The sequence below is a fragment of the uncultured Thalassolituus sp. genome (assembly GCF_950066645.1).
In the GTDB taxonomy this organism is placed as follows: domain Bacteria; phylum Pseudomonadota; class Gammaproteobacteria; order Pseudomonadales; family Oceanobacteraceae; genus Thalassolituus.
Window position 1 is genome coordinate 57,672 of the sequence record NZ_CATMFB010000014.1, and the last position, 57,671, is coordinate 115,342.

At 53.3% G+C, this 57,671-nt stretch carries 51 protein-coding genes (1 of these 51 only partly in view); 32 read left to right on the forward strand and 19 right to left on the reverse strand.

Features of this window, described 5'->3' with window-relative positions; all coding sequences use genetic code 11:
* Positions 1-85: 85 nt before the first annotated feature.
* A complete protein-coding gene (gene rmf / locus Q1L85_RS13170) occupies positions 86-280 on the reverse strand; it encodes a ribosome modulation factor (protein ID WP_300426260.1) in 195 nt (64 codons plus the stop codon).
* Positions 281-444: 164 nt separating this feature from the next.
* On the opposite strand from rmf, the gene rlmKL reads away from it, so the two are divergent.
* From rlmKL to Q1L85_RS13200, 6 genes are all read left to right on the forward strand, one after another.
* A complete protein-coding gene (rlmKL, locus tag Q1L85_RS13175) occupies positions 445-2,595 on the forward strand; it encodes a bifunctional 23S rRNA (guanine(2069)-N(7))-methyltransferase RlmK/23S rRNA (guanine(2445)-N(2))-methyltransferase RlmL (protein WP_300426261.1) in 2,151 nt (716 codons plus the stop codon).
* A gap of 62 nt (positions 2,596-2,657) precedes the next feature.
* Complete coding sequence (locus tag Q1L85_RS13180) at positions 2,658-3,155, forward strand: pyridoxamine 5'-phosphate oxidase family protein (protein WP_300426263.1); 498 nt, start codon at positions 2,658-2,660, stop codon at positions 3,153-3,155.
* Between the two features lie 342 nt (positions 3,156-3,497).
* Positions 3,498-4,709: an ammonium transporter gene (locus Q1L85_RS13185; RefSeq protein WP_300426269.1), complete on the forward strand. Its 1,212-nt coding sequence runs from the start codon at positions 3,498-3,500 to the stop codon at positions 4,707-4,709.
* 330 nt (positions 4,710-5,039) lie between these two features.
* The gene (locus Q1L85_RS13190) at positions 5,040-5,570 is read left to right on the forward strand and encodes a PilX N-terminal domain-containing pilus assembly protein (protein WP_300426265.1); all 531 of its coding nucleotides are present in this window, start codon (positions 5,040-5,042) and stop codon (positions 5,568-5,570) included.
* On the forward strand, positions 5,567-9,103 hold the full coding sequence (locus Q1L85_RS13195; protein WP_300433380.1) for a pilus assembly protein: 3,537 nt from the start codon (positions 5,567-5,569) through the stop codon (positions 9,101-9,103). The genes Q1L85_RS13190 and Q1L85_RS13195 overlap by 4 nt, the downstream gene beginning before the upstream one ends.
* 247 nt (positions 9,104-9,350) lie before the next feature.
* A complete protein-coding gene (locus Q1L85_RS13200; RefSeq protein ID WP_300433382.1) occupies positions 9,351-10,358 on the forward strand; it encodes an AraC family transcriptional regulator in 1,008 nt (335 codons plus the stop codon).
* 23 nt (positions 10,359-10,381) lie between these two features.
* Here Q1L85_RS13200 and Q1L85_RS13205 read toward each other — a convergent pair whose 3' ends face one another.
* Complete coding sequence (locus Q1L85_RS13205; RefSeq protein ID WP_300428429.1) at positions 10,382-11,554, reverse strand: serine hydrolase; 1,173 nt, start codon at positions 11,552-11,554, stop codon at positions 10,382-10,384.
* 154 nt (positions 11,555-11,708) lie between these two features.
* Here Q1L85_RS13205 and Q1L85_RS13210 point away from each other — a divergent pair, with 154 nt between their 5' ends.
* Positions 11,709-11,999: a TfoX/Sxy family protein gene (locus Q1L85_RS13210; RefSeq protein ID WP_300428427.1), complete on the forward strand. Its 291-nt coding sequence runs from the start codon at positions 11,709-11,711 to the stop codon at positions 11,997-11,999.
* A 24-nt stretch (positions 12,000-12,023) separates the two neighbouring features.
* Here Q1L85_RS13210 and cobB read toward each other — a convergent pair whose 3' ends face one another.
* Both cobB and Q1L85_RS13220 read right to left on the reverse strand, forming a co-directional pair.
* On the reverse strand, positions 12,024-12,716 hold the full coding sequence (gene cobB / locus Q1L85_RS13215) for a Sir2 family NAD+-dependent deacetylase (protein ID WP_300428426.1): 693 nt from the start codon (positions 12,714-12,716) through the stop codon (positions 12,024-12,026).
* Between the two features lie 9 nt (positions 12,717-12,725).
* Entirely contained in the window at positions 12,726-13,877 is a 1,152-nt protein-coding gene (locus Q1L85_RS13220) for a patatin-like phospholipase family protein (protein ID WP_300428424.1), read from the reverse strand.
* Between the two features lie 74 nt (positions 13,878-13,951).
* Between Q1L85_RS13220 and Q1L85_RS13225 the strand changes: the two genes are divergently transcribed.
* Entirely contained in the window at positions 13,952-14,596 is a 645-nt protein-coding gene (locus tag Q1L85_RS13225) for a riboflavin synthase subunit alpha (RefSeq protein ID WP_300428423.1), read from the forward strand.
* Here the strand turns inward: Q1L85_RS13225 and Q1L85_RS13230 are convergent.
* A complete protein-coding gene (locus tag Q1L85_RS13230) occupies positions 14,571-14,810 on the reverse strand; it encodes a glutaredoxin (protein ID WP_300428422.1) in 240 nt (79 codons plus the stop codon). The genes Q1L85_RS13225 and Q1L85_RS13230 overlap by 26 nt on opposite strands.
* A 27-nt stretch (positions 14,811-14,837) precedes the next feature.
* Between Q1L85_RS13230 and Q1L85_RS13235 the strand changes: the two genes are divergently transcribed.
* Positions 14,838-15,596, forward strand: coding sequence for a sulfite exporter TauE/SafE family protein (locus Q1L85_RS13235; protein WP_300428420.1), 759 nt, complete (start codon positions 14,838-14,840; stop codon positions 15,594-15,596).
* Here the strand turns inward: Q1L85_RS13235 and Q1L85_RS13240 are convergent.
* The 3 genes from Q1L85_RS13240 to hrpB form a co-directional block, all read right to left on the reverse strand.
* Entirely contained in the window at positions 15,564-18,803 is a 3,240-nt protein-coding gene (locus Q1L85_RS13240; protein WP_300433386.1) for a tandem-95 repeat protein, read from the reverse strand. The genes Q1L85_RS13235 and Q1L85_RS13240 overlap by 33 nt on opposite strands.
* Positions 18,803-19,219, reverse strand: coding sequence for a hypothetical protein (locus Q1L85_RS13245; RefSeq protein ID WP_300433388.1), 417 nt, complete (start codon positions 19,217-19,219; stop codon positions 18,803-18,805). The genes Q1L85_RS13240 and Q1L85_RS13245 overlap by 1 nt, the downstream gene beginning before the upstream one ends.
* Before the next feature lie 138 nt (positions 19,220-19,357).
* Positions 19,358-21,799 carry an ATP-dependent helicase HrpB gene (gene hrpB, locus Q1L85_RS13250; RefSeq protein ID WP_300426135.1) on the reverse strand — a complete coding sequence of 814 codons (2,442 nt, stop codon included), beginning with the start codon at positions 21,797-21,799 and terminating at the stop codon, positions 19,358-19,360.
* An 80-nt stretch (positions 21,800-21,879) separates the two neighbouring features.
* Between hrpB and Q1L85_RS13255 the strand changes: the two genes are divergently transcribed.
* Positions 21,880-22,068, forward strand: coding sequence for a tRNA (uracil-5-)-methyltransferase (locus tag Q1L85_RS13255; RefSeq protein WP_300426136.1), 189 nt, complete (start codon positions 21,880-21,882; stop codon positions 22,066-22,068).
* Here Q1L85_RS13255 and Q1L85_RS13260 read toward each other — a convergent pair whose 3' ends face one another.
* Positions 22,069-22,497 carry an Rrf2 family transcriptional regulator gene (locus tag Q1L85_RS13260; protein ID WP_300426137.1) on the reverse strand — a complete coding sequence of 143 codons (429 nt, stop codon included), beginning with the start codon at positions 22,495-22,497 and terminating at the stop codon, positions 22,069-22,071.
* Between the two features lie 177 nt (positions 22,498-22,674).
* Here Q1L85_RS13260 and Q1L85_RS13265 point away from each other — a divergent pair, with 177 nt between their 5' ends.
* Positions 22,675-23,652, forward strand: a complete 978-nt coding sequence (locus Q1L85_RS13265) for a hypothetical protein (RefSeq protein WP_300426138.1) — start codon at positions 22,675-22,677, stop codon at positions 23,650-23,652.
* Positions 23,653-23,776: 124 nt separating this feature from the next.
* On the opposite strand, the gene Q1L85_RS13270 is transcribed toward Q1L85_RS13265, so the two are convergent.
* Positions 23,777-25,195 (reverse strand): 3-oxoacyl-ACP reductase, encoded by a 1,419-nt coding sequence (locus Q1L85_RS13270; protein ID WP_300426139.1) that lies wholly within the window; start codon positions 25,193-25,195, stop codon positions 23,777-23,779.
* Between the two features lie 270 nt (positions 25,196-25,465).
* Between Q1L85_RS13270 and Q1L85_RS13275 the strand changes: the two genes are divergently transcribed.
* Positions 25,466-26,761: an acetyl-CoA C-acetyltransferase gene (locus tag Q1L85_RS13275; RefSeq protein WP_300433391.1), complete on the forward strand. Its 1,296-nt coding sequence runs from the start codon at positions 25,466-25,468 to the stop codon at positions 26,759-26,761.
* A gap of 126 nt (positions 26,762-26,887) precedes the next feature.
* On the opposite strand, the gene rlmF is transcribed toward Q1L85_RS13275, so the two are convergent.
* Positions 26,888-27,775, reverse strand: a complete 888-nt coding sequence (gene rlmF, locus Q1L85_RS13280) for a 23S rRNA (adenine(1618)-N(6))-methyltransferase RlmF (RefSeq protein ID WP_300426142.1) — start codon at positions 27,773-27,775, stop codon at positions 26,888-26,890.
* Between the two features lie 117 nt (positions 27,776-27,892).
* Here rlmF and Q1L85_RS13285 point away from each other — a divergent pair, with 117 nt between their 5' ends.
* The 4 genes from Q1L85_RS13285 (at position 27,893) to tusA (ending at position 30,429) form a co-directional block, all read left to right on the forward strand.
* A complete protein-coding gene (locus Q1L85_RS13285; protein WP_300426143.1) occupies positions 27,893-28,297 on the forward strand; it encodes a GFA family protein in 405 nt (134 codons plus the stop codon).
* A gap of 103 nt (positions 28,298-28,400) precedes the next feature.
* Positions 28,401-28,880 carry a nuclear transport factor 2 family protein gene (locus Q1L85_RS13290; RefSeq protein WP_300426144.1) on the forward strand — a complete coding sequence of 160 codons (480 nt, stop codon included), beginning with the start codon at positions 28,401-28,403 and terminating at the stop codon, positions 28,878-28,880.
* 101 nt (positions 28,881-28,981) lie between these two features.
* A complete protein-coding gene (locus tag Q1L85_RS13295; RefSeq protein ID WP_300426145.1) occupies positions 28,982-30,187 on the forward strand; it encodes an MFS transporter in 1,206 nt (401 codons plus the stop codon).
* Positions 30,184-30,429 (forward strand): sulfurtransferase TusA, encoded by a 246-nt coding sequence (gene tusA / locus Q1L85_RS13300; RefSeq protein ID WP_300426146.1) that lies wholly within the window; start codon positions 30,184-30,186, stop codon positions 30,427-30,429. Before Q1L85_RS13295 ends, tusA begins: the two co-directional genes overlap by 4 nt.
* A 32-nt stretch (positions 30,430-30,461) precedes the next feature.
* Here tusA and Q1L85_RS13305 read toward each other — a convergent pair whose 3' ends face one another.
* Positions 30,462-33,083 (reverse strand): DUF349 domain-containing protein, encoded by a 2,622-nt coding sequence (locus Q1L85_RS13305; protein WP_300426147.1) that lies wholly within the window; start codon positions 33,081-33,083, stop codon positions 30,462-30,464.
* 174 nt (positions 33,084-33,257) lie between these two features.
* Here Q1L85_RS13305 and Q1L85_RS13310 point away from each other — a divergent pair, with 174 nt between their 5' ends.
* Positions 33,258-34,262, forward strand: a complete 1,005-nt coding sequence (locus Q1L85_RS13310) for an alpha/beta hydrolase (RefSeq protein ID WP_300426148.1) — start codon at positions 33,258-33,260, stop codon at positions 34,260-34,262.
* A gap of 129 nt (positions 34,263-34,391) precedes the next feature.
* Positions 34,392-35,834 carry an exodeoxyribonuclease I gene (gene sbcB / locus Q1L85_RS13315; RefSeq protein WP_300433395.1) on the forward strand — a complete coding sequence of 481 codons (1,443 nt, stop codon included), beginning with the start codon at positions 34,392-34,394 and terminating at the stop codon, positions 35,832-35,834.
* A gap of 2 nt (positions 35,835-35,836) precedes the next feature.
* Here sbcB and Q1L85_RS13320 read toward each other — a convergent pair whose 3' ends face one another.
* A complete protein-coding gene (locus Q1L85_RS13320; protein WP_300426151.1) occupies positions 35,837-36,514 on the reverse strand; it encodes a DNA-3-methyladenine glycosylase I in 678 nt (225 codons plus the stop codon).
* Between the two features lie 403 nt (positions 36,515-36,917).
* On the opposite strand from Q1L85_RS13320, the gene Q1L85_RS13325 reads away from it, so the two are divergent.
* From Q1L85_RS13325 to Q1L85_RS13345, 5 genes are all read left to right on the forward strand, one after another.
* Positions 36,918-37,409: a hypothetical protein gene (locus Q1L85_RS13325; protein ID WP_300433397.1), complete on the forward strand. Its 492-nt coding sequence runs from the start codon at positions 36,918-36,920 to the stop codon at positions 37,407-37,409.
* Between the two features lie 68 nt (positions 37,410-37,477).
* On the forward strand, positions 37,478-37,921 hold the full coding sequence (locus tag Q1L85_RS13330; protein WP_300426154.1) for a hypothetical protein: 444 nt from the start codon (positions 37,478-37,480) through the stop codon (positions 37,919-37,921).
* A 98-nt stretch (positions 37,922-38,019) separates the two neighbouring features.
* Complete coding sequence (locus Q1L85_RS13335; protein WP_300426155.1) at positions 38,020-38,433, forward strand: hypothetical protein; 414 nt, start codon at positions 38,020-38,022, stop codon at positions 38,431-38,433.
* Positions 38,434-38,553: 120 nt separating this feature from the next.
* Positions 38,554-39,015 (forward strand): hypothetical protein, encoded by a 462-nt coding sequence (locus tag Q1L85_RS13340; protein ID WP_300426156.1) that lies wholly within the window; start codon positions 38,554-38,556, stop codon positions 39,013-39,015.
* Between the two features lie 513 nt (positions 39,016-39,528).
* Entirely contained in the window at positions 39,529-40,179 is a 651-nt protein-coding gene (locus Q1L85_RS13345) for a hypothetical protein (RefSeq protein ID WP_300426158.1), read from the forward strand.
* A gap of 129 nt (positions 40,180-40,308) precedes the next feature.
* Here the strand turns inward: Q1L85_RS13345 and Q1L85_RS13350 are convergent, their stop codons facing one another.
* The 3 genes from Q1L85_RS13350 to trmA all read right to left on the reverse strand — a co-directional run bounded on the left by Q1L85_RS13350 (position 40,309) and on the right by trmA (position 44,186).
* Positions 40,309-41,643 carry a DASS family sodium-coupled anion symporter gene (locus Q1L85_RS13350; RefSeq protein ID WP_300433400.1) on the reverse strand — a complete coding sequence of 445 codons (1,335 nt, stop codon included), beginning with the start codon at positions 41,641-41,643 and terminating at the stop codon, positions 40,309-40,311.
* Positions 41,644-41,706: 63 nt separating this feature from the next.
* A complete protein-coding gene (gene dbpA / locus Q1L85_RS13355) occupies positions 41,707-43,083 on the reverse strand; it encodes an ATP-dependent RNA helicase DbpA (RefSeq protein ID WP_300426162.1) in 1,377 nt (458 codons plus the stop codon).
* Positions 43,080-44,186: a tRNA (uridine(54)-C5)-methyltransferase TrmA gene (gene trmA, locus Q1L85_RS13360; protein ID WP_300426163.1), complete on the reverse strand. Its 1,107-nt coding sequence runs from the start codon at positions 44,184-44,186 to the stop codon at positions 43,080-43,082. The genes dbpA and trmA overlap by 4 nt, the downstream gene beginning before the upstream one ends.
* 190 nt (positions 44,187-44,376) lie before the next feature.
* Between trmA and Q1L85_RS13365 the strand changes: the two genes are divergently transcribed.
* A complete protein-coding gene (locus tag Q1L85_RS13365; protein ID WP_300426164.1) occupies positions 44,377-45,255 on the forward strand; it encodes an acyl-CoA thioesterase II in 879 nt (292 codons plus the stop codon).
* A complete protein-coding gene (locus Q1L85_RS13370) occupies positions 45,252-45,821 on the forward strand; it encodes an acyl-CoA thioesterase (protein ID WP_300426165.1) in 570 nt (189 codons plus the stop codon). The genes Q1L85_RS13365 and Q1L85_RS13370 overlap by 4 nt, the downstream gene beginning before the upstream one ends.
* Positions 45,822-46,011: 190 nt before the next feature.
* Here Q1L85_RS13370 and Q1L85_RS13375 read toward each other — a convergent pair whose 3' ends face one another.
* Together Q1L85_RS13375 and xseA are read right to left on the reverse strand one after the other, a co-directional pair.
* Positions 46,012-46,836: a peptidoglycan DD-metalloendopeptidase family protein gene (locus Q1L85_RS13375; RefSeq protein ID WP_300433403.1), complete on the reverse strand. Its 825-nt coding sequence runs from the start codon at positions 46,834-46,836 to the stop codon at positions 46,012-46,014.
* Positions 46,817-48,178 (reverse strand): exodeoxyribonuclease VII large subunit, encoded by a 1,362-nt coding sequence (gene xseA / locus Q1L85_RS13380; RefSeq protein ID WP_300428179.1) that lies wholly within the window; start codon positions 48,176-48,178, stop codon positions 46,817-46,819. Before xseA ends, Q1L85_RS13375 begins: the two co-directional genes overlap by 20 nt.
* A 165-nt stretch (positions 48,179-48,343) precedes the next feature.
* Between xseA and Q1L85_RS13385 the strand changes: the two genes are divergently transcribed.
* From Q1L85_RS13385 to Q1L85_RS13415, 7 genes are all read left to right on the forward strand, one after another.
* Positions 48,344-48,817, forward strand: coding sequence for a DUF3015 family protein (locus Q1L85_RS13385; RefSeq protein WP_300428180.1), 474 nt, complete (start codon positions 48,344-48,346; stop codon positions 48,815-48,817).
* A gap of 76 nt (positions 48,818-48,893) precedes the next feature.
* Complete coding sequence (locus Q1L85_RS13390; RefSeq protein ID WP_300428181.1) at positions 48,894-50,783, forward strand: DUF4105 domain-containing protein; 1,890 nt, start codon at positions 48,894-48,896, stop codon at positions 50,781-50,783.
* 1 nt (position 50,784) lies between these two features.
* A complete protein-coding gene (locus tag Q1L85_RS13395) occupies positions 50,785-51,636 on the forward strand; it encodes an alpha/beta hydrolase (RefSeq protein WP_300428183.1) in 852 nt (283 codons plus the stop codon).
* An 81-nt stretch (positions 51,637-51,717) separates the two neighbouring features.
* Positions 51,718-53,202: an IMP dehydrogenase gene (gene guaB, locus Q1L85_RS13400; RefSeq protein WP_300428184.1), complete on the forward strand. Its 1,485-nt coding sequence runs from the start codon at positions 51,718-51,720 to the stop codon at positions 53,200-53,202.
* 81 nt (positions 53,203-53,283) lie between these two features.
* Positions 53,284-54,861: a glutamine-hydrolyzing GMP synthase gene (gene guaA / locus Q1L85_RS13405; RefSeq protein ID WP_300428185.1), complete on the forward strand. Its 1,578-nt coding sequence runs from the start codon at positions 53,284-53,286 to the stop codon at positions 54,859-54,861.
* Positions 54,862-55,197: 336 nt separating this feature from the next.
* Positions 55,198-56,025, forward strand: a complete 828-nt coding sequence (locus tag Q1L85_RS13410) for a 2OG-Fe(II) oxygenase (protein WP_300433407.1) — start codon at positions 55,198-55,200, stop codon at positions 56,023-56,025.
* A gap of 211 nt (positions 56,026-56,236) precedes the next feature.
* The gene (locus Q1L85_RS13415) at positions 56,237-57,454 is read left to right on the forward strand and encodes a hypothetical protein (protein ID WP_300433409.1); all 1,218 of its coding nucleotides are present in this window, start codon (positions 56,237-56,239) and stop codon (positions 57,452-57,454) included.
* A gap of 3 nt (positions 57,455-57,457) precedes the next feature.
* On the opposite strand, the gene Q1L85_RS13420 is transcribed toward Q1L85_RS13415, so the two are convergent.
* A protein-coding gene (locus tag Q1L85_RS13420) for a nitroreductase (protein ID WP_300433411.1) crosses the window boundary here: on the reverse strand, positions 57,458-57,671 show its 3' end. The gene runs 449 nt beyond the window's last position; 214 of the gene's 663 nt are visible here — the last part of the coding sequence; the start codon falls outside the window, past its right edge; its stop codon occupies positions 57,458-57,460.

Consider the following 57,671-nt stretch of genomic DNA (forward strand, 5'->3'; position numbering starts at 1 on the left):
GCCGGGCCGGACCCCCGTGGAGAGGGGGCACAGGTCTGACGTTAAACGTCAGGAGCGTGTGAAAAGGGTTGTTGGTTGCCCTGTACTAAACAACCATTCGATGAATACCAGAAACGCCCGTGTAGCCGTCCCAGTTGTCTGATCTTCCAGTTCGCCACCCGGCTAACCAGTCTTCCCGGTTGGCTCCTGGAGGGGCGAGATCCTTGGAGCGGCGCTCAACGCCAGCTCGGTAACCACGTGCAAATGCTCTTTCGTGCATATCGCGTTTCTGTTTCTTCATAGTGTTGCTTCCTCGCTGTTACTGAAAACATCGGTCGGCAGCCACAGAAAATCGGCGGGCCACGGATAGTTGTACCGTGACACTATGTTGAAAGTTAACGATTGATTTCTTCTAAGCAGACGTTTTTTTAACGTTCTGCGTTATTTAAAGACCGGTAGCATCTCATGACTCAGAACGAGCAGAACGATTCAAATCCACGTTGGCTGGCCGTGTGTGCCAAAGGCACAGAAGCCTTGCTCGCTGATGAAATCAGACACTTAGGTGGAAATGTTCATAAGGAAGGCCACCTTGGAGTTCATTTCAGCGGTGATTCTGAGGTGGCCTACCGGGTCTGTCTCTGGTCACGACTCGCCAGCCGGTTGCTTCTGCCACTACAGGAATGTCAGGTAGACAATGTCGACCAAATGTACGAAGCAGCCCGAAGTGTGGACTGGTCTGAGTTGTTTCCCGTCGAGGCGACTTTTCGCATCGACTTTCACGGCCGCAGCAACTTTATCAATAACACGCAGTTCGGTGCGCAGAAGATCAAAGATGCCGTGGTTGATACCTTCCGCGATAAGACCGGCAGTCGTCCTTCGGTCGATAAGGCGGGAGATATCCGGATCGAGGCACAGCTGCGAAAAGGCCTGCTGCATCTTTATCTGAATATTTCAGGTGACAGCCTGCACCGTCGTGGATATCGATTGCAGCCGGGTAAGGCTCCGCTCAAAGAGAACCTGGCTGCAGCGCTTCTGATCCGTGCTGGCTGGCCGGCGCTGGCTGCGGAAGGAAAAGCTCTGGTCGATCCTATGTGTGGTTCTGGCACATTGCTGATCGAGGCTGGACTGATGGCTGCTGATGTTGCTCCCGGGCTGAACCGCCAGGGCTGGGGCTTTGATCGCTGGCTCGGTCATGACCGCAAGCTCTGGATGAGCCTGGTCGACGAGGCCCGTCAGCGCCGCACTGCCGGCATCAACGGTTTGCAGAGCCGTATCTACGGTTTTGATATTGATGAAGAGCAGCTGAATGCCGCGCGGAAGAACCTCGAGCGCTCGGGACTGGCCGGGAAGATTCATCTGGAGCGCCGCTCAGTAGAAGATCTGCGTATCCAGAAAGAAACGGCAGAACAGGGAGGGATGCTGATCTGTAACCCGCCTTATGGTGAGCGCCTGAGTGAGCTGCCTCAGCTGGCGCCGCTGTATCAGCAGCTGCACGATGCGGCCATGTCTCTGCCGGACTGGCGGCTGGTGGTGTACACCGGTAATACCGATCTGGCCCGGGCGATCCGTCGCCCGCTGGAGAAACAGTACCGCTTCCTGAATGCACAGATAGAAACCAGGCTGCTTATTTTCGGGGCGGCTGACGAGCGTTCTACCCAGCCTCAGCCGAGCGCGATCCGCGGTCCGGTAGAAGCTTTTGCCAACCGTATTAAAAAGAACATGAAGACTCTGGCAAAGTGGGCGAAACGCGAAGACATCCATTGCTATCGTGTGTATGACGCCGACATCCCGGAGTACGCGGTGGCCGTTGATCGTTACGAAGACTGGCTGCATGTGCAGGAATATGTTCCACCGAAGTCAATTGATCCTCAGGTGGCCGAACGCCGCCTGCTGGATATCCTTGCCGTATTGCCGGAAGTCACCGGCGTGCCTGCAGAGCAGATTGTACTGAAGCGACGCGAGCGCCAGACCGGCAAGAAACAGTACGAAAAGCAGAATGACGACAAACGCACGATGGAAGTCCGGGAAGGGCAGGTGAGACTTCTGGTGAACCTGCGTGATTATCTCGATACGGGGCTGTTTCTGGATCATCGTCCTACGCGTTTGCACATTGCAAAACAGGCACAGGGCAAGCGCTTCCTGAACCTGTTCTGCTACACGGCGACCGGTTCGGTGCACGCGGCGGCGGCAGGAGCGACCTGTACCAGTGTGGATATGTCACGTACGTATCTGAACTGGGGGCGGGATAACTTCCGCCTCAACAGCATCAACCCGGACAACCATGCCTTTGTTCAGGCTGACTGCCTGCAGTGGTTGAAGGATGATCGCGGCGAATACGATCTTATCTTTATGGACCCGCCAACCTTCTCAAACTCCAAACGTATGGAAGGCGTGCTGGATATTCAGCGCGATCATGTCGACCTGATCAGGATGGCGATGGATCGTCTGGCGTCGGGTGGCACACTGATCTTCTCGAATAACCTGCGTAAATTTGCGCTCGACCGGGATGCCCTGGCAGAGTTCGATATCAAAGATGTCAGTGGTAAGTCGATTCCCAAAGACTTTGATCGTCGCCAGAATATTCACGTCTGCTTCGAAATCAGTCACCGCACCTGATACGTCAGGGTTTTCCCGAGCGGTTTCTGTTAGCCTGAGGTTCACCATGGAAGGAGAACCTCATGACACTGAGTGACCACTGGACGAACATCAAAAAAACTCTGGAGCAGTCTCAGGCTTCAGCGGTTCACTGCTCAATTGCAACCGTCAGCCCTGACGGCACCCCTCATATCACCCCAGTTGGTACTGTCTTCCTGCGCGATGATGGTACAGGGTATTTCTTTGATCATTACGCCGTGACTCTGGGTGAGAATATCGATAACAACCCCAATGTCTGCGTGATGGCAGTGAATGTCGGTCGCCTGTTCTGGCTGAAAGCGCTGTTAACGGGCAAATTCAGCCAGACACCTGGTGTTCGCCTCTATGGCAAAGCAGGTGCAGCCCGGCCGGCCACAGAGCAGGAGCTTGAGTTAATCGACCGGCGGGTTCGCCCAACGTACTGGATGAAAGGTGCCCGCAGACTCTGGAGTGATTTTTCCGTGGTCCGGGATATCGAATTTCATGACTTCAAGCCGGTGACTTATCCAATGATGATGGATGGCGTCTGGCCTAATCGCTGACGCCTGTGCATCCGGCGACGAAAAAGTTAGAGATGCACTTAAATTGTGCAATTTTGAACTGTGTGTTCTCAAATGGTGCTGATTCTTATTTTTCGGGGCGGTCCTCGCTTTGGTGTTTCTACTTTGTTGCCTGAATGAAGTGCACGAATGCTCTTGCTTGGGGCGTTTTTGAGTGCGGATTGTGTCAAAGATGACAAAGTTGGTATGGAAACTGCTAAAACAGCTCCCTGAAATGGAATCGCCGGCGGTATCACCGACCGGTTTTGCGTTACAAAGCACCGTCAGAGTGCAGGGCGCAGACGCAACAACAGAAATGAACTACTCAGAGGGCTTATTGTGGATATCACAGGTATCAACTCCGCGGTTGAAACGCTGATGTACAGCGCAAACACCATGTTTATTCTTCTTGGTGCCATCATGGTTCTGGCCATGCACGCGGGCTTTGCGTTCCTGGAAGTGGGAACCGTACGTCATAAAAACCAGGTCAACGCACTGGTTAAGATCATCACAGACTTTGGTATTTCTACCATTGCCTACTTCTTTATCGGTTACCAGATCGCGTATGGCATGGATTTCTTTGCCAGTGCGACTGAGCTGACTCAGAACAACGGTTACGAGCTGGTTAAGTTCTTCTTCCTGCTGACGTTCGCTGCGGCAATTCCTGCCATCATTTCTGGTGGTATCGCAGAGCGTGCGAAGTTCTATCCGATTCTCATTGCTTCCGCGCTGACGGTGGCTTTCGTATACCCATTCTTCGAGGGCATTATCTGGAACGGTAACTACGGCTTCCAGGCGTGGCTTGAAGAAACTTACGGTGCTGGCTTCCACGATTTTGCCGGATCTGTCGTTGTTCACGGCGTGGGTGGCTGGATCGCTTTTGCTGCCGTTGCGCTGCTTGGTGCCCGTAAAGGCCGTTACCGTGACGGTAAGGTCATTGCATTTGCGCCTTCTAATATTCCTTTCCTGGCACTGGGTGCCTGGATTCTCGCTGTCGGCTGGTTCGGCTTCAACGTGATGTCTGCTCAGACCCTCGACGGTATTTCTGGTCTGGTGGCGGTAAACAGCCTGATGGCAATGGTAGGTGGTACCGTTGTCGCAATGGTGGTTGGTCGTAACGACCCCGGCTTCATTCATAACGGCCCGCTGGCTGGCCTGGTGGCAGTGTGTGCAGGCTCTGATGTCATGCACCCGATTGGCTCCCTGTTTGTTGGTGGTGTGGCTGGTGCTCTGTTCGTCTGGGTGTTTACCCTGGCGCAGAACAAATTCCCTAAATTCGATGACGTGCTCGGTGTCTGGCCTCTGCACGGTCTGTGTGGCGCCTGGGGCGGCATCGCGGCGGGCATCTTTGGTGCAGAAGCGCTTGGTGGTCTGGGCGGTGTCAGCCTGATGTCTCAGCTGATCGGTACTCTGGCTGGTATCAGCGTTGCATTGATCGGTGGTTTCGTTGTCTACGGATTCGTTAAGGTGGTTTCTGGTATCCGCCTGGATGAAGAAGAAGAATTCAACGGTGCTGACCTGTCGATTCATAAAATCGGTTCAACGAACGAAGACTGATATCTTCCTGAACGGATTCTGAGCCCGCATCATGCGGGCTTTTTTGTGCCTGCCTGAAATGTTTCAGATCGTGCCGGGCGTAGGGCCTGGTGTGCCACATTTCTGTTATTTGCCGAATTTGCTCCTTTAATTGATACACATGTCACTAACTTGAGTGGGAATGCGGGTTAGAGTGATATTTGTAACAAAGTGTTTCTTACTTTTTCCTGACTGTAACTTTGTCCGGTTTAAAGTAGAGTACGAATGAGACAGAGTGCGTCATGCTGAATAAATGCGCACCACTAATAATAAGAAAGAATGACATTCTCACGCTTCAACAGGGGAACACCTATGCAGGCCAGATCATTTACAGGATCACGCGGTGCCGCCTTGATCGTCAGCATGATCCTGCTGACAGCTACCACCATGACTGCGCTCGTTGCACTGCAGAATTCGTCGATGCAGATCCGCATGGTCGGTAACACGCAAAGCAAAGAGTCTGTTTTTCAGGCCGCAATGAGTGAGCTGGAGTCTAACTTCACCCGCGTGCGTCAGGACACCCAGTTGCTTGCCGATGCGGCCTTCTCCGTCGAAATGGAGCAAGGCGAGGTTAAGATCAATCAGGACAGCAACCTGCCAGAGTTTACTCCTCAGGGCATTGATCCCGGACCCAACTACAAAAAGACTCAGGTAGAGACGAGTATCGTCTATGTCGGCCGTGGACTTATGTTCAGTCGCCATGCGCTGGGTACAGACACCAGCGTAGGTAAGTACAGTCGTCTACCCTTTGAGATTAATGCGGACGCAGCGATTGAAAACAACGCGGCATTCAATTCGTCGCAGACGTTGAACATCTCCTTTCTGGCCAGTGCTGCACAATGAAGATTCAGATCTCCTACCCCGTAACGGCGCTGATGCTTGCGTCATTTCTGTCTGCGGCCTCAGCCTCTGCTGACGATGTTGAAATTTATTCTGGGGAAAACGCTACCCAGGGCGCTAACGTCGTTTTCCTGGTCGATACCTCGGCCAGTATGGAGCGGGATGCCATCATGGCAGTGCGACGTCCGGCCTATGACTCGTCTTATACCTATCCGACCGAGTATTACGGCTTTGATCCGGAAGGGTATTACGTCTTCCGCGAAGATACCTTTTCGGATGATCAGCTGGAGGTCAATCTGACCTCAGCTCAGGTGGCTCTGATTAAGGAGTATCAGGTCGCAGAGAGTTCAGTCGTCTGCGATGACAACACGTTTTCTGCCATCGAACGCCGCGGTTATTCGCGCGACCGGTTTGCTTTCTGGCAGCCGGGCACAGGTTGGACTGCGCCTCAGTACGACAGCGACATGCTGGCATCTGATCGCCCGACGGTGTCACAGGGGGCGGGAACCATCCTGCAGTGTCGTCAGTTTGGTTATCGGCCGTATGAATACAACGGTGCCGAGTACGAGCATCTGACACCTCCGGGCGCGACATTTCCGTACACCACGAGTTATGTTTTTTCTGAACGCTGGGACTGGGGTAATGGCCGCTACAACGACGGTCAGTACGATATTCTCTGGAGCGGGAACTACCTGAATTATCTGGGTACTCCGCTGGCGAGTGAAGAAGTTACCCGCCTTGAACTGGTCAAAACTGTGGCCAAAGAAGTGGTCGCAACGACACAGATTAAAGGCCTGAACCTTGGCCTGATGCGCTTTGAGGCCGATGGCCACGGCGCATTCGTCAACATTCCGGTCACTCCGATCACCGAGGTGGTCGACGATTTTAATTATCACATCGACAGCTGGGCGACGGATTCGACCACACCTATGTCGGAAGCACTCTGGGAAGCCTGGCGCTATCTCAGTGGCCGTTCAGTGGATTTCGGGCTGGATTCGCGCTCGACGATTTTTGATGAACGCGGTCGTGAAGATGAAATCGATTTTCCTAGTGTTCCGGCCTCCCGGATGGATAGCAATCAGGCGTTTTATAAGGCCCCGGATTTTCCGCAGTGCTCTATTGCAACCAAAGTGGTTCTGTTCAGTGATGGCGACCCCACGGGAGACAGCGAGCGGAATGACGAGATTGATGATCTTGTGCGCTATATGAATCTGCCGGCCAAAGATTATTACGATGACGACTGGGGGAGAGGATACGACTGTGGGGGCAGCGGCGATTGCGTCGAAGAGATGGCCTACTACATGAATAATGTTGATCATCGTTCGGATGTTCGCGGCACTCAGACCATCACCATCGATACGATTGGTGGCTTTATCAATGATGACCGCGATGCCATCGAAGTATTGAGTAATATTGCGGAAGCCGGTGGCGGCACTTTTACGCCGGTTGAGACCTACAGCGAAATTTCTGACGCACTGAAAGAGGCCTTTCTGGCGCCGATTGATGTGCCTTCATCGTTTACCTCACCAACGATTTCCGTGAACTCGTTTAACAGTCTGGAAAAAAGTGATGAGGTGTATTTTTCTGTTTTTGCACCGCACGAGACACAGAACTGGAAGGGCAACCTGAAGCGCTACCGGATGCGCAGTGATGGCACCATTGAAGACCAGAATGGCTTTGCTGCGGTTGATCCTGACTCCGGATATTTCGCCGATAACGCACAGAGCTTCTGGAGCGAAACCCCGGACGGCGCGACGGTAAACAGTGGTGGTGCGGCGAGTCGTCTGACGTCGCCAAGAAAAGTATTTACCACAGTGAATGGCAGCATCGAAAAGCTCGCTGCTCCGACCGGTGTTCCGGCCAACAGTGTGATCGGAAATATTCCGGCGTCGGTGAAAACCGTGCTGACGGATGAGTTGCTCGGGTTAGGTGTCGTCGAAAGCCTGACATCCAGTCTGCGTGATGAAGTGATCGGCTGGGTTCTCGGTTACAACAGTGACGGGTCGGTTCGCACAGAGATTGAAGACCCTCTGCACAGTCAGCCACTGGTGATTAATTACGGTCCGGATGACAGCGTGGCCTTTATCGCCACGAACAGTGGTTACCTGCACGCCTTCAGCACGGATGTTGAAAACCCGCAGGAATATTTTTCTCTGATTCCGCGCGAGCTTCTGCAGAATCCATATCAGTATTTTAAAGGTGAACGTTATCTGAGTGGTGAAAAGGTGTATGGCCTTGATGGTGCCGTCACTCACTGGCACAACGATACTAACTACAACGGCATCGTCGATGGCACCGACAAGGTCTACCTGTTTGTTGGTATGCGCCGTGGAGGCCAGTCTTACTACGCTCTGGATGTGACCGATCGCAATGACCCGCAGATGCTGTGGGAGGTTCATGGCAACTACGTCGACGATGAGCTGATCAATGTTCCTGAAGTCACCTCCGGTTTCAGTGAGCTGGGTCAGACCTGGGGTTCTCTGATCCCGGCCATGGTGCGCTATCAGGGTGCGGACAAGGTCGTGCTGTTCGCATCGGGCGGCTATGACCCGGATGAAGATGGTGATGACCTTAACGGCCCGCTGACTCGCTCCGGGAATTCCATCGGTCGCACTGTGTATATGATTGATGCCCTCACAGGTGAAAAACTCTGGAGTGCGCTCAGCGATGTGGGTCTGGAATCCGAGATGCTCAGTGCGTTTGCCGCAGACGTGATCCCGGTTGACCGTAACGATAATGGCTACATTGATCTCCTGTATGCCGCCGATGTGGGTGGACGGGTCTGGCGCTTTGATCTCAGTGAGAGTGCAGAGAATGCAGCGACGTTTGCGACGGGGGGGGTGATTGCCGATATCAATACTTCTGATGCGCAGGGCAACCGCCGTTTCTTCAGTTCACCGGACATCACTTACTACAACGATTACGGTTCGGGCTACATTCTGATCAGTATCGGTTCTGGCTACCGGGCACACCCACTGAGTCAGACCACAACCGATTACCAGTTTTTGATTAAAGACCTGATCGGTAAGCAATATCCGGAGGGCTATTCGAGCGTCAGCTTTGGTGACCTTGAGGAGTGGGGAACAAGCGATGCCCAGACAGCTTCCCATGGCTGGTATATTCCGCTGACAGACGCGTATGAGAAAGTTCTGGCGACCTCCGTTACGGTTAAGGGGCTGGTCAGCTTTACGACCTACACACCCAACGACGCCTCCAGCATTACGGCACAGTGCGGAACGCTGGGTACCTCGCGACTTTACATGGCGGATGTCCGTGACCCTATGGGCACGAATCTGGCGAGCCGCATGGGTGTACCGCCGGCCCAGATTGATGATGGCCGCTATGTGGTCGAGACGGTGAAAACCGGGATACCGCCGAGCCCGGTGGTTCTCATGCCTGAAGCGGCGCAGGACCCGGATAATCCGGATGAGCTGATCTGTGGCGAAGGCCTGACTCTGGTCGGTCCGGAGGCATTCCGCAATGGTCTCAACCGATGCGATATGATCGAAAGGATTTTCTGGAAAGAAAACGACTGACCGATCTTCTGAAGCCCGCCCTCTGGCGGGTTTTTTCTTGCTGACCCCAGGCCATCAGAAGATAAAAATGATGCAGAATTGTCCTGTTCGCACCTGCCTGCGGCCTCTGTGACTCCTTGAGTTACCCTTGGACCCACCGGTAGACTGCAGTGTGTTTTGGCGACAGATTCCCATAATGACAGACTCTTTGTTTCAGCCTCATGACAATCGTGTACTCAGATCTCAGGCACATAATTCTGATGTGATAGTGTCGGATACTTATCTGCGCGCGTATCTGGATACGGCGGCCGAGCGCGGTGTCGACCCGGATACCCTGCTGGCGCTTGTTGGGTATGACCGGGGTCTTGATGAGGGGATTGCAGAGCTTGATCTGCAGATGTTCCTGCGTTTACTGGAGTTGATACTCGAAGAGTGCGGGAACGATGGTCTGGGCATTGAAGTTGGGCTGCGAATCCCGCCAACCGCATTTGGCATGGTCGGGCTGGCTGCCATGAGCAGTGCCACCGTGCGTGACTCTCTGATGGTCAGTACACGTTACTGGCACCTTCTGAGAACCGGTCTGGATATGGAAGTTATCTTTGGCGATGACTGGTCTTCGCTGCGGCTGATTGAGCAGCAGGAGGTCCCCGGAAACATCTGTTGCCTTTTGTCTGAAGTGGCTGTCATCAGTGCCTACCGGGTTATGGAGCTGGTGCTCGGGAAAACGGATGCGGCAGAAATTCATCTGGCGCAGGAGCGCCCAGCCTATATTTCCCGCTATGAAGATCGTCTGCCGACAATGATCTTCGGCGCCAGTGAAGACAGCTTCCGTTTCTCTTCGTCCATTCTTGATCGTCCTTTACCGACGGCCAGTCAGATGGGGCTGCATCACGCCCTTGAGCAGTGTCACCAGATGGAGGACGAGCTGACGGCGGGCGACCTACCGACCCTGATGCAGATCACACAGTACCTGCGCTCCCGTTCCGGTAATTTCCCGGGGCTTGAAGAGCTGGCAGCGCAGTTTAACTCCGAACCACGTGCCCTGCGTCGGTACCTCGAATCCCAGGGCAGTAGCTATCGTGAGCTTCTCGAAGACGCGAAATGTGCGATGGCAAAGGACCTGCTGATGAACAATGCCTACGGAATCTCAGCGATTGCAGACGAACTGGGTTATCAGGGGGGAGGGAATTTTTCCCGCGCATTCCGTCGCTGGACAGGAGTGTCGCCGGCAGAATACCGGCAACAGATGGCAGGTCTCGGACCTGCGCAGGAGTAGGCCCGGACTTCTCCCCAGCCTGTCTACTGAGGCTGAGACTGGTTAGCCAGTTCAGCCCATTGCCGGATCAGAGGCTCCAGCTGTTCGAAAAAGGCATAGGCCTCGTCGAAGGTTCTGGGAGTGCTCTGTTTTGCCAGAACTCCGAAGTAGCCATCCTGCTCGCTCATAAACGGGTATGAGCCAAAAAGCCCGCCGCTACTGTTGCGCCCCCAGCTCTGCCAGACGCCGTCTTCATCTGTATCGCCTTCAACCCAATTGCCAAGCCCGTACTGCATCACTCCAAGGTCATAGCCCTGTTCGGACATGGGGTTAAATGCGAACTTCTGAGCGGGATCAGGTACTGAGTCCAGCGTCTGTGGTGCGAGCATGGCGTTGATCAGGTCTGGGGTGAGTACCTGGCGGTGGTACATCGCTCTGATCGCTTCGTGATAATCCAATGCTTTCCAGCTCATACCGCCAGACAGCATCGGATTCCAGGGATTGGGAATGATATAAAACGCCCGGGGCATAAGGCCCGTCCCGGCTTTGAAGTCCCGGAGCAGACGATCCCAATCCATCTCCCGGTCCGGTTCTGTCCGCTGAGCAGCCTCGATCGCCATCAGACCTGCCACCTGAAAATGGGCGTAGGCATAGAAAAATCCATTGCCCGGCGCGTAGTCGGGGTCATCACTGTATTTTTCATGAATACGGGCGATCTGCTTAACGCACCCTTCAATGGAATAGAACGGCAGGTACGAACAGGATGGGTTGTCGACCAGGCCAGAGGTCTGTGCCAGCAGGTGCCGCAGAGTAATCTGGCTCAGGTTACCGGTCTGTGGCCAGTCGGCCCGTTCTGCCAGAAGGTCAGCCGCCTTAGTGTCCAGGCTGAGATTGCCCTTTGCGACCTGATCGAGAATCACCAGGCTCGTGATCCATTTGGTGGTTGAATCAGGCAGGTAGAGAAAATCATCGGGCTCTTCCAGCACACTGGCGATAAACCGGACACCGGATTCGCTTTCCAGTATCAGGGTCATTTTCTTTGACTGGCCTTCTGCCTGAATCAGGCTATTCATCTGATCTTCCAGCGCCGACAGGGTCGTATCAGCGTGGGCGGGGGAGGGAGCTACCCAGTAAAGGCTTACGGTCAGCAGCACGCTGACCAGAGCACTGATCATGGCGTTTACGAATGCACTGAGGTTGGGAGTGAGAATTTTCATTATTGGTCGTCCCTGTCTTAAGAGTTGTGATAGCAGTAGATCAAATGTCACAAATTTTCCGCCGGGGACACCAGTGACTAAAGTCACTACTCAAAATGCGTGAATATGTGCAATATACGCAGAAGTTAGACATGTGTTTATTAAGGGCAAGGGAATGGACAGAATCAGAGACCTGCGGGGACTGGGAGCCAGAAGCGAAGAATCACTGGCACTGGTTGGCATACGCGATGTCGACGATCTGCGAGCGATCGGACCTGTCATGGCGTTTTACCGTCTGAGGATGCGCGCCCGGGAGCAGGGGGACAACCTGCCCAGTATGAACTTTCTTTATGCGTTGGTAGGGGCGTTGTCTGACCGCAGCTGGCAGGAAGTCGCGCGCAGCGAACGTGAACAGCTGATTCACGAGCTGCACAGCCTGGAAGAAATGCAGCGTTTATTTGCCTGACAACTATTTGCCTGCCAAGTGGGCTTACAGCGAACTGAGAAATTCAGGCACTTTGATTGAAGCGGGGCCAATCACTGCTTCAGAAAACGCATCCGCGCCGCGGGAAGGCTCAAGATTAATCTCGACCGTTCTTGCCCCCGCCTGATTGGCAACTTCAACAAAACCTGCGGCAGGGTAAACATTGCCTGAGGTACCTATGCTGATAAACAGGTCGCAGGTTTCCAGTGCCGAGTAAATGGCCTCCATCTGCAAGGGCATTTCACCAAACCAGACGATATGCGGCCTGAGTGTCGTTGTATTGCAGCACAGGCAGCGGCTGTCTGAGCTGATATCGTCACTCTGACGATGCACCTGACCTGTCGTTGTGCAATGGGATTTCAGCAGTTCGCCGTGCATATGAATCAGTTTTTCGTTACCGGCCCGGTCGTGGAGATCATCCACATTCTGAGTAACGAGAAGAAAATCGCCGGAAAAACTTTTTTCGAATTCCGCCAGGGCTTTGTGGGCGTTATTAGGTACAACTTCTTTCAGGCCGGCACGTCGCAGATTATAAAATTTCTGCACCAGCACCGGATCACGCTGGAAAGCTTCAGGCGTTGCGACATCTTCAATACGATGATTTTCCCAGAGGCCATTATTGTCCCGGAAGGTATTGATTCCCGACTCTGCAGAAATCCCTGCACCGGTAAGTACGACAATATTCCGGTATTGGTTCATGGAATCTCCTTACTCTTTGAAGTGATCACTGAAAAAGTCGCGGATTTCGTCAGCGCGCTCCATGGCATCGTTAAAGCCGAGGTCGATCAGTGCTTTACAGAAACCCTGAGAAAAAAGCAGATACGAGAGAATGCCTGAACCATTCTGACTGGTGTTGCCACTGCCACCCAATGCCATTTTAAGGGCTTTGGGAACTTCGGCAGCGTGCTCTCCTGCAATCTGATCAATTGAACGGCTTGGGTTAATTTCCAGCAGTTCAATCTGGCGCAACTCCATGCCTTCTGACTGACGAATTTCTTCAGGGATCCGCTCCAGCGTCCGGTTAATTCTGCGCAGGCGCTCGACATCGGTTTCCATACTATCGAGAAAGGCCGCGTTAAGCATATGGCCCATCACCTTCGCCGGGCTGGGGTAGGCGATGGATTCTTTTTTCTGGTCTTTGCGTTTGTGAGCAATACCACTCACACCGATGACCATGATTTTTTCCGCCCCGAGATGCAGTGCCGGGCTGACGGGAGCAAGCTGACGCACAGCACCGTCGGCGTAGTATTCGCCGTGCAGTTTGACGGCAGGGAAAATCATCGGGATGGCGGACGAGGCCATCAGGTGATCCAGCGTGATTCGCGTACGTTTACCAATGCGGCGATGGCGCTGCCAGTTCGTAATACTGTAATGCCCCTGAAAAAAGGCGACTGACTCGCCGCTTTCCAGGCCCGAGCAGTTCACCGCGATGGCGTGCAATGCACCATTATCAATGCCCGACTGAATCTGATCGAATTTAATGGCTTCATTAAGAAGGTCGCGCAGCGGTTTATTATCCAGCAGAGATACGGGATCATTTTTAAAACGGCGGCCGATGATCAGCGAGCGCATCATGCGCATCAGGCCATTCGAGACACCGAGAAAATCCGTGCGGTAAATCTGATCGCAGCTGAAATGCATCCAGATACGTTCGAGATGTTTTATCCCAATCCGGTAATTTTCGGCATAGCTCGCCAGGGCAACACCATTAATTGCGCCCGCTGAGGTACCGGAAATCACATCAAACGGATTATAATGGCCCTTTGGGAGAATCCGGTGGATCGCTTTCAGTACGCCAACCTGATAGGCCGCCCGCGCCCCACCACCGGAGAGAATCAGTCCTGTTTTTTTAACGTCCAACTTATGTACTCTGCTGGGTTTTAACCGCCAGTATAGTGCATAATTCTGTCAACTGTGACGCCTGGAGGCCCGAAATGTTCACTGGCATTGTTCAGACCCGTATGCCTGTTGCGGAACGTATTTCCCGCGATGACTTTGCAACCTTTGTGTTCGAATTTTCTGAAGAATTTGTCTCCGGTCTTGAGACGGGGGCCTCGGTTGCGATCAACGGTACCTGTCTGACCGCACGCACGATTGATGGTGGGCGTGTCAGTTTTGATGCGATCGGCCAGACGTTAAAAGTGACCAATCTGGGGGCCGTTGAAAAAGGCGATATCGTCAATATCGAACGGGCGGCGCGTTTTGGTGACGAAATAGGCGGACACGTTTTGTCTGGTCACATCATGGATCAGGTAAGTGTGCTGGAGATCATCGAAACGGAAAATAATCTGGTGGTCTGGATGGAGCGGCCTGCGCACCTGGCGGCATATATCCTCGATAAAGGATATATCGCGCTGAATGGTTGCAGCCTGACCATTGCAGAAGTCGAAGCAGACCGCTTTGCGGTACATCTGATTCCGGAGACCCGGGATGTTACGACGTTTGGACTGATCAGAGTGGGTGACGCAATCAACGTCGAAGTTGATGCTCAGACTCAGGCGGTCGTGGATACGGTGCGCCGTTTACTGGCCAGCGGTGAGCTGGCCGAAGGTCTCAGAGGCCTTTCAGATAAGCAATAATGTCTGAAGACTCATACATCCATTCCTGAGAGTCGCCGTTCTCGATAAGCAGGCAGGGCACTGTAGTTCTGCCGGTTGCAGCCTGCTGTTGTTTACGGAACTCAGGATTTTCCATCACATTGCGTTTCTCTACCTTGACCCGGAAGCTGGGTAATGTCATCAGCACCCGCTGACAGAATGGGCAGTAGTCATGGTAGTAGAGAGCGTATTTCATCAGGGCGTTTCCACTGTTGAGTCATCTATGGCTGAGTATACAGAACATTTGATCTTATTTGTTATTGCCGTTGCCGCGAATTGGTTTTCCGCACTCGCGGGGGGCGGTGCAGGTCTGATACAGCTGCCGATTCTGATCTTCATGGGACTGCCGTTTCCGCTGGCGCTGGCAACACACAAAATAGCGACCGTCGCGCTTGGTCTGGGAGCAACGCTGCGGCATCTGCGCGAAGGGCATCTGGATAAAGTCATTCTGCTGCTGATATTTCTTGCAGGTGCACCCGGCGTGGTTGGGGGCGCGCTCTTTATTCTTGATGTGCCTGCCCGGGCAGCCGAGATTGCTCTGGGCGTTCTGACACTGGCGCTGTCGCTGTATTCGTGGCTCCGCCCTGAGCTGGGTCTCACCACAGAAGACAAACATCGTGACCTGTCCGGGATGCTGATCGGTGGCGGCGTGTTGTTTCTGATCGGTTTTGCGAATGGGGCGCTGTCTGCAGGCTCAGGGCTTTTCGTTACCCTCTGGCTGGTGTACTGGTTTGGCCTGGAATACAAGCGCGCTGTGGCCCAGACACTGGTCGCCGTGGGGCTCGGCTGGAACGGCACTGGCGCGATTACCATGGGAGCGGTCGCCGAGGTCCAGTGGAGCTGGATTCCGGCGCTGGTGGCGGGTTCCCTGGTTGGAGGTTTCCTGGGAGCCCACACATCCATCCAGTCCGGTAATCTGCTCATCAAACGACTCTATGAAGTGATTACCTTACTGGTCGCGCTTAAGCTTCTCTGGGGCTGAACGGCGCAGCAGAGCAAGCAGACCGAACGCCAGCAGCCAGAGTCCATTGCCTGCGCCGGATTCTGTTGAATCTTCAGTAGCTGCCACCGCCAGAAGAATATCGACAGACTCTTCAGAGAAGGCAGGATTCAGAGGAATCTCAACCTCAGGCACGGCACTGTGTGATACCACCAGAGCTTCCGGCAGAGCGCCACTCAGAGACGTACTCCAGTTGTACTCCAGTCGGGTGTTACTGCGTTCCTCTACCTCTGGAGTGCTCAGACTACCATCCGACAGGCGTACCGAGATCCGCGGAGCCTCGTTACTGAAGGTGAATCCGCGCGCATCAATCTGACCACGTACCGCGTAGAGTGTGGCGGCCGGATCAAGATTCACGACGGCACTGGCAGCGGCGGCTGGCAGCTCAACCGTGGCGTCAGCAAAACCTTCTGCACTGACGTTTATCCCGATATCCAGTGCCGGCAGTTCGAGGGTGACACTGCCAGTGCTGTCTGCCTGATAGCTATCTTCAAGACCCCACTCGGCAAAGCGCTCGTCAGATATCTGCACGTCTGCCCCCGGAACCCGGGTATTGTTTTCGTCGCGCACGGTCAGCGTCAGTGTGCGGCGCGCCACAGTCGCGACATCCAGCTCAGAGTCCGGGATATTACTGGCGCTGGCAGTGATACCTGTTGTACCACTGCTGACGGGCAGAAGTGTCAGTACGATCGCGTTAAACGTTTGTGCATCGTCCGGAGCTGTGGCGGAAGACACCGTAGTGCCGCCGTTGTCGGCGAAGGTCAGCCCGGCAGGTGACACTGCGAGGCTGACGCTGGCGGACACAGGTGCGCCCTCAATGGTCAGGGTGGATGCATCCGAGCCTGCCAGTAGCGGGGAAACACTGCTGCTCAGGCGCAGAGGGCGCTCCAGCCAGAAGGTCGCGGTGGTATCGCCGTCGTCCACATCCAGGCGATAGAGACCTGCAAAGGCGCCGCTTTCAGGCATGCCTACGGTAATCACACTGGCAGACTGAGAGAGAAGTTCACTGCGGTCCGCGCCATCAAAGAACAGGGTTGCAGAGTAGCTCTCAGTGCCACCTGCAAGGGTGACCGCAACATCATTCAGACTGACTTCCAGCGTGTCACCATCATTGAGCACAGTACCGCCTGTGCCAGCCGTCAGTGGATCTGCTGTCGCCGGATCATTCAGTGTCACTGTCATGGTCTGGTCGTCTGTCAGACTGCCGTCACTGACAGTTACCGTGACGGTTGTGCTGGTTTCTGTATTTCCGGTTGCTGTGATGGTCAGTTGATTGCCTGACACCGACACAGTAGCGATACCGGTATCGGCAGACACTGCTGAGTAGGTCAGGGAGTCTCCATCTATATCTGAACCAGAAAGTGTGACCGTTGTGTTGTCTGCAAAGTTAACGGTGGCGTTGCCGGGCGCTGCGAGTACAGGAGCATCGTTCACTGGATTGACGGTAACACTGACATTGCCGGTATCGGCCAGCGAGCCGTCACTGACGCGGACTACGATGGTGCCTGAGCCGTTGTAGTCAGCCACCGGGCTGATATATAGAGTACTTCCCGAAACACTCGCCCCGAGATTCGCATCGGCACTGTCAATGCTGTAACTCAGCGAGTCGCCGTCGGCATCGGTGGCGCTGAGGCTGACACTGGTGCTGGTGTCTTCGTTCAGGCTCTGGCTACTGACAGCGGCGAACACCGGCGCGTCATTAACGTTGTTGACGGTGATAGTGAATACATCGGTGTCGGTCAGGCTGCCATCGGAGACCTGAACCGTCACAGTGTAATTACCGTTGTAATCCGGGAGCGGGCTCGCGGTCAGAACGTTGCCACTGATACTGGCCCCCAGAGACGGTGCCGAGCTCTGAATGCTGTAGGTCAGGGAATCACCATCAACATCACTGGCACTCAGGGTGAAGTTCGCCGAGGAATCTTCACTCATTGACTGGTTGCCTGTCGCCGCGAACACCGGAGCGTCGTTTACCGGGGTCACTGTGACTGAGATCGTTTCTGAATCAGTATCTGTGCCGTCAGACACCTGAATGGTCAGGCTGCCGGTCCCGTGATAGTTGCTGACGGGGTTGAGCGTCAGCGTGGAACCACTGATGCTGGCGCCCAGTGAAGCATTGGCACTGCTGAGCGAGTAGCTCAGGGAATCGCCATCCGCATCGGTGGCTGACAGAGCGACGGTGTCGGTGGTGTCTTCGGCCAGGCTCTGGTTACCAATAGCGCTCAGCACCGGAGCATTGTTCGGCGCAGGGGTGCTGTTATAGGCCCAGCCAATATCGACCAGCAGTTGCTCGCCCAGGCCGGGCGTGGAAAGAAACTCGGTGTAGGCTGGTTCCATCAGCTCATTCGGGCTCAGGCTGGTATCGAAATGCGACACGGACGAGCCGCTTTCGTACGTGGATGGCGCATACATTTTCATCGCGCCACCGTTTGTTCCTGAGGAATAGCTTCCGGACAGGGCGTTGGCTTCTGTACCACCCCACACCAGATTGTTGACCGACTTCATCACCGCCGCACGGGTAGATATCCCCTGGTCAATCAGGTTCTGGCCGGTGCCCGCGTCCTTCAGCTGACGGGTATAGGGGTCAAAGCCTTCCACAAAGCTGCCACCGACCGTCCAGCCACCACCGGCCTGACCATTCGACTGCAGTGTGGAAAGGAAGCCCATGCCGTGCATGATTTCGTGCAGAACCACGGATAACAGAGACTTATCCGAGCCCACAGGCTCATCATAGCCGTAGTACCAGTTGGTGCCGAACAGACAGCTGTTGTTGTTGTCGATGGACGAGTTGAACTGTGCATTGATGTCCTGGTAGCCCGAATCCGTATCGTACCCAGCCTGCTGGTTATACAGAGCGTGCGGGATGACATCGCGACTGGCGTAAATGTATTCGTAGGCGGCAGGGCCAGCCTGACCAAGGACGGCGCTGCTTGAGTTACACGACAGCGGATCAAACGATGAAGCCACCCGGACATCAACACTGATGTCGTAGGTAGCGTTCAGAATATCGGCCGCTTTCTGAAAGACGTTCAGGCGTTGTTGCCCAAGGGTCGTACCGGGGTTTCCGCCGACCGGGGTAGCGGCGGTTGTGTCATTGAAACCTTCGCCGCCGGAATCGCCGTTGACGATAAGTACATCAGCATAGGCACTGGCAGAAAGAGCAAAAAGTAGAGGAAGAATACGTTTCATTAGCGGGCCTCCAGCTCAAGCGTGCCAACGGGGTCAATACGGCGTTCAACGGTGTGGTGTGTACCGTCTTCATCTATGACCGCCATCACGACGGTGGACCATTGTCCTTCGGTGTAGACGGTGGCGCGGCCATTGCCGTGATAGGTCACAGGCAGTCTGGCTGCAGGCAGACGCTGGTCTTTCAGGTAGGCCTGAAGTTCTGGTGGCAGTGCCTCAACTTCTTTATGGGCGTGGCCTGCGTGATCGTGATCATCGTGCGTCAGCATGGTCGGGGTGGTTGGCGCGGGCTGTGGAGGCGGGGTGGAATCCCCCGCAGACGGCGTGGCGACATGAACCACTTCGGGCGTGTTGCGCATCAGCACAATGCCAACCGACACCAGAGCGATAATAAGAGCAGCAGGAATGATTCGTTTCACGGGACAGCACCTGAGAGTATTCTGATTTCAGATTAGCGCTGCCCTCAGAGCACACCACAGGCTTTGTGTTAAGGACTGTTAAGTTGGGATGTCTGTTTGTGTAAACGAGGCCAGGATCACGCCAGAGGGGCCAGAAAGTCAGGTGCGGCGCTTGGTGTAACGGGTAGCCTCTGCCGCCATCGGGTCTTCCGGCCAGGGATGCTTGGGGTATCGCCCACGCATATCCTTTCTGACGTCGGCATAGGTATTACGCCAGAAATGCGGCAGGTCCTGAGTCACCTGCAGAGGTCTGCGGGCGGGTGACAGCAGGTGAAGCATGAGCGGCAGGCGTCCATTCAGCACCGAAGGCTGGCCTTCGTAACCGAACATCTCCTGCAGTTTTACGGCAAGTACCGGTGGCGTGGTGCTGTAGTCAATCTGTATGGATGAGCCACTCGGCACGGTCAGATGCGTTGGAAGACTGGCCTTCAGACTCTGTTGCTGATCCCAGTCGAGCAGGCTCAGCAAGGCTTCTTTGACCGGGACCTTCTGCAGTGCACGTAGATTCCGGACCCCCGTAAGATATGGCTCCAGCCACTCATCCAGACGTGACAGGAGACCGCTGTCTGATACGTCGGGCCATTGTCCGGGTGCATCCTCTGCGGCTAAGGCGAGACGTGCGCGCAACTGGAGGGCGCTGTCGTCCCAGTTGAGTAGCGTCAGCCCCTCTTTTCGCAACAGCTCGCGCCAGGCAGATAACCAGTCGTCGTTGGTCAGATCGGTAATACGCTTTCTGTGCAGTACCAGAGCACCGAGGCGGGTCTGCTTTTCTGCAAGTAATTGACCCGATTCCGTCCAGCGTATATCGACGTGTTCGGTGGTCGACGTCTGCATCCCGTCGATATAGGTCTCCAGCGATGAGGCAGACAGCGGTGTGGCAACGCGGATTCTGTTTGGCTGCCCTGCGGTGACTTCTGCACAGACAAGCCATTCTTCACCCCTCAGGGCGCTGTTCTCTGCCAGCTCGGCCCCGGCTCCCGAAGCCAGAAGATAGCGATCCGGCTGGGTTTGGGAGCGCACACGCGCAATACGCTCGGGAAATGCGCAGGCCAGCAGCAGGGCGATGTCAGGCGTACTGGTATCCTGAGACACCTTCATCTGTTGCTGCCATCGGCGTGCCAGTGGGGCAATCCGCTTCTGCCAGATAGCCTGTTGCCGCAGTGCCGGCATCAACAGTGAAATATCATCCCGCTGGCGGAGTAGGGCGGGTTCCTGCAGGAGTGCAGCCAGTTCGGTGGCGGTCTGCCCCATCCCCAGGCGCTTGCCTGCAATCATCATGGCCGCGAGACGGGCATCTGTGCCCAGCGGCAAAGCTTCACGCGCCAGATCCGTCATCTGTCGGTCGTTGATAAAGCCCAGTCTTGCCAGCTGATCGCTGGCCTGTGACAGATTGGCTGGTGGCGGCGGTGTCAGCCAGCTCAGCTCGTCAGCATCAGTACCCCACTGCAGTAGTTCAGTGCTCAGTGGCAGCAGATCGCACTCACTGATTTCAGCGCGGATATGTGCAGGCCGCTGTGACATGGATGACTCACTGCAGAGGCGATAACAGACACCAGGCGCCTGGCGACCGGCGCGTCCCATACGCTGCGTTGCACTGGCCTGCGATATGCCCTGCGTGACCAGCTCACTCAAGCCGGAGCCGGGGCGGAATACCATACGACGTTCAAGGGTAGAATCGATCACCGTCCGAACACCATCAATGGTCAGTGAGCTTTCGGCAATGTTCGTCGCCAGAATGATTTTTCTCTGGCCTTCCGGAGCGGGTGCTAACACCCGCTTCTGGTCTTTGTCAGACAACTGACCGTGCAGGGGCAGAACCAGGACATGAGACAGGCTTTCAAGCAATTGCGCCGTACGCTGAATATCGCCAGTGCCCGGCAGAAACATCAGAATGTCTCCGTCTGTTTCGCGCAATGCTTCACCCGCGACGCGGGCGGCATGGCTGGCAAGGCGTTCGTTCGCATCCCGTGCGGGACGGTAATGCAGCGTCACCGGCCAGTGACGCCCCTCGGAACGCACAACCGGAGCATTCAGCATGGTTGCGAGTTGCTCCTCATCCAGCGTTGCAGACATGATCAGCAGGCGCAGCTCCGGATTAAATATCTGCTGGCACTGCAGGCATAACGCAAGGCCCAGGTCTGAGTTCAGGTGTCGCTCGTGAAATTCGTCGAAGATGACCAGAGCAACATCACTAAGCTCCGGATCGTCCTGCAACATGCGGGTCAGAATGCCTTCCGTGACAACCTCGATACGGGTCGCCGCCGAGGTCTTCTGTTCGCCCCGTATTCTGTAGCCTACGGTTTGTCCTGGGGCTTCTCCTAGCTGAGAGGCCATAAACGTCGCGGCATTGCGGGCGGCGATACGACGGGGCTCAAGCATAAGTATGCGTCGGTGGCCAAGCCACGGGGCTTCCAGCAGAGCCAGTGGCACCCGGGTGGTTTTACCCGCACCGGGTTCAGCAATCAGCAGCGTATTCAGTGAGTCACTGAGGCTGTGTCTGAGTTCGTCAAGAACAGAATCAATCGGTAAAACCGTGGACATATCGGCAGTTTATGGCTGGAACTTTAAAAGCGCGATGATAGCATGGAGACATACGAACTGACGGACCCCAGGGGGATACAGTGTCAGACCCGGACAATAAAGTGGTGGATTTCCGTTCTGCCGGTGAGAAGCACCGCCACGAACGCAGTCATCGTGAGAAAGAAGAGAAAGTCGAAGAGATGCGACAGCGCTTTGAAGGGGCGCTGCCAACGCGTAAAACTCCGGTTAAGGATTTTCTGCGCAAGAAAAAGGCCCGGAAGAAGCGCTGATCAGCCGTTGCTGACCAGCAGGAGTTTCAGCGGTTCGTTGTCGCTGATGACATCTTCAAGGGTGTACTTATCAAGCACCGCGAGGAAAGCCGCTTTCGCATCGGCCAGAACGCCTTTCAGACGGCAGGCGCGGGTGATGTGGCAAGCTTTCTCGGAGCAATCCAGGAGTTGCATGGGTTCGGTCTGGCGGATAAGTGCACCGATATTAATATCGACAGGCGCCATCTTCAGCTTCAGGCCGCCGTGTTTTCCCCGCAATGTATCGACGTAACCCAGCTGAGCAAGTTTGTTGACGACTTTCATCAGGTGATTACGGGAAATACCGAAGGTCTCTGAAATTTCTGCGGCGCTTATGATGCGGTCGTTTCCTTCCACAGAAAGCAGAATCAGTGATCGGAGTGCGTAGTCAGTAAAGCTGTTCAGTTGCATGCAACGTGCCTCTTGGTTTTAACCACAATAACGAAGGCCAGACGGCAATGAAAGCCCCGTTTGGCGTTGATTGTCTTAAAGGTAGGCATTACCGGATCAGCGGTACCTCAGGTTTTTATGGACCAGTTACTCTATACTCTGGTTCAGAAATTTTAATAATAATGGAGACTTCACACTATGAAGTACGCAGGGATTCTTGCCTTGCCTTTCCTGTTGAGCCCTCTGGCGCAGGCAGGTGTTGCAGAAAAATATAACGGGCAGGTGGGTGCGGCGTATTCTGCAGCCGATATGGGCGATGATATGACCAGTGAAACCTCGACGGTGTCTGCCCGCTGGTACCCCAAGGGTGTGACTCTCAACAGCAGACTGCCTGCCTTCGAAATTGATCAACTTAACGGTGCATCGTACCTTTCGCTGCAGCACAATAGCGAAACGACAGAGCAGGATGCCCTGGACCTGGACGGCAGTACCCAGACGCTGTCTGGTCGCCTGGTGTTGCTGAACCGGAAGCTCTTTCTGGGGGCCAGTGCGGGCTCAATGTCAGCGGACGGGGACAGCGTTTCAGGCTCGGCAGAGGCGGATGGCAATTCACTTGAACTGTCTCTGGGGGTCCGCACCGGGCAGCTGATTACGACGCTGTCGCGGGCTTCATCCACATCAGAGAGTGAAGCGTATGTTGGCGATGCAACGCCCACCCTTCACCTCGCAGATTACACCTACGATCTCTACGCTATTGCCGATGTCGACAGCAGTATCACCTCGCTTGGATTCAGCTGGGTCGACAGAACGCCAGACAACAGCGTCTATCTGATTGAGGCGAACTTCCATCAACTGTCACTCGATACCAGTCAGAGCAACGAGTTGTATGAGGTGTATACCAATCCTGAAACAGGGGAAAAAGACGCCCCTGAATTATACAGCCGGGAGGAGTTACTCCAGTCAGAGCAGACTTACCTGGGTGCTGACCTGGCGGTGACGTATTTCGTGCAGCGTAATCTGGGAGTCACGGCAGGCTGGATGAGAATGCCGGGGCAGTCTCCCCAGGTCTTTGCTGAAGCAACTGTGCTTTTCGCGGATCGTTATGAACTGACGCCAGCGGTGGCGGTCGGCGAAGACACTCACCGGATGCTTCTGGGGGGCAAGGTTCGCTTCTGATCGTTGAGTGTTCGTTTCTGACAGACACAAAAAAGCCGGCAATTGCCGGCTTTTTTGTCTGAGACGGAGCTTGATTAAGCTCCGTCAAAGCTGAGTCGCTTACGCGCTAATACAGCTGTGTCGCTTATGCGCCAACCAGAGACTGACCACATACGCGGACAACGTTACCCGTCACACCGTTAGATGCTGGGTTACCGAAGAACGCGATGGTTTCAGCGACGTCCACTGGCTTACCGCCCTGAGACAGAGAGTTCAGGCGACGGCCAACTTCACGGGTCATGAACGGAATTGCATCAGTCATCTGAGTTTCGATGAAGCCTGGAGCAACCGCGTTGATGGTGATGCCTTTCTCAGCCAGAACCGGAGCCATGTACTGAACGTAACCGATAACACCCGCTTTAGAGGCTGCGTAGTTGGTCTGACCAACCTGACCTGCAATACCATTCATTGAAGATACACAAACGATGCTTGCGCCCTTGTTGATGGTGTTGTTAGCGATCAGCGCATCGTTGATGTGCTCTTCCGCCAGCAGGTTGATGTCGATGGTCATGTTCCACCAGTGCTCAGGCATGTTCGCGAGCATCTTGTCGCGGGTAACACCAGCGTTGTGAACGATCAGATCGCCACCGCCCAGTTCTTTCAGCTTGTCTGAAATCTGCTGAGGTGCTTCTGCTGAAGAGATGTCAGCCAGCAGCATTTCGCCACCGATTTCAGCCATAACGCGTGTCAGATCTGCTTCCGCTGGTGGAATGTCCAGACCAACAACTTTAGCGCCGTCACGTGCCAGAGTACGGGCGATTGCTTCACCGATACCACGCGCTGCACCAGTCACCAGAGCGACTTTGCCAGCCAGAGGCTTGTGCCAGTCTGGGTAAGTGTTCGCATCTGCTTTAGACACAGTCAGGATCTGACCGTCCATGTAGGCAGACTTGGCAGAAATAACGAAACGGAACGCAGAGTCCATGTTCGCTTCAGCGCCTTCTTCGACGTATACAGAAGTAGCGTTAGCAGACTTCTTACCGATTTCTTTCGCAACAGAACGGGTGAAACCTTCCAGCGCGCGCATAGCCGCTGCCTGTTCACCAGTTTTTGCTTTCATGTGTGGGCGACCCAGAACGATCACACGACCGTTGCTGTTCAGCTGACGCATGACTGGGTTGAAGAAGTAATACAGCTGGTTCAGGTCAGCACCGCTTTCGAAACCAGACGCGTCGAAAACGAGCGCATCGAACTTCTCAGACATACCTTTCTTGGTTTCAACGCCGATAGCGCGTACACCGGCTTTATCAGCAGCGGCCAGAATGTCTGCAGCAGTTTTAGCAGCCGCTGGGAAGTATACGGTTGCTTTTGAATCTTTCAGGTTGCGCATCAGGTCGTTCAGCAGCGCACCGCCTTTGCTGGTACCGATCAGAACCTTACCTTCAAAGTAAGTTTCCTGATTCGGGTTGTAACGCTTCAGGGCGATAGGTGTTGGCAGACCTACATTCTTCAGCAGGCTGCGGCCCAGGTTGTTGTTCAGCAGTGTTTCGTAAAAGTTGCTCATGGTCCGTTCCGTTCGTTTTTGCCGTTTTGGGTTACGGGATTTGATACTTGGATCACATCGGCGCGATGTACAGCGCCGGAAGGTAGCAGATTACACCAGTATTCATAACCCCTGAAATTGACTTTCGACATGGTCGCCGGTGTCACTTCAGCCAATGCCGGACTGTACAGGATCATTAGACTGCGCAGCACTGGGCAGAAGATTGTGATATTTTGCGTTCTGCCGCATTTATGGCAAGCAGCTATTTACAGTTACAGACAGGATTTAGACATGACTCAGACAGTTCGTCGCGTCGCTATCATTGGCGGCAACCGTATCCCGTTCGCACGTTCTAACACTGCGTACTCGTATTCCTCTAACCAGGACATGCTGACTGCAGCACTGAATGGTCTGGTTAACCGTTACAACCTGCAAGGTGAGCGTATCGGTGAATTCATCGCTGGTGCCGTTATTAAGCACAGCCGCGACTTCAACCTGGCACGTGAAACCGTTCTGAGCACCGCTCTGGACGCACAGACTCCGGGCACTGACATCCAGCAGGCATGTGGCACTGGTCTGCAGGCACTGATGATGGCTGCTAACAAGATTGCTCTGGGTCACATTGACTCTGCAATCGCTGGTGGTTCTGACACGACTTCTGATGCACCTATCGGTGTCAGTGAAGGTCTGCGTAAGATCCTGCTGGAAGCAAACCGTAAGAAGACCACCAAAGAGAAGCTGGCTCAGCTGGCTAAGATCCGTCCTAAGCACCTGGCGCCACTGATTCCACGTAACGGTGAGCCACGCACTGGTCTGTCTATGGGCGATCACACTGAAATCACTGTGAAAGAGTGGGGCATCACCCGCGAAGAGCAGGACGAAATCGCATTCAACAGCCACAAGAATCTGCTGGCTGCCTACGATCGTGGTTTCTTCGACGACCTGATCACTCCGTTCCAGGGTCTGGAAAAAGACAACCTGGCACGTACTCCAGACATGGAAAAACTGAAGACCCTGAAGCCTGCTTTCGACAAGAAATCAGGTAAAGGTACTCTGACTGCAGCTAACTCATCTGCACTGACCGACGGTGCGTCTGTTGTACTGCTGGCGTCTGAAGAGTGGGCGAAAGAGCACAACCTGCCTGTTAAGGCGTACTTGTCGTTCTACGAAACTGCGTCTGTCGACTTCTTCGGCAAAGACGGTAACAAGCAGAAAGAAGGTCTGCTGATGGCGCCTGCGTATGCAGTACCACGTATGCTGAAGCGTGCTGGTATCACTCTGCAGGACTTCGATTTCTACGAAATCCATGAAGCATTCGCTGGTGTTGTAGCTTCAACTCTGAAAGCGTGGGAAGACGAGAAGTTCTGTAAAGAGCGTCTGGGTCTGGATGCGCCTCTGGGCAGCATCGACCGCAGCAAGCTGAATGTAAACGGTTCTTCCATTGCTACTGGTCACCCATTTGCGGCGACTGGTGGACGTATCGTGGCTTCCCTGGCCAAGATGCTGGAAGAAAAGGGCTCAGGCCGTGGCCTCATCTCCATCTGTGCTGCAGGTGGTCAGGGTGTGGTTGCTATCCTCGAGCGCTGATCTGCTTTGCAGGCCCACCTCCTGCAATAAAGACCCTTTGCCGTAAGGCACTCAAACCCCGCTCCCCAGCGGGGTTTTTTATTTCCTGAGAATGGATCCCCGCGTTCGCGAGGATGACAGGATCCGCTACCTGAAGGTCCAGGCAATGATCCGGGTGATCTTCTTCCCCTGTACCATTTCAATTTCGCGGATATCGGTGGCCTTTAACTTTGTCAGCTGTTTTTTCAGCGGCTTCAGGGTGTCAGATTTCGACACCAGACTGGTAAACCAGCCAACCTGGCGGGCAAATAACAGGCTCTCTTTTGCCATCTTTTTCAGAAAAAGCGCTTCGCCACCGTTACACCAGAGTTCGTTTTCCATTCCACCAAAATTCAGTGAGGTGTTTGCCGCTTTGTCGCCGCGGTTTCTTGCCAGCCCTGACGCCTTCCGTACGGCACTTGCGCGTGCTTCATCAGCAGAGGCGTGGAAGGGTGGGTTACAGACGGTCACCTCGAAATATTCATCCGGCTGAATAATGTTTGAAAACATCACGTGTTTGTCGGGCTGCAAACGAAGCTCACACAGGGGCTGAAGCTCCGGATTATTTTTTAAAATAGCCTTAACGTTTGCCAGTGAGTCCGGACTGATATCTGCGCCAACGCATTCCCAGCCGTACACGCTGCTGGCCAGCAGTGGATAGATTCCGTTTGCCCCTGTGCCGACGTCCAGCATTCTGATGGTTTTCGCTGAAGTCGTTTCGGCAACAAGGTCGGCCACATAATGGATATAATCGACACGGCCCGGAATCGGCGGACAGAGAGCACCTTCCGGAATACTCCAGCCTTTGATGTTATAGCTGTCAGCCAGCAGAGCTGTATTCAGCGCGGTTACCGCGCTGGCATCTGAGAAATCGATGCCTGATGCCCCATGGCCATTGTCCCTTAGGTGCGCGTTGAGAGGCGGATGACTTTTTCCTAGCTGCGGAAACGAATACCCGTTTTTATGCTTGTTCCTGGGGTGAAGTGCTTTGCTCATTACTGATCTGAACGTGTTGGAAGTATTGCGCAGTATACCTTCGAGTATTTCTCAGTGGCAGGCGCAGAAGCCTGCTGTTACTTTGAAGAGTAAACAATATCAGGAGGGGGCATCCCTATGTCAGACTTTCATGAAGGATCCTGCCTCTGCGGCAGTGTCGCCTACGAAGTAGCAGGCTCGTTCAAAGCGTTTTATCTCTGTCATTGCTCGCGGTGTCAGAAAGACTCAGGGTCTGCACACGCGGCTAATCTCTTTGCTCCGGGCGCTCGCCTTACCTGGATCAAAGGTGCGGAGGAAGTCACTACTTATCGCCATGAAGGAACTCTCCATACTCGCAGTTTTTGCCAGAGTTGCGGTTCAGCAATGCCTGTTGAAATGAGCGAAATCAATGCCCTGGTCGTGCCTGCGGGAAGCCTCAATACGAAGGTTCCGATCGCAGCAACGGCCCGTATATACATGGCAGATGCTGCACATTGGATATCAGCTATTCATGCTACGCCGGAGTTTCCCGCTCTCCCTTAGATGTGTGATGGGGCTTATGACATTTCCGACGATTGACCTCTGCTCTTGACCTGCTACGTGGCTGCGGCATGCTGAGTTTAACTATGAAAAATGAGAACGGATCATGACCACTGCCACAGAATCCCGACCGCCATTTCCTCCGTTTGATGCAGAAAGCGCTGCTAAAAAAGTGCGCATGGCCGAAGACGGCTGGAATGGACGAGATCCTCAGAAGGTCGCGCTGGCTTATACCCCCGACAGCGTCTGGCGAAACCGAGCGGAGTTTATTTCCGGGCGGGAGGACATTGCTGAATTTCTCACCCGTAAATGGAATCGTGAATTGGAGTATCGCCTGATCAAAGAGCTGTGGGCCTTTCACGAAAATCGCATTGCTGTACGTTTTGCTTATGAGTGGTGTGATGATTCCGGTAACTGGTATCGCTCGTATGGCAACGAGAACTGGGAGTTCAGTGCTGAAGGGCTGATGCAGCGACGTATTGCCAGCATTAATGATCAGCCGATTTCTGAGTCAGAGCGGAAATTTCACTGGCCACAGGGGCGTCGCCCTGATGATCACCCGGGGCTGTCTGAATTAGGCTTATAATAGAGATATTGCTCGTGCTGCTTAGATTGGTTGTCTGATCCTCACTTTGGATCAGGAATGTCAGGGCCGGGGACTCAAATACTATTTTCGACGGACGCAGAATGAATGCCACGGCTAAATGGCTCGCGCTGATTTCCCTGTATCTTGTGCAGGGGTTACCCCACGGTTTTTTCGGGCAGGCGATGCCTGTATTGCTGAGGGAGCAGGGGGTAGATCTACGCTCAATCGGCCTGATGTCTCTGGTCGCCTTACCCTGGGCGCTGAAATTTATCTGGGCACCTCTGCTTGATCGTTACACCCTCTGGCCCGGTGAATATCGTCGTAGTTGGATTCTGTTGATGAATTACAGCGCGGTCAGTCTTCTTGTGGTTCTGTCTTTTGTGCCGTTTGAGTGGCTGGTCAGCGACGGTGTACTGCTGATCGCACTGACTCTGATGGCCATCAATGTGCTGGTTGCAACACAGGATATCGCCACCGACGCCACGGCCGTCGAGAACCTGCGCCCGGCTGAACGGGGGTTAGGTAACGGCATTCAGGTGGGGGGTTATCGCGTCGGTATGGTGCTGGCAGGCGGTGGCCTGGTGTCTGTGTTTACCTTTATGGGCTGGCAGATGTCATTGCTTACACTGGCGGCGCTGATGGCGCTGGGCACTCTGCCGCTCTGGCTGTGGAAGCCGAGGCAGCACACCGTCTCAGACACAGGGGCGTGGTCGCAGTGGCTGGGGTTTTTCCGTCTGAAGGGCGCGGGTATCTGGCTCTTACTTATTCTCGTTTATAAATTTGGTGATGCATTCGGAACGCAGATGCTGCGGCCCTATCTGTCGGATCAGGGCATTACTCTGGAACAGATGGGCCTGCTGTTGGGCACGGGCGGTTTTGTCGCGGGGCTTGGCGGTGCGTTACTGGGGGGTTGGTTAACCGGGCGCATGTATCGCGGGACGGCAGTGGCTCTGTTTCTGGCACTCGAAGGGTTGGCGCTCTGCACGTATCTGTTTGTTTCGCCTGAACAGATGTCGCTGGTGTGGCTGGCGGTTATCGCCGAGCACATCACCGGCGGCATGGCGACGGCGGCGTTGTTTACCGTGATGATGGATCGTTGTCGTGAGCACTCTGAAGGCGGCGATTACGCCCTTCAGAGCTGTCTGGTTATCATCAGCGGCATGGTCGCCGGTTCACTGTCGGGGTATAGTGCCGCAGAATTCGGCTATGCCACTCATTTTGTGATTGCTGCCGGTCTGTGCTGGCTTGCCTGCGGGGTAGTGCTTGCTGCAGCCCGGAAGCAACTGTTTTTCAAGAGAGCTGTATGAGCAATATTGCACAAACTCTGGATGCCCGTGGGCTGTTCTGTCCCGAGCCAGTGATGCTACTGCATAAGGTTATGGACGATGCGAACGTCGGTGATGTGATCGAAGTGCTGGCGACGGATCCCACGACGGTTAAAGATTTTATTCGTTTCTGTGCCTTTCTGAGTCATGAGCTGATGGTGCATGACGAGAAAGACGGCGAGTTGCGGTTTCTGATCCGCAAAGGCGAAGAAGAGGAAGAATAAACCGGGCAGAGGTTCTGCCCGGCTGATCAGTATCAGACGGTGGTTTCGAGTGCTTTGATAAAGCGCTCGCGCTGGCTGTCAGTCGCTTCCGTGTGGAATAACTGGCTGATCAGTGAAGCGACCTCATCGTCTTTGCTCAGACCTTTCCCCAGCCCCTGTGCCAGGCGCTGAACCTGCAGTTCCATGCGACGGGGCTGCTCAGCGTCGGGTGAATCCACCCCGGCGAGAATTTCCATCGCGATGCACAGTTCTGTCGCATCGGCTCCGGCATGTTCCTGATTCCAGCGAACCGCGACATTGGCGGGTAACTCACTCGCATTGACCTCGGCGGCGGCTTTGCCCTGACGCAAGGCGGCGATCAGATCTGTCCAACGGGCTTTGGCGGCCGCTTCTGCTTCGGCATTGGCTTTGGCATTCAGTTGCTTCTCAACATCGCTGATGGCTTTCAGCAGACGCTGCTGGGCACTTTTCGGCAGATCGGCATCCCGCAACAGATCGCGGGCGGCATTCAGAGCGGAAGCATTGCCTGCTGCCCGCGCCTCGTCACAGGCCTGAGTCACCTGCGTTTCTGCTTCACTGACGCTGGCGTTAAGCTCGGCCTTACGCGCATCACGTGCTTCATTCAGTCGGGCAAAAATGCCGTCGGCAGCTTTACGCAATTGTTGCCACAGGCGTTGATCCGGACCACGTGGCGTAACGCCAATGGTTTTCCATTCCTGCTGAAGCTTTTTAACCGTGTCGGCAGCCTCATTCGCATCATCGCTGGCTGCCGCTTTTTCTGCTGCTTCAACAATGGCTTTTTTGGCATCCAGATTGCGATCGTACTCTGCTTTCAGGTGCGCGTAGATGCGGTCGCATGCTTCTTTAAAGGCCGTCTGCGTTTTCTGGTGTGCACCACGGTCTACCGGCGAATAGGTCCGGAAGGCGTCGCGGGCGGCATTCAGAGTATTCTGCACGGCTTTCCAGTCGGCGCTTTCCCAGTTCATTTCGGCTTCGTAGCGGGTCAGCTCGGCAATCAGGGCTTCGCGCTGTTTGACTAATCCCGCACGGATTTCGGCCTGCTCTGCAAACCATACTTTGCATGGCTCAAAGGCTTTATCTGCCGCTTCGCGGAAGCGATCCCATTGTTCACGATCATTGGAATGCCCCAGAGTTTTCCATTCGTCCTGCAGGGCTTTGATGCGGTCAGCGAGCACGTCAGGCGCGATTTCAGCGCCTACAAGCGCTTCCATCTGTTCGCACAGAGCGTCTTTTTTCGGAGCAACCGCGAAACCTTGCCAGTCACGCAGTTCGTACAGGCGGTTACTGAGCAGACGCACCGCAGCCTGAAGGTCACGCGCGCGGCCAGGGCTTAGGGTATCAAGCAGCTTCTGAATGTCGCGCAGTTGTTTCGCAGCCTCCTTTTCCTGTCCGTCGCTCAGGCTGCTGTCCATGGCTGCCATCAGAGCGGCGATCTTCTCGCGAGCGGCGCTGTCGTCAGAATTCTTCGCTGCAATCTTTTCAGGCGCCGGTTTCTGGCCGGCGGTTTTACGCAGAGCCATCAGCCAGTCGGGTGCCTGGATATCAGCTGGCCAATGAATGTGTTGCAGACAGACGCTGGCGGCTTCAGGTGACTTGAATTCACTGTCTGCGCCTGTTTCTGCCCAGTAGCGCAGACTGGTAACGATATCAGTGACGTTCTGTACGAGAATGTCATAACGCTTCTGCTGAGGGGCTGGGGCGCTGTGTTCTTTGGTGGCGTCTGCCCAGGCTTGTTCTTCACTCAGCAGGGCTTCCTGCCAGCCCTGAGCATCGGCATTCAGAGCATCGGCAATGAGATCTTCGAGGCGACCAATCACGCGTTTCTGGGCACTTCCTGCCGCCTCAAGTGCGGCGGCCAGCGCCGCTTCAGCAGCTTCCTGCTGGCGTTGCGCCTCCAGAATTGCACCGGCATCTGCGAGCAGGGCAGGGATGTCGCTGGTATCTTCGTCTGCGGTCTGGTCTTTCAGTTCGTCCCAGCGTTGTTCCAACACCTGCAGGCGACCAACGAAATCCGGACTCATCCCCAGGCGGATAAGCTGTTTCGCCTGAGTACGGATGTATTCGATACGATCGCGGATGGCCTGGCGCGCTTCTTCTTCTGCGCGCAGATCAGCCAGCAGGTTCTTACAGATGCGGTACACCGCTTTGTCACTGCCCTGTGCGTGATCGAGTACTTTCTGCAACAGGGCCGCACTTGAGAGCGTCGCGGCGGCCGCCTGGCGAACCCGTGCAACACCGTGGGTGCGGGCAATTTCTACGCGGCTCTCTTCAGATTTGATCGCTGCGAGAGCCTGCTCACTGAGGCTGCTGTCTGTCGCAAGCGAAGCAATGCGGATCAGAACGTCATCCGCTGCGTTCGCAGGCAGGGCGTCTCCGGCCATCAGGCGTTCAAGCCACAGTGCGCGCACCTGATCCCGCAACTGGGCATTACCATCGCGGATCAGCTGCTCCAGCTGGGCTTCGTCACTGATCTCACGGATGAGAGAAGCCCGGGTATCCGCAGAGGCCTCGTTCAGAATGCGGTCAAGCGGGCCTTTATTCCCTTGAGAAGCCTTTGCAGCCGGCTTCTCACCCGCTTTTGCGGTCGTGGCCGGAGTCTGTTTGTTGCCGAAGAGTTTCTTCAAAAAATTCATAGGTGACGCAGACGCTTATCGAAAAAAGGGCGATCATTTTAACCGGTCAGATGAGTTTAGGAAGCGTCTGCTGAGACATTCACAGACTATTTCAGAACAGGAGACGGAGCCGGAATGCTGTGGTAAGGTATCGGCAGCGTGTATAACTAACAATAATAAGATCCGGGGATCACGATGAAACTCTTCAAACTACTGTTGATAGCCAGCGTAGTAGCCACAACCGGTTGTGCTTACTTCGGTATGGGATCACGCCCTCTATCAGAGTTAACTGAAAAGTATACCGACGAAACTTCCAAGTTTGTTGCTGTAGACGGTGTAGTAATGCACTACCAGGACGAAGGTCAGGGACCAGTGGTACTGATGCTTCACGGCGAACATTCGTCACTGCATATCTGGGATGCATGGGCAAAACGCCTGGCAGGCGACTTCCGTGTTGTCCGCCTTGATCTGCCGGGGCATGGTCTGACCGGGCCAGATCCTGCGACCGAAACCTACGACCTCGAATATATGATGGGCAAAGTTGAAGCCTTTATGGATAAGCTGAGTCTGGATTCAGTACAGATGGTTGGCGCCTCTTACGGTGGCTTTATCACCTGGAACTTCGCAATGGAAAACCCAGAGCGCGTAGAGCGCATGGTACTGGTGGATTCCACAGGCTTTGATCAGAAACTGCATCCTGTGCTGGGCTATAACACCATTCCGGTACTGGCTGGCTTTAACTCCTGGACACTGCCACGTGGCCAGGTAGAAGATCGCCTTGAAACCATGTACTACGACGAAGAAAAAATCACCGACCAGATTGTTCGTCGTAATCAGGAACTGATGCTGCGTAAAGGCAACCGTTCTGCGTTTATCGACGTTGCACGCACGATGGAAGATCAGCTCGAAGACGGCAACAACCAGAGCGACCGCATTAAATACATCCAGACTCCGACGCTGGTCATGTGGGGCGAGCAGGATGAATGGACGACTGACCGTGTGATGCGTCAGTTTAAAGTGAACCTTCCGAACATGACCTTCGTTTCATACGAAGCCGTCGGTCATCTGCCGATGGAAGAACTGCCACGCCAGTCTGCGCGTGATGCCTATAACTACCTCGCCAGTGGCGAGCTGGGCGCACTGCCAGACAACGAAGAGCAGGGCTGGATTATTCCGGGTAACCCGCGCAAAGGCTGGTAAGCTCAGGCTGATTAAAACAGCCAGCAACAAAACCCCCGCAGGTGATCCTCCGGGGGTTTTGTTTTATGGCAGCGCGCAAATCGTTACACTACACCCACGCGACATACCGAACTTTCTCAGGAGCATTGAGTGAATACCATTGTCTGGTACGACTATGAAACCTTTGGCGCCAACCCCGCCTGGGATCGCCCGGCGCAGTTTGCCGCCATCCGCACCGACGAAGACCTCAATGAAATCGAAGAACCCGTCGAAATCTTCTGCCGTCAGTCAGACGACTACCTGCCACACCCTGAAGCGGTATTAATTACCGGTATCACCCCGCAGGACTGCCAACAGAAGGGCGTACCAGAGCGCGAATTTATCGCCCGAATTAATCAGATGTTCAGCCAGCCCGGCACCTGTGTGGCGGGCTATAACAGTATTCGTTTTGATGACGAGTTCACCCGCTATACCCTCTATCGTAACTTCCATGATCCATATGCCCGTGAATGGCAGGGCGGCAACTCGCGCTGGGACTTACTCGATGTGGTGCGGTGTGCCTATGCGTTGCGCCCGGATGGTATTGAATGGCCGAAGAACGATCTGGGTAAAACCAGCTTCAAACTCGAACACCTGACCGCCGCCAACGGCCTTGATCATGGTAAAGCCCACGACGCGGTATCTGACGTGCGGGCAACCATCGCGCTGGCGCGTCTGATCAAAGAAAAGCAACCAAAGTTATACCGTTATCTATATCAGCACCGATCTAAGCAGGCCTTGGGAGGCTTAGTCGTCGTGACAGGGCACAAACCATTAATGCACGTATCCGGTATGTTCCCGGTCGAGCAGGGCTGCATGGCCATTGTCGCGCCGCTGTGCTGGCATCCGACTAATAAGAACAGCTTTATCGCCTGGGATCTGTCGGTTGACCCGACCCCCCTGTATGACCTCACGCCTGAACAGATCTCAGAGCGTGTATTTACTCGCGCAGCCGATATGCCCGAAGGCATGACTCGTCTGCCGCTGAAAGAAATACACATCAACAAATCACCGGTACTTGCACCGGCGAATACATTGACGCCTGACCAGGCGGCTCGCTGGGAGATCAGTGGAGAAGACCTGCGCCGTCACCTGAAAATTCTGCGTGATGCAGGCTCACTGGCCGACAAAATGGCACAGGTATTTGGTGGACGTGAATTTGCAGCCATTAACGATGTGGATGCCCGTCTTTACGACGGCTTCTTCTCAAACGCAGACAAACAAGCGATGGATGAAATCCAGCGCATGGAAGGTTGGGATCTGGCGGATTATCCGAACCCATTTCAGGACGAGCGCGGTGAAGAAATGCTCTTCCGCTACCGGGCCCGTAACTTCGCCGACACCCTCAACGAAGACGAACGCGAACGCTGGGAACAACACCGCACATCACGCCTGATGAAGGGCGTATCTGGCTCGCCACTGCTCACGTTTGAGCAGTTTGCTCCACTGCTGCAACAAGCGGCAGAGCGCGTTGCTCATGAGCCTCAGAAACTGGAATGGATCTACGAGCTACAGCTCTACGCTGAGTCGATCTTTCCGGCGGTAGATTATTGAGCCTACCTACGTGGCCCTACTGACCAGGATAGAATCTGGCTCAGCTCCGTCAGGCTATAACCGGTTTCCTCACGCCAGCGCAGCATAGCCTCCATAAAGGCCTTCCAGCTCGCCTTAGAGGAAGGCACGCCGTCGACAATGCCTTTGCTGGTTAGCGCCAGAATCATATCGTCACTGAAGATGGGGGAATCCACACCCATACGGCGCAGAAAGATCTGACCTGTACGACCGCCGACCCGGTTCCCGCGTTTGCGGAACACCTTCAGGTTCTCGGCGTAGTCTTCCGGCTTCCACGATGCAAACCACTCAGCGGCTGAGCCGTGCTCGCGTTGCAGGTCTGTAAAGAACAGGGCGTTCTCATACACCGAATTGATCTTCGCCATATGGCGGATGATGGTGTCGTCCTGCATAAACTGTTCATACTGTTCTGGCGGCCACATCACCAATACATCCGGACGGAAGTTACAGAACACCTCCTCAAAGCGCGGCCACTTATCCGCTACCACCTTCCAGTTAAATCCGGACTGAAATACACACTGCGACAGGCACGACAACCACCGATCATCGGGAATCGCGGCCAGCTTCTTTGCGGATACAGGCTTCATCGCATGCTTCAGCTTCAGATCGAAGTCAGGATGCTGAGCAGCGGCTTGTTCGAGGTAGTGGCTGAAAGAGAGCATGCGAGTACCCTATGAAAAATGGACAGAAATAGTGTCCCGTCATGATATGGGCAACTGCTTCTGAATGTAAAGAATACATGGTTATCCATACAGTGTGATTCGGACTTTTCGAGCAAAACGCGCACGCTTTATTTTCGTGCTTGCGCGTTTTGTCAGAGCGGGGTACCGTAAACTCTAATCGAATCAAAGAGTTTCCCATTTGGTTTACAAGTTTACAGGCACGCTCTCGCCGAAATAACAGGCGCGCACGTTTTTCTGGAAGGGAGATTTGAGTTATGGATGACTTCTCAATTAGGTCAATGAGCTATCCAGGAAACCTCGAAAGAGTGTCCCAGGATAAATGCGCACGCACACTAGTAATCTGTTAAGAGGCAAAGAATAGCCGGTGCAACAATCAAAGATTATGGAAGATAAGATTATTTCAGCAGTGAGAACTTTTGCTAGCTCGATAAACTCAGGTAGCAAAGTCGTCGCTGATATGTCTGAACTAATTGAAGTCACGTCTCAGTTGCCTCTTTCGAGTTTTGATTACTGGGAACGTCTAATTCGTTCAGAATTCTCTATAGCTTTAAGAGAATCTATTCCCCCTAAGTGGAAGGTATGGTCAAAACCTAAGGAATTAGTAACTTGGCTTGATCTTATAAGTTGCGATGGTTACAAGCGTGAAAAAGCACTTCGAGCCCTATCTGGGGCTGCACCGAATACTTTCTTTTTTTCTCTTGCCGTGCGTAGGCTCAACGATTGGGTGCCCCAAGTTCGCAAAGCCGCAAGGGAAAAGCTCCCTGAGATTGTAAAGGCTACCGATCCAGAATATGTAGTTGAGGCATTATGCGTCGCTCTTTCAAATTGGAACTCCTGGGTAGGATTGAAGAAGCAGATAGAGAGATTCTTCTGAAAATTATCTGTGAAAAGGAGATAGCAAAGTCCCTCCGGTCTAAGTTAATTTCGTCAGCTTCTGGGCCTATGCCATCACTCTTTTCACAGCTTGGCCGCACTCAGGTACTTGATGGGAAAATTGAAGAAATAGCTAAATCCGCTATTCAGCCTTCGGTTCGAGCTAAGGCATATCGAAGCTTATTTGAAGGGCGGGTTGTATGGATCGAAGGCCGAAAATGGGTGTGGACTGATATAAGGTACTGTGAAGGCAGACTAAAACCTATAGTTGGCGAGCGGAAGTTAGAAGTTGAAACTCCAGTAATAGACTTACTAAAAATATCATCTGAAGATCGGTCGTCCATCGTAAGGCGCGTTTCAGCAGAGATTCTAATACGAGAGTTCGGCAATTTAGGTATAGAAGCGAGAGAGTTTGCCGAAAGCTTTGCTTCAGATAACTCACACGCTGTATCTGAAAGGGGTGAGTTTGCTTTAAAGAAACTAGACGAGGCAGAGCGTACCAATGCCTCTTAACAAGCGCATGTTGCCGGACTGGTTTTCCGCTGCGCTCCAAACCAGCCGCAAATGCGGGCGTTATGCCACACTAAAAATTGATCAAGGATAGGAATGCAATGATGCGTAATATGTTAATTTTGGGAATTTCACTTGCTATTGCTGGATGCGGTGGTGATTCGTCTGAATCGGAGGCTGATGACTCAAGTGTTGCGATTTGGGATGATTCAAGTCAAAGGATAGTGATAGTCCAAGAATATGGATATGTTCAGAACTTGAATGATAGATATACCACTTATGATTATTCTTTGGACACATTAACAAAAGAAGCGAAAGATGCTCTTTATAAAATTAGAACGACCAGCTCGCCCTTGTCATGTATGGCAGATGGAACGACGTATGTAGTTACCGTGACAGACAGCGAAGGCTTAGAATCAGAATATCTCTCCAGTAACATGGCTTGTAATGATGAAGAATCAACGTACGTTAGCAGTAGCGATATAAGCAATTTTATACCACTGTTAAACAATTAATAAAAGCTTAATAAGCTCGTGTAACATAAGTTGTTTTAACAGCTTAGCGTAACGCGTGCATAAAAAGTACATTCAAGTGACGCCTATGGCCCACTGGTTTAGGCGTTCCTGAGAGGTTGGATGAAAGTATTAGAACGAAAAAGAAACGGTCTTCAAGCGTTATTCGTACCGATCGCGGTTGGTGGCTTCTTCTGGGCGATTTTATCCAAACTTAGTATGCCTCTTGCAGTGAGTGGGTTTACTGCTGCTATAGCTTTTCTAATACCACTCGTAATGGTGCTAAATTCTATTCGCAAACCTGCAGCGTGGATACAGGGAGATACTTTAAATATTCGTGGAGGATTTTCTTCTACCACAAGGATTAGTTTGTCCAGTGTCGAAAATATGCGTTACCTAGCAGGAATACAAGTAAATGGGAAGCGAGGTGGTATTGTCAGGGATGCTCTATATGTGAAACTGAAAGGCTTTGATGAATGGGAGATTCCTATCCCTGATTCAATTGATCATATAAAAGATGGGCGGCTATACAAATTCATAAACGAGAATTTTTATGAGTTACCCTATCAAGAACAAACCAATTGATAATGTGCCTTCGGCACAACGCTTTTATCAATAATAACATACGTCAGTCTGAAGGTTTTAATAGACCTCTCGATAGAGGCAAGGGTATTTATTCCAGTCTGGGTTTGGCCTGCACTAGCAACTGCTCTTAACACAGGCTATCTCATAATGACTTCAGTCTTGGTCATAGTGACGAGCAATAATACAAAGTATGCGGTGTGTAGTAAGGTAAGCCGCGTTACCGTAATTGTAATGTTCGTAGTGTGGCTGGTCCGATCTTATGAGTCATACCATATGCTTAAAGCTGTAAAAATATATTAATTAACCCATATTTCGTGCAGTATCTCACCTGACCTGAGGTTATGTATCTCCGCATTCCCTGAATGATGGGCGAGGTACTGAGTGCAGTTCCTTTCGGGGTATTAACGATCAATCTCTGGCAGCTGTCACGATAAATTTTCTACTCAGATTATTGATATTCAGTTAGAATGCAAATCTACTTAATTATTTTTTGTAAAAAGTTAAAGGATTAACATGTTTTTTTCATTCAGATTTCTAGCGTGCATTGCAGTTTCCTTAATCTGTGGATGTATGGGCGAGGATGCGGATAATGGTACTGACCATCGTGCGGGGCAGGATCCTGAGTCAGTTACCGCGACCGCTGTGGATGTGTCAGGTGATGCTGCTTTTGCGTTCATCGATGTAGAATTGGTAAGTGTTACATTCTCCGATACACATATCGAAGTCTCTATTCAACTTCTGAATATTCCAGAGGAATTTGTTTACGACGCTTCTAATCTATCAGCGAACTCTCTTGAATATGATTGGGCGGTATCTTTTGATGTTGATTTTGATGGTTCGTTGGCGAATGACCTTGTGTTAAGTGTATCGAATTTCAAGTTTGAAGAAGAGCAGCAAAAGCGTGCAGAAATGCTAGCGTTTACGCAAAATAACATCTGGCGGATGAATGAAATGGGTAGTGGCGCCTCAATGATTGGTAATTTGTCTGCTGAGGTAAATGGCAACTCACTTACTATCACTGTGGCCAAAGATGATTATGAAGAACTTAGCGCCATCAGTAATACAGTTCCGTTCTTGTATGAAGGTTATTATGCAACATCTGGTAGCGTCTATAGGGACTTACTCCCCGATGATGGCGGTTACTTTGTGCCGGTTGATGAGTGAGCAGCTCTAGTGATGAGAAAGTTCATGTTACGGTTAGGAAGGGAGCGAAAGAGCTTTTCGAAAACGCCCCTGAAGATAATCGGAAAAGAGATCCCCAAAGAATAGCGCTGATTGTAGCGCTACTTCTTTTCACCAAACCACCCACGCATACCCACTAATTACCGCAATACAGCTCAGATTGATCCAGAACCCGGTCCGCATCATATCTTTCTGCGCTACATAGCCGCTGCCATACACAATGGCATTGGGTGGTGTGGCGACCGGCAGCATAAACGCACAGGACGCTGCGACGGCAATTAACGCGCTCAGGATGACTGCGGGAATTCCAAGGTTTTCGGCAATGGCGGCGAACACGGGTACTAATAGCGCAGCACTGGCGGTATTGCTGGCAAATTCGGTTAAAAACACCACAAACGCCACGACGGCCAGTATCACCAGTAATAACGGTGCGCCTTGTAAGAAGCCACCAATATGGTCGGCCAGGAAGACGCTGGTGCCGGTGGCTTTGAGTACGGCACTCAGGCAGATGCCACCACCGAATAACATCAGCACGCTCCAGTCGGTGGTTTTTTCGATCTGTTTCCAGGTAACAACGCGGCTCAGGCCAAGAAGTACGATGGCCATGATGGCGATGAGTGTGTCGAATTTCGGTAGGCCGCCGAGTAGCCTATTGAGTGGTGTACTGAATATCCAGCAAACGACGGTAAACGCAAAAATGCCCAACGCGAGGAGGCGAGGGCGCGTCCATTCGAGTGGCTCATGTTCGGTTGAAAAGCGGTGATTCAGGTTTGGGCGAATGACCGCGAATAAAACGGCGAGTATCACGGGTAATAAAATCATCGACAGCGGGCCCGCCATAACCAACCAGTCGGCGAAGGTCAGGTTGCTTTGCGCTGCCGCAATGGCGTTCGGTGGGCTGCCGACTAAGGTGGCGATGCCGCCGATACTTGCGCAATAGGCGATACCGAGTAATACAAATACATAGGTCGGGCGCTGGTCTTCGGCATTTAACTGGTGCAGCACGCCCAGTACCAGGGGCAGCATCATGGCCGTAGTGGCGGTGTTGCTGATCCACATCGACAGGCCTGCCGATACCGCGAATAACATAAAAACTGCGACATTAAAGCGGCCTCTGGCGAGATCGAGGACTTTGTTGGCGATGGCGGCGTCGATTTTCTGGGCGTGCAGGGCTGAGGCGAGAGCAAAGCCACCGAGGAAGATAAAGATAATGGGGTCGGCGAATTTACTGAGCGCATCGCCGGTGTCTAATACCCCAAAGACAACGGCCAGAGTGGGCACCAGTAACGCGGTAATGCTGACATCGAGAGCTTCGGTCAACCAGAGTATGGCGATAAAGATCAGGATGCTCAGGCCATCGACGACGGCAGGCTCAAACGGTAGCCAGAGTTGCATGGCCGCGAACAGCAGCGCGTTGAAAACGATAATAAGGTTTGAGCCTGGCATACGCAGTCCGTTGTTTTTTATTGTTAGTAGAGGGTAATAAAAAACAACGGCCCAGGTAAGGTGTCAGATGCGTCTGACCTTGATCTGACGCCCTTTAATGCGGCTTTTCTCTAACAAGCGTAATGCATCATTGGCGTATTCACGCTCAACCGCTGCAAAAGCAACGAAGTCGAGAACGGTAATATTACCAATCACGTTGCCCGGTACTTTCCCACCGGCAGTGATGGCTCCGACGATATCTCCCGGGCGCAGTTTGTTTTTGCGACCTTCAGCAAAGCAGATGGTGACATACGGTGGCTTGCCGGTGTCGTGGCTGCCGGTCAGTTCACTTTGATGCATGGCCGGAATGTTGTGCTTGAGCAGGTCTTCAATCGCTTCGCGTTTGTACTGCTCGCGCTCGGTAAACAGGCTCAGTGCCAGGCCTTCGCTGCCGGCGCGGCCAGTGCGACCAATACGGTGTACGTAGACTTCCGGATCGCGTGGCAGTTCGTAGTTAATGACGGCTTGTAGCTCATCAACGTCGAGGCCACGGGCGGCAACGTCTGTGGCGACTAAGCAGTGGGCGCTGCCTTGTTTAAAGCGGATATACGTCTGGTCGCGGTCACGTTGGTCGAGGTCACCGTGCAGCCCGAGGGATAAATATCCAGCATGGCGCAGTGCTTGTGACACGTCGTTTACGGTCTGTTTGGTATTACAGAAGATCACCGCCTGCTCGATGGCGAAGTGCTGCATCGCGGCCAATAACGCTTCGGTACGACTCTCTTTACCGCAGCCAATCAGTTGTTGGCGGATATGATCTGTTTTATGTACGGCTTCGACTTTAATCGTCTCTGGCTCGTGCATCAGATCTTTGCTCAGGGCTTTGATGTTGTCTGGGTAGGTCGCAGAGAACAGCAGCGTCTGACGATTGTGTTTAGTGTGCGAGGCAATGTCGCGGATGTCGTCGGCGAAGCCCATTTCGAGCATGCGGTCAGCTTCATCGAGCACCAGCGTATTTACGTTCTCCAGAACCATAGTTTTCTTGCGAAGGTGGTCTTTGATACGCCCCGGAGTACCAACGGCGATGTGGGCGCCACGCTCAAGCGAGCCGATCTGAGGTCCGATAGAAACGCCACCTGAGATTACGACAATTTTGATGTTTTGCGTAAAGCGGGCGAGCTTTCGCAGCTCGTCCGCGACCTGAGTCGCCAGTTCGCGAGTCGGGCAGAGCACTAAACCCTGAATGCCATAAAACTTCGGGTTCAGGTTCTGTAGCAACGGAATACCGAAGGCGACGGTTTTGCCGCTGCCGGTTTTCGCCTGTGCCAGTACGTCGTTGCCTGCAATGCTGATGGGCAGCGACTGGGCCTGAATCTCGGTAGCGTCACTGAAGCCCAGTTGCTGCAGGTTGTCCTGCATGGCTGGGGTGATGCCTTTGATGTCTTTAAATGAAGTGCTCACGCGGTTGCCTTGCGTTTCAGAACGACGCCCGTTTCGATGTGATGGGTATACGGGAACTGGTCGAACATGGCGAAACGCACGATGTCGTGGGTTTTGCAGAGTTCGGTCAGGTTCGCGTGCAGGGTGTCCGGGTTACAACTGATGTAGATGATGTTGTCGTAGCCGGCGGTTTGTTTGACGGATTCGTCGTCCAGACCTGCCCGTGGCGGATCGACCAGTACGGTACGGAAGTCGTAGCTGGTTAAATCAACGCCTTCTAAGCGGGTAAAGGTGCGTTCGCCTCGCAGCGCCTGTACAAATTCTTCAGACGACAAGCGCGCAATAATGAGGTTGTCGATCTGGTTGTCGGCAATGTTCACCTGAGCGGCATTTACCGAGGTTTTAGAGATCTCAGTCGCCAGTACGCGGTCAAACTTTTCGGCCAGTGCGACGGAGAAGTTGCCGTTGCCGCAATACAGTTCAACAAGATCGCCACCTATGCCTTCAGACGCTGAACGCGCCCAGCTGAGCATCTTCTGGTTTACCTCACCGTTAGGCTGCGTAAAGCCGCCTTCTATCTGGCGGTAGCTGTATTGCTTGCCATCGACATTTAGCACTTCGGTCACATAGTCGCGCTCAAGGACGATCTTCTGCTTACGTGAGCGGCCAATAATCGGGAAGCCTATACGCTCTTGAAGAGCACGTGCTTCTGCTTCCCAGGCGTCATCCAGTTTCTTGTGGTAGATGATGGTGATGAGCGCATCGCCACTCAAGGTGGTCAGGAACTCCACCTGAAACAGGCGGCGGCGCAGCAGTTCGCTGTCGTGAATCTCGGCTAATAAGCGCTTCATCAGGTCATTGATGAGCGGAGAGGCTATATTGAATTCACGGACTTCGTAGGCTTTGCTGCGGTTGCCCGGCTCAAACATGGCGTAGAAGCAGCGTTCGCCCTCATGCCAGAGGCGGAATTCAGCGCGCAGGCGGTAGTGCGACACCGCGCTGTCATAGACTTCCAGAGCCGGTGGTGCGAATTCTGCGAACAGACTGTTCAGCCGCACTTTTTTCTCGTCGAGCTGAGTATCGTATTCGGCCGGATTGATAGGATCTGGAAAGATTTCTGACATGAGATAACCGGAGCATTGCATTGAGGCGGGGTATTATACGCATCCCGGTATCCGGTGCACTCTGAGGTCATGTAAGCCACTATTTTTGCGTCGCAAAGGGCCTGATTGCGGCGTATTGTGTCATTTCGGCCAATGATCAACGGAAATGATCAGGTATTGTGCCGTTTACCGTTAATGATGAGAGTCTGCTATGAGTGAAGTATTACAGGATCTGGTAACCCTGCTGAAACCATCGCCACTGGGTGAGAATAGCTTTCGGGGTGAAACTCAGGATCTCGGGTTTCGCGCGCTGTTCGGCGGTCAGGTCATGGGCCAGAGTCTGGCGGCAGCGATGCAGACCTTGCCCGAAGGTGACTGGCAGGCGCACTCGTTTCATGTGTATTTTATGCTGGCAGGCACAGTGACAGATCATCTCGAATTCGAGATTGATCCTCTGCGCAATGGCCGCAGCTTCTGCACCCGTCAGGTGAAGGCGATTCAGAATGGTCGGGCGATTCTGACCATGATCTGCTCATTCCAGCAGCCGGAAGAAGGCTTTGAGCACCAGGCGCCAATGCCTGAGGTGAAAGGCCCGGACGGAATTGCTTCTCAGGTTGAGCTGGCGCGTATGTTCCGTGATTATTTCCCAGAAAAAGTACGTGACATTTACACGGCAGATAAACCTATTGAAATGCGGGTGATTGATCCGGTGAATATTTTCGCGCCGACGAAAAAAGACCCGGTGAAATACCTTTGGTTGCGTGCGGATGGGCAGCTGCCTGACGACTACGATGTTCACTGCATGTTGCTGGCGTATGCTACAGACTTTAATCTGCTGCCAACCTCTCTGCATCCTCATGCTAAGTCATACGGGCAGAAGGATATGCAGTTGGCGAGTCTGGATCACAGCGTCTGGTTTCATCGTCCGTTCCGTATGGACGAGTGGCTGCTGTACGCGATTGATAGCCCGAATGCCGGCGGCGGTCGTGGATTCTGTCGTGGACAGGTATTTAATCAAAAAGGTGAACTGGTGGCTTCTGTGGCTCAGGAAGGTCTGATCCGCCAGATACAGTTGGATAAAAAATCATGATGATGTTGCGCTTTCTGCTGATTTTCTTCCGGCAGAAGTGGAATGACAGTCGCGATGCATTAGCGACTACCCGTTATTATTTCCGTGTGATGCCGTGGGATATGGATCTCAATATGCATCTCACCAATACGCGCTATCCGGCATTTATTGATGTCGGTCGGGTACAGTGGTTCGCAGAAATTGGGCTGCTACCTCTGATTATCAGCAACGGCTGGCGCACGGTCGTAGCGAGTCAGACCGTCACCTTTGTGCGAGAAATAAAACCTTTTACTAAGGTAGAAATCGAAAGCCGTGTTCTGTATTGGGATCGCAAGTATCTTTATTCAGAGCACCGTTTTCTGGTCGAAGGCAAACTGCATTGCAAAGCGCTGGGTAGAATTGCGCTGGTGCGGGGCGGACGGGTTCGTAGCTTCAGCTCGCTGCTGCAGGCATTGGATAAATACCACGGACGCGATGTAAAAGAGTATGTGGCGCCTGAGCCTACCCCTGAGATTCAGGCGAAGATTGATCTTCTGAATCTGAAGCGGGATGCGGAGCTTGCTCGTGCGGAGAAGGATGCGGCTTAGCATCCTTTTCTAATAATTCTGCAGCCCCCGAAAAATCAAACCCTTCAGAGTCTTCCATTTCTTCCACATTGGGCCGTATGCCACAGCCCGATCCTTTGACTGGCATTAAACCCGCAGTGCCCGGATGTTTTTTCATACGGTTACGCTCTCTTCTGGGGGGCGACTTACCTGGCTTTTCTGGGAGCACGGCTTACCTGGGCTGGTCAGCGCGGAGAAGCAGTTTAGGGTTTACCCGTGCATTATTCAGACTGACCGTCCAGTGCAGGTGCGGCCCTGTGGCCCGCCCGGTTTTACCGACGGCGCCGATTAAATCACCCTGTTGAATGTCATCGCCTTCTTTGACATCGATGCGGCTCATATGACACATCATACTGATCAGGCCCTGGCCATGATCAATAAATACGCTGTTGCCATTAAAAAAGAAATCGCCAGTCAGAACTACTTTACCCGCTGCCGGAGCAATGATCGGTGCGCCCTCAGGGGCTGCAATATCGATCCCGCTATGAGGCTTACGGGCCTGACCGTTAAAAAAACGTTTTAAGCCAAAGGCACTGCTGTATGAGCCTTCGGTGGGTAATATCATCTCGGTCCACTGCGCAGCGAGGTGTTCGCTGTGGCTTTTATAGACGGGCGTCATCTGGTTGTATTCTTTGCCGATGCGGTCCATGTCATTTTTCTGTGGATTTACCTTACGAGTTTCTTTGATTTCAATATGCTGTTCTTCGTAAGGGTAGGGCGTTATTGCGGTGGTGGTTGTTTCGCCATTCACTTCAAGGGTCAGTGATTGTTCCTGATTGAGCGGCACGCCAACCACGGCAACCCACTGCTCGTCATGATTAACGACCATGACAGGCTTGCTGTTAAACATCACGCTGGGTTTTTCATCCGTGGCCGCGGCGACGGGCAGGCTGATGATTCCCCCAGGAACCCGGTGATCGGGCAGGGAAGAGGCCAGCACCAGCGGACTGAGCAACAAAGACAGAATTACCAGCAGTTTATGAGTTTGCAGAGTCATCCGGTGTTATCTCCTGAACGGTACTGATCAGTTTGCCCTGATGCAGACGGGTTTCTATGGTGCTGCCCGGAGATACGTCCGCCGCAGAGTGAATCACTTTGCCGTCCTGATCATGGGTAATGGAATATCCCCGTGCCAGAACCTGCAGTGGGCTGACTGACGACAGCAGGCGCGCTCCGGAGGCCAGTGCCTTCTGCTTCTGCGTCAGTTGCTGCTGAACAGCGCGTTTCAGTCGCTGTTGTAATTGCTGCAGGTTTTTCTGGTGCTGTGTCAGCGTTTTCTGCGGGTGCAGGTGTTCCAGAACGGATGTCAGACGCGCGAGCTTCTGTCTGGGTTCCGCAATCTTCTGTTGCATGACGCGCTGCAGACGTATCTCTAACTGGTCCAGTCGTTGCGATTGGTTCTGTAGCTGGTGTTGCGGACCACGCAGGCGCGATCTGAGTTGCTCAAGCTGTTTGAAGCGCTGCTGCTGACGGTCTTTGAATGCGCGTTGCAGACGTTGTTTCATACTAATGATCTGCTGTCGTAACAGTGCGCCATCGGGGCTGATCATTTCTGCAGCAGCCGAGGGGGTGGGCGCACGCAGGTCGGCGACAAAATCGGCAATCGTAAAATCGACTTCGTGACCGACGGCGCTGATGACCGGAATGGCGGAATGCGCAATCGCGCGGGCGACACCTTCGTCATTGAAACACCAGAGGTCTTCCAGTGAGCCGCCGCCGCGTCCGGCAATAATCACATCGCAGCGGGCGTCGCGGTTAGCACGCTGTAGTGCGGTAATAATCTGTGCGGGGGCTTCATTGCCCTGTACCATGACCGGATAAATATCCACTTCAATTGAGGGCCAACGCCGTTTCAGCACGGTCAGCATGTCGTGAATAGCGGCGCCAGTCGGTGAGGTGATGACGGCGACACGACGTACTGCAGGCAGGGGGCGTTTGCGCTCTTCTGCAAACAGGCCTTCCGAAGCGAGTCTGCGTTTGAGCTGTTCAAAAGCAAGCAGCAGGGCGCCTTCTCCCGCCGGTTTCATGTTGTCGACGATAAGCTGATAGTCACCGCGGTTTTCATACAGGCTGACCTTGGCGCGAATCTCTACCATATCGCCTTCTTTGGGCAGAAATTTCAGCATGGCAGTGCGTGAGCGGAACATGGCACAGCGAACCTGAGCACCGGCATCTTTAAGAGTAAAGTACCAGTGCCCGGAAGATGGACGCGCAAGATTCGATATTTCACCTTCCACCCTTACCGATGCAAACGACACTTCGAGCAACTGGCGGGCGCGGGAATTGAGTTCAGAGACCGTGAAAACGGCGTTATCGCGGGGGTTACCTGTCTGGTACATAAATCTGCAGATTGACGCTTTTGCAAAGGCTGACACAACTCAAACAATTTCGCCAGTCTGCGACGAATTCCCACAACCGGGGTAGACAAGCCGGGTTTGAGGGAATAGTTTGTGGTTTCGGCATTTTCGCTGATCTCTATGTCAAAACGAACAAGGAATAAGTCCATGAAAAAAATTCTTGCAGCAGCTGCTCTGGTATCTCTTTCCTCTATGTCATTCGCTGATTCCGGCCCTGCGGGTTGTGGTCTGGGTACGGCGGTTGTCTTCCCGGATGCAAACGAGTGGCACGAGCACGTACTGGCGGCAACCACTAACGGTACTTCCGGTAACCAGACCTTTGGTATGACTTCCGGCACACTGGGTTGTGAAGCTGCGAATGGTCCACTGAAACTGGCAAAAACCTTCATGAACGACAACATGGATCAGCTGGCCATTGACGCTGCTCGTGGTGAAGGTGAAACTCTGGCAGCTCTGTCAGAAGTGATGGGTATCGAAGCAGGCGATAAAGCTACCTTTAACGCAACTGTAAAGGCTAACTTCGACACTATGTTCTCATCTGAAGCGACTGCAGAAGATGCGTACGAGTCTCTGACTCAGGCGATGGCTGCTGACGCTTCTCTGCAGAAATACCTCGGCTGAACCTATAGCTGACGGTAGAATAAGAGCGCGCTCCGGCGCGCTTTTTTATTGGATATTCACCACGTAAGGACTGGGTGTGAAAAGGGTGTATGCATTCCTGGCGTTGATGGCTGTGCTGAGCGCGCCATTGGCCAAAGGCTCAGACATAGCAGGTAAGAATGATATTCAGGCGCTCGCCGCGCATAAACAATGGCACCACCTTCTCCACGTCCGGTATCACCCTTACACCTTCCGAACACTCAGTCAGAACGACAGCCCGGCGTTTTTTCTGTCGGCGCAGGGCAAGGTTGATCCAGCAGCCGAACTTCAGGCTGATCTGGAAGCATTCCTGCAGAATACGATGGCGCCTGACAGCTCTGCGCAGTGCCGCTTTCCTGCCCGTTATCATTGGTTGAAGCAGCAGTTACCTGACGCAGGTTTTATTGATCAGCCCTGTCCTGAGTTTGAGGAATGGCGTCAGGATCTGGCGGCACACCGCCTGACGCTGATTTTTCCGGCCTCGCACATTAATTCTCCCTCCTCGATGTATGGGCATACTCTGGTGAGGCTCGACCGGAAAGACCCGGAGAGCAGCAAGCTGCTTGCCTACAGCGTTAATTTTGCGGCAGATGCGGACCCGGAAGATAACGAACTCAAGTTCAGCTGGAAGGGCTTGACCGGCGGTTATCCCGGTACGGTGTCAGTCATGCCGTATTATGTGAAAACCAACGAATATCAGCACATGGAATACCGTGATGTCTGGGAATATCAACTGTCGTTTACGCAGGAAGAAGTTGATCAGTTTGTGCGTCATATCTGGGAGACCCGCGATACCCACTTTGATTATTTCTTTTTCGACGAGAACTGCTCATACCGCCTGATGGCATTGCTGGACGCGGCGTCTGAGCGTGCTGACCTGGCAGATCGTTTTGTGCGTAAAGCCGTGCCGGTAGATACCATCCGTGCCTTAAAAGACGAACAGTTTCTGTATCAGATCGATTTCCGGCCGTCGGCGGCCACGCTGATGGAAAACATGGCCGATCACGCTTCTGTTGAAGAGCAGGCAGCGGCGCATCTGCTGGTTGAAACGGATCTTCCTATTGACGACATCCTCAGCGGCATGACCGTCGGTGAACAGCGCCGGTCACTGGAGTTAGCGCAGGCTTATGCCCGTTATCTGTCGGTGAAGAAGAAACAGGCGAATCCCGTACTCCGGCAACGCACCATTGATATTCTCTCGACCCGCAGTCGCCTGCCGTCTGGTGCGGCATTTCCGGCGCCGGATAAGCCACCTGTGCGTGATGACGAAGGGCACGGCAGCAGTCGCCTGATGTTATCTGCGAACCGTATTGATGGTTTATGGCGGGCTGACGCGCGTTGGCGTATCGCTTACCACGACATCATGGATGTGCCCTCTGGGTTTGTTCCCGGGGCTCAGATTCAGATGGGCGAGTTCGATCTGGGTTATCTTGAAGGCGAAGGTGTGCAGCTTAACTCGCTGACCGTTGTTGATGTACTCTCTCTGAGTCATATGACCGATTTTCAGTCGCCGGTCGCCTGGGGTGTCAGTGGCGGGCTTGATCGTTTTCAGGCTCCCGGAAGTGAGTTGTTCGGCTATCTCAATATAGGATTTGGCCGTGCCTGGCATACCCGTGTGCCTGGCCCGGAAGACCGGCCAACGGGCGATGGCCGCCTGTTTGTGCTCGGCCAGGTAACGGCTCGTGCGGATAATCAGTTTCGCGATGGCTATCAGCTGACGGCGGGGCCACGGGTTTGTTGGCTATGGCAGGGGGCACTGACTCAGGAGCTTATCAGCTTTACCTGGGAGCCATTGACTGCGGGCGACGATCATACCCGGCGCGCCTTACTGATCGAAGAGGGCTTCACCGGAGCCAGTGATGATCAGCTGCGTCTGGGCTTTGAACGTGAGTGGCTGGGGTCGCAGGCAACCAATCGCTGGCACCTCAGTTATGCCTGGTATTTCTGACATGAGATTCATCCCTGACAAGATCATGATGCGGCTCGGGCTGGTTATCATCAGTATTCTGGCTCTGAGCAGCTGTGCCTCGCTCACCAGCCTGTATTTTTATCCTCAGAGCGTCTGGGTACAGACCCCGGACCGTTTTGGGGTGGCTTATGAGGATGTCTGGTTTGAAAGCCGCGACGGGACGCGGCTGCACGCCTGGCATCTGAAGCCTGAAACTCCGGACAGTACTCTGCCTGTGATTCTGTACCTGCATGGCAATGCCGAAAATATTTCAACGCATTCGCTGAGCATTCTGTGGATGACGGAACTTGGCTTTGATGTGCTGGCGCTTGATTACCGGGGCTATGGTGCGTCGGAAGGGCGAGCGCGTATGCCGGGGGTGCTGGAAGACGTAGAGGTTGCCGCTCTATGGTGGCGTGAACAGAATCCGGGGCGGACCCTGGCCGTGCTCGGCCAGTCGATGGGCGCGGCGATGGCGGTAAATCTGGCGGCACAGCCCGATGCTGTCGATATGCTGGTGGCTGAATCCAGTTTTGCGGGGTTTCCGGATGTTGCCCGTGCTGCGCTCGGTAAGGCCGGTATTCTGGGGTGGCTGGTTTATCCGTTTACCTGGCTGGTACCGGATGACTGGGACCCACAAGCTCAGGCCGCGAAGGTCCGCGTGCCGGCGCTGCTGATGCACAGTCGGATGGATGATGTTATCCCTTATAAGCAGGGCCGGGAGGTCTACGAAGCTATGCCGCCTGGTGCCTGCTGGGCAGAGAGCAAAGGCCCGCATATCGGCAGTTTCCGCTACGGTGATATGCGAGAGCGCGTCGTTGAGTTTCTCCGTTCTGGGGCGTGTCCGGAATAATCGTTCACTGACGTTTACCGGTCGGGGACCTTTCGCTATAATGCCCCGCCTTTCCTTCAACCTCATTCTGGAAGGCTCTATATGTTGCGAATCGCTCAGGATGCACTCACATTTGATGATGTGCTGTTGGTTCCCGGTTACTCCGAAGTTCTGCCAAATCAGGTATCACTCAAGACCCGTATCACCAAAGGTATTGAGCTGAATATCCCGCTGATTTCTGCTGCCATGGACACTGTGACCGAAGCCCGTCTGGCGATTGCCATCGCTCAGGAAGGCGGTCTGGGTATTGTTCACAAGAACCTGACCATCGAAGAGCAGGCAGCGGAAGTCCGCAAAGTTAAAAAGTACGAAAGTGGTGTGGTAAAAGATCCGATTACCGTTCCCAGCACCAGTACTATCCGTGAAATTCTTGAACTCACCATGCAGCACAACATCTCCGGTATGCCGGTGGTGGATGGCGATGAGCTGGTGGGTATCGTTACCAGCCGCGATGTGCGCTTTGAAAAGAACCTGGATGCCCTGGTACCCAGCGTGATGACGCCAAAAGATCAGCTGGTCACTGTGAAAGAAGGCACCAGCCCTGAAGAAGTTCAGGATCTGCTGCATACCCACCGTATTGAAAAAGTTCTGGTACTGGATGACGCCGGTAAACTCGTGGGCCTGATGACAGTGAAAGACATTGAAAAAGCCCGTGCTTTCCCGAATGCGGCGAAAGACGAGCAGGGTCGTCTGCGTGTTGGTGCTGCTGTTGGTACCGGTGCAGGCACGGATGATCGTGTTGAAGCGCTGGTGAAAGCCGGTGTTGACGTGATTGTTGTCGATACCGCTCATGGCCACACATCAAATGCATCTGGCACTGGTGTGATTGACCGCGTGCGTTGGGTGAAGCAGAACTTCCCTCAGGTTCAGGTTATTGGTGGCAACATCGCAACGGCGGAAGCGGCGATTGCTCTTGCTGAAGCAGGTGCCGATGGCGTGAAAGTCGGTATCGGCCCAGGCTCTATCTGTACCACCCGTATCGTTGCGGGTGTGGGTGTACCTCAGATTTCTGCGGTAGCGAATGTGGCGGCAGCTATGGCTGATTACGGAATTCCAGTCATCGCTGACGGCGGTATCCGCTTCTCTGGTGACATTTCCAAAGCTATTGTCGCTGGTGCAAGCGTTATCATGGTCGGCTCTATGCTGGCGGGTACGGATGAAGCTCCGGGCGAAGTCGAATTGTTCCAGGGCCGTGCGTACAAGTCTTACCGTGGCATGGGTTCTCTGGGCGCGATGGGTCAGACTCAGGGTTCTTCTGATCGCTACTTCCAGGACAAGCAGGCAGGTGTTGATAAGCTGGTGCCAGAAGGCATTGAAGGCCGTATCGCCGTCAAAGGCCCACTGACCAATATCGTCCATCAGCTGATGGGTGGTGTACGTGCCTCTATGGGTTACACCGGTTGTGCAACGATTGATGAAATGCGTACCAAGCCTGAATTTGTGCGCATTACAGCGGCGGGCATGAAAGAGTCTCACGTTCACGACGTGCAGATCACCAAAGAAGCCCCGAACTACCGTCTGGGCTAAGAGCCTCTGACGATATAAATAGGTGGGGATGATGAGAGTCATCCCCGCTTTTGTTTTTAAATCTTTTATCTGGAAAGCCCAATGTCACAAGACATCCACGCTCAACGTATTCTGATTCTGGATTTCGGTTCACAGTACACTCAGCTGATCGCACGTCGTGTCCGCGAAATCGGTGTCTTCTCTGAAATCCGTGCCTGGGACATGGACGAAGCGGAAATCCGTGAATACAACCCGACCGGTATCATTCTGGCGGGTGGTCCGGAGTCTGTGACTGAAGCGGGTTCACCGCGCGCACCGCAGGTGGTATTCGAACTGGGGCTGCCAGTACTGGGCATCTGCTACGGTATGCAGACCATGGCGGAGCAGCTGGGCGGTAAGGTAGAAGGTTCTAACATCCGTGAATTTGGCTATGCCCAGATTCAGGTTGAAGCAGATACAGCTCTGCTGAAAGACATCAAGGATCACGTCAGCGAAGACGGCAAGAGCCTGCTTGACGTATGGATGAGCCACGGCGATAAAGTCGCGAAAATGCCAGAAGGTTTCGGCCTGATGGCGTCGACGCCAAGCTGCCCGATTGCTGGCATGTACAACGCTGAGAAGAACTTCTTCGGCGTACAGTTCCACCCGGAAGTGACTCACACCCTGCAGGGTAAGCGTTTGCTGGAACACTTCGTGATGGACATCTGCGGCTGTGAAGCGCTGTGGACGCCAGCGAAGATCATCGAAGATCAGATCGAAAAAGTACGCGCTCAGGTCGGTGACCAGAAAGTACTGCTGGGTCTGTCTGGTGGTGTGGATTCGTCTGTTGTCGCAGCACTGCTGCACAAAGCCATCGGCGACCAGCTGACTTGCGTATTCGTAGACAACGGCTTGCTGCGTAAGAACGAAGGCGACGCAGTAATGGACATGTTCGCCAAGAACATGGGCGTTAAAGTGATCCGTGCTGACGCTGAAGATCTCTTCCTCGGTAAGCTTGAAGGTGTGTCTGACCCAGAGCAGAAGCGTAAGATCATTGGTAACACCTTTATTGAAGTGTTCGACGAAGAAGCAGGCAAGCTGAAAGACGTTAACTTCCTGGCTCAGGGCACTATCTACCCGGACGTGATCGAGTCTGCTGCCGCGAAAACCGGTAAGGCACACGTGATTAAGTCGCACCACAACGTGGGCGGCCTGCCAGAAGACATGAAGATGGATCTGGTAGAACCACTGCGTGAACTGTTTAAAGACGAAGTACGTAAGATCGGTCTGGAACTGGGCCTGCCTTACGACATGGTTTACCGTCATCCATTCCCGGGTCCGGGTCTGGGCGTGCGTATCCTCGGTGAAGTGAAGAAAGAATACGCTGATGTACTGCGTGAAGCGGATGCCATCTTCATCGAAGAACTGCACAACTTCGACTGGTACCACAAAACTTCTCAGGCATTCGTGGTCTTCCTGCCGGTTAAATCGGTGGGTGTCGTAGGTGACCAGCGTCGTTACGAGTGGGTAGTTTCACTGCGCGCAGTAGAAACCATCGACTTTATGACCGCTCGTTGGGCGCACCTGCCATACGAACTGCTGGAGAAAGTCTCGAACCGTATCATCAACGAGATCGAACACATCTCCCGCGTGGCTTACGACGTATCAAGTAAGCCGCCAGCGACCATTGAGTGGGAATAATCTCAGTAGTTCCTGTCGGTAACCTGTAAAATCAAATACCGACACTGAGTACGCTCAAAGCCGTTTCGCTGGTTTCGCGAAGCGGCTTTTTTATTTCACATGTTTTTCAGAGTAGCTCATGCTCAAGAGGGTGAGACAGCCCTATGCTGTGACGTATTCAGCTCTGGTCTAATTCTTTTGTTTGAAGGCTTTGCTTCCCTGATAACGACAGACTGACTTCTGGCATTTGTTTGAGGTCCCGTCCTTGGTTATGATCGCACGCACTGGTTAACGCGCTTCTCTTATTCTTGTTAACTTTATAGTATGCTTGATGAAGTTGATCTATGGATGTTTGAGATGAAATCTTACGAAGAGCTGGAAGCGGAAGTAAACACATTAAACGACTCAATCTCTGATTCTCCTTACTTGAACAATCTCGATTTATTAAAGCTAAGAGACTTCTGTGAGCAAGCCGATCCATTTCGTTATGTCTGCATTGATGGTATGTGGAAGGATGAGTTTCTTGAGCAGGTTATGAAAGAAGTTGCTGAAAACCAGTCCTGGGCAGGAGAAAAGCAGTTTTATGGGTCTCGAGAGAAGCGTTGGCAAGCTGATTGGAACAAGTTTCCGGAGCATGTGCATAGTTTGCTGTCGTATCTTAATCAGCCACTTGTTCTGAAAATTATAGAATTCATTACTCAAGAGAAATTCTTAGTTTCTGATCCTTATCTGGAAGGTGGTGGTATTCATTCAACAGGTAATGATGGGTTTCTAAAACTACATGCAGATTTTAATTGGAATGAGAAGCTCCAGCTATATCGAAGAATTAATATATTAGTTTATTTAAATAAAGACTGGAAAAAAGAATACGGGGGGCAGATTGAGTTGGCAGGAAAGGATTCTTCAGGAGAGTTTATATCTCAGGTCGCTTTAGAACCTATTTTTAACAGAACACTGATTTTTGTGACTGATGATAAGTCTTTTCATGGGCAGCCGAATCCTGTTAATCACCCTGATAAGAAACGAAGAAACTCCATAGCTGCGTACTATTATACTGCTGCTAAGCCAGACGACTCTTCAGATACTAAGCGTATTGGTACGAATTATGTAGGTGAGGATGGAAAATCGTTACAACCCTCGTTGTCGAAAAGAATATTGGCTCGGCTTGGAAGGGTTCTGAAGTGATTTCTCATTTGGTGGACATCAAATGAGAATATTCTGTTCAGGGGAGATTCGATGATTTTTCACAGCTGAATGATATAGGATGCGTGAAAGCCACCTTCGGGTGGCTTTTTTGTACCGAAAGTCGGGTGTAATGGCCGTGAAGCGGGCTCATTAGGGCAAAGTGCCGGGCGTAGTGCTATTCTCAATTATTATATTCCTTCGGAGTCATGCTATGCGTCGGGTGTTCTGGATGCTGGCGGCGTGGGTGTTTGCGGCGTCTGCTTATTCGCAGCCTTCAGATGTTACTGAATCTCTAAAGCTTCAGGGAGAGGTCTCGGGGGCGGCAGAGCGTGTACTGCAGTGCGTTGCCGGTCGTATGGTTGAGGTTTTACCTGTTTCTCTGACGTCCGCCGGACAAGGTATTGCAGATATTAAAGCAGGGCACATTGATGGCCTGATCAGTACTGGAGAAGGCGACGAGCTGGATACCTACACAACTGCTTCGGCGCCTTTTGTTCTGGAAGAGTGGTATTGGTACTTTTCTGGCCGGTCAGTAGAGGGGGGCTTCGAGCCCTCCGGGCACAAGTTGGGAGCGGTAAAGAAGAGCGCGCAGTATTACTGGCTTGAAGCACAGGGGCTGCGAGTCTCTGATGTTGCTGAAAGTAGCGCGGATTTGCTTCAGCTTCTGGTGGAAGGCCGGGTAGACGCGGTGCTGATGGATGAAAAACTCTTCAGTGATCTGAACACTGACCTGTCTGAAGCGCAGAGCGCAGTGATTGGGGGGCTGGCCAGGGAGTTCGAACGTTATGCTCCCGTACGTGTTCAGTTTGCGGATCATTTCCTGTCGGGGCACCCGGCATTTCTTGCTGATTTCAACCGTGTCATTGAGTTCTGCACTCAGGATGCCATCAGGCTGTCTAATGCTCAGCGCCAGCAGGTAATGTCTATCTATGAGTTCAGTATCCGCCGCCTGACCGGGCACCCTGAGGTGATCCGTATTCTTGAGTGGCAGAATCGCGAACGCGTGAACATCACCCACGCCGAAATCGACCAGTTAGACAGCCAGTGGCGGGAAGAGCTGAACAAGGACATCCGGCCAATGATTAATGCTGAACTGAGTCGCGAAATCTCACGTTTTCTGCGTCAGATTCAGGATGACAGTGAAGGCTTGTTTACTGAGATTTTTCTTGTTGGAAAGCGTGGACTGAATGCAGGCCAGAGTAACGTAACCAGCGACTTTTATCAGGGAGATGAAGAGCCCTATCAGCAGACTCTGGGATCTGATGGTCGCGACGTATACATCGGGCCGATCAGCTACGATGCCTCTTCGGAAGGTTTTCAGGTCAAACTCTCAGCCCGGGTGCTCAACGGCCACGGCGAGCCGATTGGCATGATGATGTTTGGTATCGATGCTGAGCGGGCATTTCAACCCGCTGATAATCAGCGCTGAGCGTTAGCGGATAAAGGTGACGGATTGATCCAGTTGCTCACGCTCTGTTCTGCACTGGTTCACTGGTGCGTCCGGTAGCGCATAGCCAAAGGACATACCGAAGAGGATCCCCAGCTCGTCGGGAATTTCCAGAATCTCTCTTACAGGGGCAGGAAACTGCCCAAGCGCGCCCTGCATGCAGGAATCAATACCCTGCTCTTTGAGCAGCAGGCTGACC

What these genes read in the sequence shown, in the direction of transcription:
- rmf (WP_300426260.1), bottom strand. Translation starts at nt 280, where the DNA reads ATGAAGAAACAGAAACGCGATATGCACGAAAGAGCATTTGCACGTGGT.
- rlmKL (WP_300426261.1), top strand. Translation starts at nt 445, where the DNA reads ATGACTCAGAACGAGCAGAACGATTCAAATCCACGTTGGCTGGCCGTG.
- Q1L85_RS13180 (WP_300426263.1), top strand. Translation starts at nt 2,658, where the DNA reads ATGACACTGAGTGACCACTGGACGAACATCAAAAAAACTCTGGAGCAG.
- Q1L85_RS13190 (WP_300426265.1), top strand. Translation starts at nt 5,040, where the DNA reads ATGCAGGCCAGATCATTTACAGGATCACGCGGTGCCGCCTTGATCGTC.
- Q1L85_RS13195 (WP_300433380.1), top strand. Translation starts at nt 5,567, where the DNA reads ATGAAGATTCAGATCTCCTACCCCGTAACGGCGCTGATGCTTGCGTCA.
- Q1L85_RS13205 (WP_300428429.1), bottom strand. Translation starts at nt 11,554, where the DNA reads ATGAAAATTCTCACTCCCAACCTCAGTGCATTCGTAAACGCCATGATC.
- Q1L85_RS13210 (WP_300428427.1), top strand. Translation starts at nt 11,709, where the DNA reads ATGGACAGAATCAGAGACCTGCGGGGACTGGGAGCCAGAAGCGAAGAA.
- cobB (WP_300428426.1), bottom strand. Translation starts at nt 12,716, where the DNA reads ATGAACCAATACCGGAATATTGTCGTACTTACCGGTGCAGGGATTTCT.
- Q1L85_RS13225 (WP_300428423.1), top strand. Translation starts at nt 13,952, where the DNA reads ATGTTCACTGGCATTGTTCAGACCCGTATGCCTGTTGCGGAACGTATT.
- Q1L85_RS13230 (WP_300428422.1), bottom strand. Translation starts at nt 14,810, where the DNA reads ATGAAATACGCTCTCTACTACCATGACTACTGCCCATTCTGTCAGCGG.
- Q1L85_RS13235 (WP_300428420.1), top strand. Translation starts at nt 14,838, where the DNA reads ATGGCTGAGTATACAGAACATTTGATCTTATTTGTTATTGCCGTTGCC.
- Q1L85_RS13240 (WP_300433386.1), bottom strand. Translation starts at nt 18,803, where the DNA reads ATGAAACGTATTCTTCCTCTACTTTTTGCTCTTTCTGCCAGTGCCTAT.
- hrpB (WP_300426135.1), bottom strand. Translation starts at nt 21,799, where the DNA reads ATGTCCACGGTTTTACCGATTGATTCTGTTCTTGACGAACTCAGACAC.
- Q1L85_RS13260 (WP_300426137.1), bottom strand. Translation starts at nt 22,497, where the DNA reads ATGCAACTGAACAGCTTTACTGACTACGCACTCCGATCACTGATTCTG.
- Q1L85_RS13265 (WP_300426138.1), top strand. Translation starts at nt 22,675, where the DNA reads ATGAAGTACGCAGGGATTCTTGCCTTGCCTTTCCTGTTGAGCCCTCTG.
- Q1L85_RS13270 (WP_300426139.1), bottom strand. Translation starts at nt 25,195, where the DNA reads ATGAGCAACTTTTACGAAACACTGCTGAACAACAACCTGGGCCGCAGC.
- Q1L85_RS13275 (WP_300433391.1), top strand. Translation starts at nt 25,466, where the DNA reads ATGACTCAGACAGTTCGTCGCGTCGCTATCATTGGCGGCAACCGTATC.
- rlmF (WP_300426142.1), bottom strand. Translation starts at nt 27,775, where the DNA reads ATGAGCAAAGCACTTCACCCCAGGAACAAGCATAAAAACGGGTATTCG.
- Q1L85_RS13285 (WP_300426143.1), top strand. Translation starts at nt 27,893, where the DNA reads ATGTCAGACTTTCATGAAGGATCCTGCCTCTGCGGCAGTGTCGCCTAC.
- Q1L85_RS13290 (WP_300426144.1), top strand. Translation starts at nt 28,401, where the DNA reads ATGACCACTGCCACAGAATCCCGACCGCCATTTCCTCCGTTTGATGCA.
- Q1L85_RS13295 (WP_300426145.1), top strand. Translation starts at nt 28,982, where the DNA reads ATGAATGCCACGGCTAAATGGCTCGCGCTGATTTCCCTGTATCTTGTG.
- tusA (WP_300426146.1), top strand. Translation starts at nt 30,184, where the DNA reads ATGAGCAATATTGCACAAACTCTGGATGCCCGTGGGCTGTTCTGTCCC.
- Q1L85_RS13305 (WP_300426147.1), bottom strand. Translation starts at nt 33,083, where the DNA reads ATGAATTTTTTGAAGAAACTCTTCGGCAACAAACAGACTCCGGCCACG.
- Q1L85_RS13310 (WP_300426148.1), top strand. Translation starts at nt 33,258, where the DNA reads ATGAAACTCTTCAAACTACTGTTGATAGCCAGCGTAGTAGCCACAACC.
- Q1L85_RS13320 (WP_300426151.1), bottom strand. Translation starts at nt 36,514, where the DNA reads ATGCTCTCTTTCAGCCACTACCTCGAACAAGCCGCTGCTCAGCATCCT.
- Q1L85_RS13325 (WP_300433397.1), top strand. Translation starts at nt 36,918, where the DNA reads ATGGAAGATAAGATTATTTCAGCAGTGAGAACTTTTGCTAGCTCGATA.
- Q1L85_RS13330 (WP_300426154.1), top strand. Translation starts at nt 37,478, where the DNA reads ATGCCATCACTCTTTTCACAGCTTGGCCGCACTCAGGTACTTGATGGG.
- Q1L85_RS13335 (WP_300426155.1), top strand. Translation starts at nt 38,020, where the DNA reads ATGATGCGTAATATGTTAATTTTGGGAATTTCACTTGCTATTGCTGGA.
- Q1L85_RS13340 (WP_300426156.1), top strand. Translation starts at nt 38,554, where the DNA reads ATGAAAGTATTAGAACGAAAAAGAAACGGTCTTCAAGCGTTATTCGTA.
- Q1L85_RS13345 (WP_300426158.1), top strand. Translation starts at nt 39,529, where the DNA reads ATGTTTTTTTCATTCAGATTTCTAGCGTGCATTGCAGTTTCCTTAATC.
- Q1L85_RS13350 (WP_300433400.1), bottom strand. Translation starts at nt 41,643, where the DNA reads ATGCCAGGCTCAAACCTTATTATCGTTTTCAACGCGCTGCTGTTCGCG.
- trmA (WP_300426163.1), bottom strand. Translation starts at nt 44,186, where the DNA reads ATGTCAGAAATCTTTCCAGATCCTATCAATCCGGCCGAATACGATACT.
- Q1L85_RS13365 (WP_300426164.1), top strand. Translation starts at nt 44,377, where the DNA reads ATGAGTGAAGTATTACAGGATCTGGTAACCCTGCTGAAACCATCGCCA.
- Q1L85_RS13370 (WP_300426165.1), top strand. Translation starts at nt 45,252, where the DNA reads ATGATGATGTTGCGCTTTCTGCTGATTTTCTTCCGGCAGAAGTGGAAT.
- Q1L85_RS13375 (WP_300433403.1), bottom strand. Translation starts at nt 46,836, where the DNA reads ATGACTCTGCAAACTCATAAACTGCTGGTAATTCTGTCTTTGTTGCTC.
- xseA (WP_300428179.1), bottom strand. Translation starts at nt 48,178, where the DNA reads ATGTACCAGACAGGTAACCCCCGCGATAACGCCGTTTTCACGGTCTCT.
- Q1L85_RS13385 (WP_300428180.1), top strand. Translation starts at nt 48,344, where the DNA reads ATGAAAAAAATTCTTGCAGCAGCTGCTCTGGTATCTCTTTCCTCTATG.
- Q1L85_RS13395 (WP_300428183.1), top strand. Translation starts at nt 50,785, where the DNA reads ATGAGATTCATCCCTGACAAGATCATGATGCGGCTCGGGCTGGTTATC.
- guaB (WP_300428184.1), top strand. Translation starts at nt 51,718, where the DNA reads ATGTTGCGAATCGCTCAGGATGCACTCACATTTGATGATGTGCTGTTG.
- guaA (WP_300428185.1), top strand. Translation starts at nt 53,284, where the DNA reads ATGTCACAAGACATCCACGCTCAACGTATTCTGATTCTGGATTTCGGT.
- Q1L85_RS13410 (WP_300433407.1), top strand. Translation starts at nt 55,198, where the DNA reads ATGAAATCTTACGAAGAGCTGGAAGCGGAAGTAAACACATTAAACGAC.
- Q1L85_RS13415 (WP_300433409.1), top strand. Translation starts at nt 56,237, where the DNA reads ATGCGTCGGGTGTTCTGGATGCTGGCGGCGTGGGTGTTTGCGGCGTCT.